43 protein-coding genes (1 of these 43 running past the window's edge) are annotated in these 57,671 nt (G+C 61.5%); 13 read left to right on the top strand and 30 right to left on the bottom strand.

Translation table 11 applies throughout. The features are described from left to right. Positions 1-451, top strand: the 3' portion of a protein-coding gene (locus HX805_RS32695; protein WP_371132985.1) for a methyl-accepting chemotaxis protein. The gene continues 413 nt to the left of window position 1, outside the view; only the last 451 of its 864 coding nucleotides appear in the window; its start codon lies off the left edge, out of view; it ends in the stop codon at positions 449-451. Between the two features lie 651 nt (positions 452-1,102). Here the strand turns inward: HX805_RS32695 and HX805_RS29675 are convergent. The 4 genes from HX805_RS29675 to HX805_RS29660 are packed head-to-tail and all read right to left on the bottom strand — an operon-like array spanning position 1,103 to position 5,245. Next, a complete protein-coding gene (locus HX805_RS29675; RefSeq protein WP_087693433.1) occupies positions 1,103-1,471 on the bottom strand; it encodes a glyoxalase superfamily protein in 369 nt (122 codons plus the stop codon). 29 nt (positions 1,472-1,500) lie between these two features. Further along, on the bottom strand, positions 1,501-2,964 hold the full coding sequence (locus HX805_RS29670; RefSeq protein WP_177106179.1) for an amidohydrolase family protein: 1,464 nt from the start codon (positions 2,962-2,964) through the stop codon (positions 1,501-1,503). 1 nt (position 2,965) lies between these two features. Beyond that, complete coding sequence (locus HX805_RS29665; protein WP_102604479.1) at positions 2,966-3,826, bottom strand: MurR/RpiR family transcriptional regulator; 861 nt, start codon at positions 3,824-3,826, stop codon at positions 2,966-2,968. 15 nt (positions 3,827-3,841) lie between these two features. After that, complete coding sequence (locus HX805_RS29660; RefSeq protein ID WP_017478510.1) at positions 3,842-5,245, bottom strand: gluconate:H+ symporter; 1,404 nt, start codon at positions 5,243-5,245, stop codon at positions 3,842-3,844. A 193-nt stretch (positions 5,246-5,438) separates the two neighbouring features. Between HX805_RS29660 and HX805_RS29655 the strand changes: the two genes are divergently transcribed. Next, complete coding sequence (locus HX805_RS29655) at positions 5,439-5,831, top strand: lysozyme inhibitor LprI family protein (RefSeq protein ID WP_003212286.1); 393 nt, start codon at positions 5,439-5,441, stop codon at positions 5,829-5,831. A 129-nt stretch (positions 5,832-5,960) separates the two neighbouring features. Here HX805_RS29655 and HX805_RS29650 read toward each other — a convergent pair whose 3' ends face one another. From HX805_RS29650 to HX805_RS29630, 5 genes are all read right to left on the bottom strand, one after another. Continuing rightward, positions 5,961-7,406, bottom strand: a complete 1,446-nt coding sequence (locus HX805_RS29650) for a SulP family inorganic anion transporter (RefSeq protein ID WP_177021606.1) — start codon at positions 7,404-7,406, stop codon at positions 5,961-5,963. A gap of 207 nt (positions 7,407-7,613) precedes the next feature. Continuing rightward, positions 7,614-8,507 (bottom strand): NAD-dependent epimerase/dehydratase family protein, encoded by an 894-nt coding sequence (locus HX805_RS29645; protein ID WP_102605600.1) that lies wholly within the window; start codon positions 8,505-8,507, stop codon positions 7,614-7,616. Between the two features lie 104 nt (positions 8,508-8,611). Beyond that, positions 8,612-9,508, bottom strand: coding sequence for a LysR family transcriptional regulator (locus HX805_RS29640; RefSeq protein ID WP_003212293.1), 897 nt, complete (start codon positions 9,506-9,508; stop codon positions 8,612-8,614). 41 nt (positions 9,509-9,549) lie between these two features. Further along, complete coding sequence (locus HX805_RS29635) at positions 9,550-10,140, bottom strand: NAD(P)H-dependent oxidoreductase (protein ID WP_008436691.1); 591 nt, start codon at positions 10,138-10,140, stop codon at positions 9,550-9,552. A gap of 117 nt (positions 10,141-10,257) precedes the next feature. After that, positions 10,258-11,022 carry a sulfite exporter TauE/SafE family protein gene (locus HX805_RS29630; RefSeq protein ID WP_008436688.1) on the bottom strand — a complete coding sequence of 255 codons (765 nt, stop codon included), beginning with the start codon at positions 11,020-11,022 and terminating at the stop codon, positions 10,258-10,260. 190 nt (positions 11,023-11,212) lie between these two features. On the opposite strand from HX805_RS29630, the gene HX805_RS29625 reads away from it, so the two are divergent. After that, the gene (locus tag HX805_RS29625; RefSeq protein ID WP_177117553.1) at positions 11,213-12,109 is read left to right on the top strand and encodes a LysR substrate-binding domain-containing protein; all 897 of its coding nucleotides are present in this window, start codon (positions 11,213-11,215) and stop codon (positions 12,107-12,109) included. Here HX805_RS29625 and HX805_RS29620 read toward each other — a convergent pair. Both HX805_RS29620 and kynU read right to left on the bottom strand, forming a co-directional pair. Beyond that, positions 12,055-13,461 carry an amino acid permease gene (locus HX805_RS29620; RefSeq protein WP_177117552.1) on the bottom strand — a complete coding sequence of 469 codons (1,407 nt, stop codon included), beginning with the start codon at positions 13,459-13,461 and terminating at the stop codon, positions 12,055-12,057. The genes HX805_RS29625 and HX805_RS29620 overlap by 55 nt on opposite strands. Positions 13,462-13,626: 165 nt before the next feature. Then, positions 13,627-14,877 (bottom strand): kynureninase, encoded by a 1,251-nt coding sequence (gene kynU, locus HX805_RS29615; RefSeq protein WP_003212302.1) that lies wholly within the window; start codon positions 14,875-14,877, stop codon positions 13,627-13,629. A 142-nt stretch (positions 14,878-15,019) separates the two neighbouring features. Here kynU and HX805_RS29610 point away from each other — a divergent pair, with 142 nt between their 5' ends. After that, a complete protein-coding gene (locus HX805_RS29610) occupies positions 15,020-15,493 on the top strand; it encodes an Lrp/AsnC family transcriptional regulator (protein ID WP_003212305.1) in 474 nt (157 codons plus the stop codon). Positions 15,494-15,617: 124 nt separating this feature from the next. Here the strand turns inward: HX805_RS29610 and catA are convergent, their stop codons facing one another. The 3 genes from catA to HX805_RS29595 are packed head-to-tail and all read right to left on the bottom strand — an operon-like array spanning position 15,618 to position 18,021. Next, a complete protein-coding gene (gene catA / locus HX805_RS29605; protein WP_003212307.1) occupies positions 15,618-16,547 on the bottom strand; it encodes a catechol 1,2-dioxygenase in 930 nt (309 codons plus the stop codon). Positions 16,548-16,589: 42 nt separating this feature from the next. Then, entirely contained in the window at positions 16,590-16,880 is a 291-nt protein-coding gene (gene catC / locus HX805_RS29600) for a muconolactone Delta-isomerase (protein WP_003212310.1), read from the bottom strand. Positions 16,881-16,896: 16 nt separating this feature from the next. Further along, complete coding sequence (locus tag HX805_RS29595; RefSeq protein ID WP_003212312.1) at positions 16,897-18,021, bottom strand: muconate cycloisomerase family protein; 1,125 nt, start codon at positions 18,019-18,021, stop codon at positions 16,897-16,899. Positions 18,022-18,135: 114 nt separating this feature from the next. Here HX805_RS29595 and HX805_RS29590 point away from each other — a divergent pair, with 114 nt between their 5' ends. Continuing rightward, complete coding sequence (locus HX805_RS29590; protein WP_003212314.1) at positions 18,136-19,011, top strand: LysR family transcriptional regulator; 876 nt, start codon at positions 18,136-18,138, stop codon at positions 19,009-19,011. Positions 19,012-19,150: 139 nt separating this feature from the next. Here HX805_RS29590 and HX805_RS29585 read toward each other — a convergent pair whose 3' ends face one another. Further along, a complete protein-coding gene (locus HX805_RS29585; protein WP_008436676.1) occupies positions 19,151-20,149 on the bottom strand; it encodes a helix-turn-helix domain-containing protein in 999 nt (332 codons plus the stop codon). A 313-nt stretch (positions 20,150-20,462) separates the two neighbouring features. Between HX805_RS29585 and antA the strand changes: the two genes are divergently transcribed. The 4 genes from antA to HX805_RS29565 all read left to right on the top strand — a co-directional run bounded on the left by antA (position 20,463) and on the right by HX805_RS29565 (position 24,995). Continuing rightward, positions 20,463-21,854 (top strand): anthranilate 1,2-dioxygenase large subunit, encoded by a 1,392-nt coding sequence (gene antA / locus HX805_RS29580; protein WP_134325687.1) that lies wholly within the window; start codon positions 20,463-20,465, stop codon positions 21,852-21,854. Further along, the gene (antB, locus tag HX805_RS29575) at positions 21,854-22,345 is read left to right on the top strand and encodes an anthranilate 1,2-dioxygenase small subunit (protein WP_003212320.1); all 492 of its coding nucleotides are present in this window, start codon (positions 21,854-21,856) and stop codon (positions 22,343-22,345) included. The genes antA and antB overlap by 1 nt, the downstream gene beginning before the upstream one ends. Before the next feature lie 170 nt (positions 22,346-22,515). After that, the gene (gene antC, locus HX805_RS29570) at positions 22,516-23,523 is read left to right on the top strand and encodes an anthranilate 1,2-dioxygenase electron transfer component AntC (RefSeq protein WP_177117551.1); all 1,008 of its coding nucleotides are present in this window, start codon (positions 22,516-22,518) and stop codon (positions 23,521-23,523) included. A gap of 71 nt (positions 23,524-23,594) precedes the next feature. Continuing rightward, positions 23,595-24,995 (top strand): amino acid permease, encoded by a 1,401-nt coding sequence (locus HX805_RS29565; RefSeq protein ID WP_003212324.1) that lies wholly within the window; start codon positions 23,595-23,597, stop codon positions 24,993-24,995. A gap of 177 nt (positions 24,996-25,172) precedes the next feature. Here the strand turns inward: HX805_RS29565 and kynA are convergent, their stop codons facing one another. Beyond that, positions 25,173-26,030, bottom strand: a complete 858-nt coding sequence (gene kynA / locus HX805_RS29560) for a tryptophan 2,3-dioxygenase (RefSeq protein WP_008436669.1) — start codon at positions 26,028-26,030, stop codon at positions 25,173-25,175. Then, entirely contained in the window at positions 26,027-26,677 is a 651-nt protein-coding gene (kynB, locus tag HX805_RS29555; protein WP_177021611.1) for an arylformamidase, read from the bottom strand. The genes kynA and kynB overlap by 4 nt, the downstream gene beginning before the upstream one ends. A gap of 389 nt (positions 26,678-27,066) precedes the next feature. On the opposite strand from kynB, the gene HX805_RS29550 reads away from it, so the two are divergent. The 3 genes from HX805_RS29550 to HX805_RS29540 all read left to right on the top strand — a co-directional run bounded on the left by HX805_RS29550 (position 27,067) and on the right by HX805_RS29540 (position 31,462). Beyond that, positions 27,067-27,411 carry a cupin domain-containing protein gene (locus tag HX805_RS29550; RefSeq protein WP_003212331.1) on the top strand — a complete coding sequence of 115 codons (345 nt, stop codon included), beginning with the start codon at positions 27,067-27,069 and terminating at the stop codon, positions 27,409-27,411. 557 nt (positions 27,412-27,968) lie between these two features. Continuing rightward, positions 27,969-28,169 carry a hypothetical protein gene (locus HX805_RS29545; protein WP_003212332.1) on the top strand — a complete coding sequence of 67 codons (201 nt, stop codon included), beginning with the start codon at positions 27,969-27,971 and terminating at the stop codon, positions 28,167-28,169. 239 nt (positions 28,170-28,408) lie between these two features. Next, positions 28,409-31,462, top strand: coding sequence for a UDP-N-acetylmuramoyl-tripeptide--D-alanyl-D-alanine ligase (locus HX805_RS29540; protein WP_177117550.1), 3,054 nt, complete (start codon positions 28,409-28,411; stop codon positions 31,460-31,462). Here HX805_RS29540 and HX805_RS29535 read toward each other — a convergent pair. The 7 genes from HX805_RS29535 to HX805_RS29505 form a co-directional block, all read right to left on the bottom strand. Beyond that, positions 31,459-32,322 (bottom strand): S9 family peptidase, encoded by an 864-nt coding sequence (locus HX805_RS29535; RefSeq protein ID WP_102368030.1) that lies wholly within the window; start codon positions 32,320-32,322, stop codon positions 31,459-31,461. The two genes, HX805_RS29540 and HX805_RS29535, sit on opposite strands and share 4 nt — an antisense overlap. 35 nt (positions 32,323-32,357) lie before the next feature. After that, positions 32,358-33,548: an HlyD family efflux transporter periplasmic adaptor subunit gene (locus HX805_RS29530; protein WP_177117579.1), complete on the bottom strand. Its 1,191-nt coding sequence runs from the start codon at positions 33,546-33,548 to the stop codon at positions 32,358-32,360. Between the two features lie 26 nt (positions 33,549-33,574). Next, entirely contained in the window at positions 33,575-35,758 is a 2,184-nt protein-coding gene (locus HX805_RS29525) for a type I secretion system permease/ATPase (RefSeq protein WP_177117549.1), read from the bottom strand. Then, positions 35,755-37,152, bottom strand: a complete 1,398-nt coding sequence (locus tag HX805_RS29520) for a TolC family outer membrane protein (RefSeq protein ID WP_173406114.1) — start codon at positions 37,150-37,152, stop codon at positions 35,755-35,757. Before HX805_RS29520 ends, HX805_RS29525 begins: the two co-directional genes overlap by 4 nt. A gap of 182 nt (positions 37,153-37,334) precedes the next feature. Next, the gene (locus tag HX805_RS29515) at positions 37,335-41,396 is read right to left on the bottom strand and encodes a BapA/Bap/LapF family large adhesin (RefSeq protein WP_177117548.1); all 4,062 of its coding nucleotides are present in this window, start codon (positions 41,394-41,396) and stop codon (positions 37,335-37,337) included. A gap of 868 nt (positions 41,397-42,264) precedes the next feature. Next, positions 42,265-43,152, bottom strand: coding sequence for a 3-hydroxyisobutyrate dehydrogenase (mmsB, locus tag HX805_RS29510; protein WP_003214181.1), 888 nt, complete (start codon positions 43,150-43,152; stop codon positions 42,265-42,267). A gap of 14 nt (positions 43,153-43,166) precedes the next feature. Then, on the bottom strand, positions 43,167-44,684 hold the full coding sequence (locus tag HX805_RS29505; protein WP_177117547.1) for a CoA-acylating methylmalonate-semialdehyde dehydrogenase: 1,518 nt from the start codon (positions 44,682-44,684) through the stop codon (positions 43,167-43,169). A gap of 131 nt (positions 44,685-44,815) precedes the next feature. Here HX805_RS29505 and HX805_RS29500 point away from each other — a divergent pair, with 131 nt between their 5' ends. Continuing rightward, positions 44,816-45,763 (top strand): LysR family transcriptional regulator, encoded by a 948-nt coding sequence (locus HX805_RS29500; RefSeq protein WP_008430612.1) that lies wholly within the window; start codon positions 44,816-44,818, stop codon positions 45,761-45,763. A 135-nt stretch (positions 45,764-45,898) separates the two neighbouring features. Here the strand turns inward: HX805_RS29500 and HX805_RS29495 are convergent, their stop codons facing one another. The 6 genes from HX805_RS29495 to recC all read right to left on the bottom strand — a co-directional run bounded on the left by HX805_RS29495 (position 45,899) and on the right by recC (position 57,562). Continuing rightward, the gene (locus tag HX805_RS29495; RefSeq protein WP_003214188.1) at positions 45,899-46,390 is read right to left on the bottom strand and encodes an OmpA family protein; all 492 of its coding nucleotides are present in this window, start codon (positions 46,388-46,390) and stop codon (positions 45,899-45,901) included. Between the two features lie 4 nt (positions 46,391-46,394). After that, positions 46,395-47,663: a diguanylate cyclase domain-containing protein gene (locus tag HX805_RS29490; RefSeq protein ID WP_003214191.1), complete on the bottom strand. Its 1,269-nt coding sequence runs from the start codon at positions 47,661-47,663 to the stop codon at positions 46,395-46,397. Continuing rightward, a complete protein-coding gene (locus tag HX805_RS29485) occupies positions 47,660-48,229 on the bottom strand; it encodes a YfiR family protein (protein WP_032898591.1) in 570 nt (189 codons plus the stop codon). The genes HX805_RS29490 and HX805_RS29485 overlap by 4 nt, the downstream gene beginning before the upstream one ends. A gap of 161 nt (positions 48,230-48,390) precedes the next feature. Next, on the bottom strand, positions 48,391-50,442 hold the full coding sequence (gene recD, locus HX805_RS29480; protein ID WP_177117546.1) for an exodeoxyribonuclease V subunit alpha: 2,052 nt from the start codon (positions 50,440-50,442) through the stop codon (positions 48,391-48,393). Then, entirely contained in the window at positions 50,439-54,116 is a 3,678-nt protein-coding gene (gene recB / locus HX805_RS29475) for an exodeoxyribonuclease V subunit beta (protein WP_177117545.1), read from the bottom strand. Before recB ends, recD begins: the two co-directional genes overlap by 4 nt. Further along, the gene (gene recC, locus HX805_RS29470; protein ID WP_177117544.1) at positions 54,113-57,562 is read right to left on the bottom strand and encodes an exodeoxyribonuclease V subunit gamma; all 3,450 of its coding nucleotides are present in this window, start codon (positions 57,560-57,562) and stop codon (positions 54,113-54,115) included. The genes recB and recC overlap by 4 nt, the downstream gene beginning before the upstream one ends. Positions 57,563-57,671: the final 109 nt, after the last annotated feature.

The raw sequence follows: 57,671 nt of genomic DNA, 5'->3' as shown, positions 1-57,671 counted from the left end.
CGCCATCGAAGCAGCGCGTGCCGGTGAAGCCGGTCGCGGTTTTGCGGTGGTCGCCGATGAGGTGCGCGGCCTGGCCCAGCGCACCCAGAAATCCACCGAAGAAATCGAAGGCCTGGTGGCCGGTTTGCAGAACGGCACCCAGCAAGTGGCCGCCGTGATGAACAACAGCCGCAGCCTCACCGACAGCAGCGTCGAACTGACGCGCAAGGCCGGTGTGTCACTGGAAAACATCACCCGTACGGTGTCGAATATCCAGTCGATGAACCAGCAGATCGCCGCAGCCGCCGAGCAGCAGAGTGCCGTGGCGGAAGAGATCAGCCGCAGTATCGTGAATGTGCGGGACGTGTCGGAGCAGACGGCAGCGGCCAGTGACGAGACGGCCAAGTCGAGTGTGGAACTGGCGCGTTTGGGCGGGCAGTTGCAACAGATGGTCAGCCATTTCCGGGTGTAAATCCCAGGTACAAAAAAGCCGCCCCGGTCGAAACCGGGGCGGCCCACTTCTCAGACCTTAACGGTCATCAAAGCTGTCCCGCAGGAATTTCCACACGTGATAAACACGCAGGGAGTTCACTACGAGGTCCCACGTACGTCGTGCAAACTTGGACATACTCGGCCCTCCATCAGTTGGGCCTACCTCCAGCGCACTTACCGGAACACGTGAGCCTTCGGACGCAGGTCAATGCTTCCAGTGAGGCGGCCGGGCTTTGGGTCCTCCCGCATGAATCCGGCACGGATTACTAGCCCGTGGCGTTCGGTCCATAAATTCGCGCGCGTACCCAGCCCACCTACAAACGACATACACAGAACGGGGGCGATACTAACCAACATCCCGCTCAAAGGTGTGACCTGGGAGAACTAATCCACCGGTAACGCTCCAAGAATTTATTGCCAGTTTTTGCAGTCGTCCTTAAATAGCGTAGATCTCAAAGAACTGAAAACACCGAGTGTCACCAGGCCTTGCGTGATGCCTGAACCGACAGTAGTATCCGGTCAGCAGGTCAATGCTTCCGGTGAGGCGCAACCCCAGCCGCGAACTGGGATTGCAATAAAAAACCGCCCTACTAAGGCGGTTTTTTATTGCCTGCGATTTATGCGCGCAGCCTCATCTGCTGACTTCTTCAACAAACACCAACCGGTTCCCCGACGGGTCGCTGATGCTCATCTCGCGGCTGCCCCATGGCGTGTCTTCAATCCCCGGCTTGGCGTTGCGGTAATGCTTGGCCAGCAACTGTTGCTGGTACGCTTCCAACCCTTGAGCCTGAATCCGCACCGCCGCACCTGGCGTGCAATCGCCATGGTGCTCGGACAAGTGCAGCACGCAGTCCCCCAGCGACACCTGCAGGTACAGCGGAAAGTTGTCTTCAAACCGGTGCTGCCAATCGACCTTGAACCCCAGGAAGTCGACGTAGAACTCCAACGTTTTGGCCTCGTCGAAACTGCGCAAGATGGGGGTGACTTTTCCTAAGTGCATGGCGATTGCTCCGTGTTTGAGAGCGGCCACTATACGGCCGCAAACCCGTTTCGCAAATCCCCACTGCGCGCCAGGAATCGTCCGGGACGCTGCCCGTTGGCCTGCCCGTCGCTGTAGCTGAGCACGCCGTTGACCCACACACCGTCAATCCCTTCCGCCGCGCGCTGCGGCTCTTTGAAGTCCGCCACATCCCGCACCCGCAACGGATCAAACAGCACCAGATCGGCCCAGTGTCCTTCACGGATTTCACCGCGCTCGGCCAAGCCAAAGCGCGCTGCCGACAGTCCGGTCATCTTGTGCACGGCGGTGTGCAGCGGGAACAAGCCAAGGTCCCGGCTGAAATGCCCCAGTACCCGGGGAAACGCGCCCCACAGACGTGGATGAGGAAACGGATCTTCCGGCAAACCATCCGAGCCAATCATCGACAGCGGATGCGCCAGGATGCGCTGCACGTCGGTCTCGTCCATCCCGTAATACACCGCCCCGGCGGGTTGCAGGCGGCGGGCGGCGTCCATCAGCGGCACCGCCCACTCGGCGGCGATATCCTGCAGATCCCGCCCGCCCATTTCCGGATGCGGCGCAGACCAGGTGATGGTGATGCGAAAGGCATCGGTGACTTGCTTGAGGTCCAGGGTCGAAGAGCTGGCCGCATACGGGTAGCAATCGCAGCCCACCGGATGGGTCTTCGCCGCGTGTTCCAGCGAGGCCAACAACTGCGGACTGCGCCCCCAGTTACCGGCGCCCGCGCACTTGAGGTGGGAAATGATCACCGGCGCCTTGGCATGCCGGCCGATCAGAAAAGCCTCGTCCATCGCCTCCAGCACCGGTTCGAATTCGCTGCGCAAATGGGTGGTGTACACCGCGCCATACGCCGTCAGTTCTTCACTCAACTGCAGCACTTCATCGGTCTCGGCGTTGAAGGCGCTCGCGTATGCAAGCCCGGTGGATAAACCCAGGGCACCGTCCGCCAGACTCTCCTGCAACTGCACGCGCATCGCGGTGATTTCACCCGGCGTGGCGGTACGGTGCAGGTCGTCCATATGGTTGCTGCGCAGCGCGGTGTGGCCGATCAGCGCCGCCACATTGACGGCCGGGTGGGCGTTTTCCACCGCCGCGCGGTAATCGCTGAACCGTGGGTAGGCAAAGGCCTCGGCGGTGCCCAGCAGGTTCATCGGGTCCGGCGGATCAGCCTGCAAGCTCACGGGCGAGGCGCTGATGCCGCAGTTGCCGACAATCACCGTGGTCACGCCCTGGCTCAGCTTGGGCAGCATCTGCGGGTGACGGATCACCACCGTGTCGTCGTGGGTGTGCACGTCGATAAACCCCGGCGCCAATACGCGCCCGGCAGCGTCGATTTCATGCTCGGCGCTGTCCCGGGACAGGTCGCCGATCTTCTCGATACGGCCCTCGTGCACTGCCACATCGGCGACATAGCCGGGGGTGTTGCTGCCATCAATGATCAGCGCCTGGCGGATCAGCGTGTGGTACTTCATCTCAATCTCCAAGCGGCAGGCTGTCAGGGCCGCCGCGATAATCGTCCAGGGCCAGCTTGATCCGTCGCAGGCGTTCCTGGTTGTCGTCCGGCATGGCCAAGGCCAGCTCGGTAGCGAGCACATCGATGGCCAACAGCATTCCGTAGCGCGCCGCCGTTGGCTTGTAGATAAAACTGGTTTCGGCCGGTTGCAGCGGCAGCAGCACGTCGGCCAACTGCGCCAGCGGTGAATCCGGCAGGGTGATGGCGATGATTTTTGCGCCGTAGTTGCGTGCCAGCGCCACCACGCCCAATACTTCCGGGGTGATGCCGGTCAGCGAGCAGACGATCAGCGCATGCTCCGGGCCCAGGGTGGCGGCGGTCACGCGCATCATCACCGGGTCGTGGCAGGCGTTGATCGCGTAGCCCAGGCGCACCAGGCGCACTTGCAACTCGTCGCTGCACAGGCTCGACGGCCCGCCCATGCCGAACGCGTGGATCATCCGCGCATTGCCCAGCAGGCTCACGGCGTCGACAAAACTGCGCTGGTTGAAACCGGACAGGTGCCGGCGCAACGTCGCCTCGATATCGCTGAGAATCTGCCGGTGAAACGCCGACTGCTCCGGCAGGCCCGCCGGGTCGAGGAAACGGCTGCCGACACCGCTGGCCTGGGCCAGTTGCAGGCGCAGGTCACGCAGGTCGCGGCAGCCGACGCTGCGGGCAAAACGCGACAAGGTGGCGGTGCTGACCTCGGCCCGTTGGGACAATTCTTCCAGGCTGGCGGACGCTGCAAAGCCGACATCATCGAGCATCAGCCTGGCGATACGCCCTTCGCCGGCGCTGAAGGAATCCTGGCGGGCGCGGATCTGGTAGAGGATGTCCATCGGTTCGGCTCCGGGTTACAAGATGCAGGACAAACCATAAGTCAGACCGAAGGCGACCACCGAAATCAGGGTCTCCAGCACGGTCCAGGTCTTGAAGGTCTGGATCACCGTCATATTGAAGTATTCCTTGATCAGCCAGAAGCCGCCGTCGTTTACGTGGGAAAAGATTACCGAACCCGCGCCGGTGGCCAGCACCAGCAATTCCGGGTGTGGATAACCCAGGCCCATCGCAACCGGTGCGACCACGCCTGAGGCCGTGGTCATGGCCACGGTGGCCGAGCCGGTGGCGATGCGCATCAGCGCGGCGAACAGCCAGCCCATCACCAAAGGCGACAGGTTGAAGGCGTGGGCCAGGCCGAGGATCTCATTGGTGACCCCGGCGTCCACCAGAATCCGGTTCAAACCACCGCCCGCGCCCACCAGCAAGGTGATGCTGGCGGTCGGTGCCAGGCATTCGTTGGTGAACTTGAGGATCGATTCGCGGTTGAAACCCTGGGCCAGGCCGAGGGTCCAGAAGCTCACCAGGGTCGCCACCAGCAGCGCAATCACCGAGTTACCGATAAACAACAGGAACTGGTTAAAGGCGGTGCCCGGTGTGGAAATCAGGTTGGCCCAGCCGCCGATCATCATCAGCACCACCGGTAACAGGATGGTGCCCATGGTCAGGGCGAAACTCGGCAGGCGGGTGCGCGGCTCGCGGTCGATGAACTGGCGTTCCAGCGGGTTTTCCGCTGGCAGGTGAATGTGCGGCACGATAAATTTGGCATACAGCGGGCCGGCAATGATCGCGGTGGGTATGCCGATCAAAATCGCATACAGCACCGTCTGCCCGACCGAGGCGTTATAGGCCAGCACCGCCATCATCGCCGCCGGATGCGGCGGCACCAGCGCATGCACCACCGACAAGCCGGCCACCATCGGCAGGCCGACCATCAGGATCGACACGCCCACCCGCCGCGCCACGGTAAACGCGATCGGCACCAGCAACACGAAACCGACCTCGAAAAACAGCGGCAGCCCCACCAGGAACGCGATACACACCATTGCCCAGTGCGCGTTACGCTCGCCGAACCGGTTGATCAGCGTGCGCGCCACCTGCTCGGCGCCACCGGACTCGGCCATCATCTTGCCGAGCATGGTGCCCAGCGCGACCACCAGCGCAATATGCCCCAGCGTCTTGCCGACGCCCGCCTCGTAGGAGCCCATGATCGTGTCCGCCGGCATTCCGGCCAACAGCGCCAGGCCGATAGACACCAGGGTGATGACGATAAACGGGTTGAGCCGGTAACGCGCGATCAATACGATCAATGCAATGATGGCGATGGCGGCGTAGATCAACAGCCAATACCCCGGTGATGCGGCCATGCGGTACTCCTCGGAAAGGGTCACGTCGAATAGGTTGTGAAAGTCATAAATCATTACCGAGGTGCATTTTCAATTTTTATGAAAGTAATTTTCGCCCACAGACAAGCCCTGTCGCGCAGGGATATGCCCAGGGTCAGTGGATGAAAATTCGGGGGGCGTTCTTACATGAAGATCGCCGGGGCTGGAAACTCAACTGCGCAGGCCGAGTCTTAGACTGCACACCGACTCATGACCAGGAAAACCCAGAATGAATCGTAACCCCCTGCTTGTTCCTTTCGCCGCCGGCGCACTGTTGCTGGCCTTGTGCGGCACGGCTTCGGCCGACGAGAACCCGGCACTGAAAAAATGCATGGACGGTGCCAACACCACCGCCGACATGGTCGATTGCAACGCCAAGGAAACCAAGGTGCAGGACGCGCGCCTGAATACCGCCTACAAAACCGCGATGACCGCGATGGAAGGCAACCGCAAGCAGCAGCTGCAGGACGTACAACGCCAGTGGCTCAAGTTTCGCGATGCCAACTGCGGCTTCATCGGCTCGGCCACCGGCGGCACCATTGATCAGGTCAACGGCTCCGGCTGCGTGTTGGACATGACCCAGACCCGCGCCCAGGAACTGGAAAACCTGGTCGGACCATGATCGTTCCCACGCTCTGCGTGGGAACGCATCCTGTGACGCTCCGCGTCACGACTTTAGGAGCGGACGCGGAGCGTCCAAAGCGGCGTTCCCACGCAGAGCGTGGGAACGATCATTGCGCTTAAACAACGGTCAGTCGTGCTGCACCCGGGCGCGCTTGAGCAGTTTGCGGCAGCGCTCGGACAGGTGCAGCACCCGCAAATGTTTGCCGGCCTTGGTGTAGCGCTCGCGCAAGGTCATCAACGCAGCAATCGCCGAATAGTCGACGAAGCTCAAGTGACGGCAATCCAGCGTCACCTGGGCCGGGTCGTTGGCCGGATCGAAGCGATTCAAAAACGGCGTGGTCGAGGCAAAAAACAGCGTGCCGTGCACCCGATAGAGTTTGCTGCCGTCCGCTTCCATGTGCTCATCCGCGTACAGCTCGCGCGCTTGCTGCCAGGCGAAGTTCAGCGCCGCAATCACAATCCCGCACAGCACCGCCGTCGCCAGGTCGGTGAACACGGTAATCACCGTCACCGCCATGATCACCAGCACGTCGTTGAGCGGCACCTTGTTGATCACCCGTAGGGACGCCCAGGCAAACGTCTGCTGGGACACCACAAACATCACCCCCACCAGCGCCGCCAGCGGAATGCGCTCGATCAGCGGTGACAGAAACAGAATGAACAGCAGGATCATCACCCCGGCAAATACCCCGGAGAAGCGCCCGCGCCCGCCGGAGCTGAGGTTGATCACGGTTTGTCCGATCATCGCGCAGCCGCCCATGCCGCCGAACAGGCCCGAGACCATGTTGGCGGCACCCAAGGCCACGCTTTCGCGGTCCGGGTAGCCGCGGGTTTCGGTGATTTCGTCGGTGAGGTTGAGGGTCAGCAGGGTTTCCAGCAGGCCGACCATGGCCATCAGGATCGCGTAGGGCGCGATGATGTGCAGGGTTTCGAGGGTCCAGGGGATCTGCGGCAGCGCGAAGGTCGGCAGGCCGCCGGCGATGTGGGCCATGTCGCCCAGGGTGCGGGTCGGCAGGCCGAGCAGGTATACCGCCAGGCCCACGCCGAGGATCGCCACCAGGGCTGGCGGTACGGCGCGGGTCAGGCGCGGCAGCAGGTAGACGGTGGCCATGGTTGCCGCGACCAGCCCGGTCATTACGTACAGCGGCGTGCCGCTGAGCCAGGTGTCACCGCTTTTGAAATGCTCCAGCTGCGCCAAGGCAATGATGATCGCCAGGCCGTTGACGAACCCGAGCATCACCGGGTGCGGCACCATGCGCACCAGCTTGCCCAGGCGCAACAGGCCGAAGGCGACCATGATCAACCCGCCCAGTAATACCGTGGCCAACAGATACTGCACGCCGTGCTGCACCACCAGCGCGACGATCACCACCGCCATCGAGCCGGCGGCCCCGGAGACCATGCCAGGCCGGCCGCCGAACAGCGCGGTGAGGGTGCAGATGATGAATGCGCCGTAAAGGCCCATCAGCGGGTTGAGATGAGCCACCAGGGCAAAGGCGATGCATTCGGGCAGCAAGGCAAAAGACGTGGTGAGTCCGGCCAGGGCGTCGGCGCGCAGACGGGTGAGGTTCATTGAAGTACCGGGGAGTTGCGGGGGATAAGGCGGGGGATGGTACGGAATTGGGCGGGGTGGGGCTAGTGTTGGGTAAGACCGTTGGACCGAGTCGCCCCTTTCGCGAGCAAGCCCGCTCCCACATTTGACCGCATTCCAAAGTTGGATCTCGGTTAAGTGTGGGAGCGGGCTTGCTCGCGAAGGGCTCGCCTCGGTCTCAAGCGAACATCACACCATCTCGTTGCGAATCCACTCCACTACGGAGGTCCGCTTCGGCGCCCACCCCAGCAATTCCCGCGCATGCTTGCCGCGCACCCGGCTGTTGGAGCCCAGGCCATAGTTGGCCATTTCATAACCCCACTCGGCCTCGGCATCCGCCAATGGCCAATCCTGTGGTTTACCCAGCTTCAGCGCTTCGGCAATCGCGGTGGTCATGTCGACAAACGCCGCTTCGCCACTCTCCACAAAGTAGAAAGTGCCCGGCACATTCTTTTCCAGCGCCAGCAGGTACAACGCAACCACGTCTTCAATGTGCACGTTGGACCAGATGTTCTGCCCGGTGCCCACATGCCGCACTACACCGCTTTTGCGTGCCTGCTTGAGCAAGCGTGGCAACTGCACGCTGTCGCGCTTGACGCCCAGGCTGTGACCGTAGATCAGGGTGTTGCAGATCACTGCCGAGTTCACGCCATCTTTGGCGGCAGCCAGGATCAGGTTGTCGATGGCCACGCGAGCAGCCTTGTCGACAGTCGGCGCCGGCAGGTTGTCTTCAAAGTAGATGACATCGCTGGACTTACCGCCCGACGCATCGCCAACGATGCTCGAACCGCTGGTGTGCAGGAAGGTTTTGTTGGAACCGCGCAGCGCGGCCAGCAAGGTTTCCACGGCGCCGCGATGGTCGCTGCTGGCGGCGTTGATCACCGCGTCAGCTTTCTTCGCCTGCTCGGTCAACAGCGCGCTGTCATCCAGCGTACCGATCACCGGCGTGATGCCCAGTGCAGTCATTTCCGCAGCCTGTTCGGTGCTGCGCACCAGGCCGGTGACGTTATGGCCGGCCTTGACCAGGCCAGTAGCGATGGAACCGCCGATAAAACCGGCAGCGCCGGTGATGAATACGTTCATGGAGGTGTCTCCCTGCGTGAGTAATTGATGGACTCAGTATTGCGGACCTATCCATTCCGAATAAGTCCGTATTGCCCAATTCAATCTTGCGCAGAGGTCACGAATCAGCTGGCGTAGCTGGCCAGCTTGCCCTGGATAAAGTCCAGGAAGCACTGGATGCGCAAGGCCAATTGCGAGTTGCGGTAGTACACCGCATTGATCGGTTGACGATAGCCGCTGTTGAACTCGGCCAGCACCGGTATCAGGCGCCCGGTCTTGATGTCCTGGGCGGTCATGAAGTCCGATAAACAGGTGATGCCCTGCCCTTCCAGCGCCAGCTGGCGCAAGGTTTCACCGCTGGAAGCGGCGACACCGGGCTGGATTTGCCAGCGATCGCCGTGCACATGGCGCAACGGCCAGTGGTTGAGGGTTTCGGTCTGGGTGAAGCCGAGCAACGTGTGTTCGGCCAGTTCGGCAACGGTCGTGGGCGTGCCGTGCTGTTCCAGGTACGCCGGGCTGGCGAGGATATGCAGCGGGCTGCAACCCAGTGAGCGGGCGTGCAACGTCGAGTCGGCCAGGGCACCGATACGGATCGCGATGTCGGTGCTCTGCTCCAGCAGGTCGATGATCAGGTCGTTACTGTTCAGTTCCAGCTGGATATCCGGGTACAGGCCACGAAACTCGGCGATGTACGGCACGATCGCATGCAGCATGAACGGCGACGCCGCGTTGATCCGCAGGCGCCCCGACGGGGTTTGCTGGCGCGACGACAGGCGTTCTTCCAGGTCGTCCATCTGCTCGAGGATCACCTTGGCCCGCTCGAAGAAATACTTGCCCTCTTCGGTCAGGTCCATGCGTCGGGTGGTGCGATTGATCAGGGTGGTGTCGAGCTTGGCTTCCAGGCGCGACAAGGTGCGGCTGACCGCCGACGGCGTCTGCCCGACCTGCTCGGCTGCGGCGGAAATCGACCCGCATTCAATCACGCAGACGAAGATCTGTAGCTCATCGGATCGGGCTTTCAACGTGAATCCTCTTTATAGCGGCTGCACGGATACTAGCCGCATTACAGACTCAGGTTAAACACCTGTGCCAGATGCTGTTCATAACGCGCCACGTCGGCTTCGATGGCCGGGCGTTTCATCACGTCCACACAGAGGAAGGTCGGCAGGCCGGTCATGCCGAGGAACTCGTTGGCCTTGTGGAACGGGAAATACACCGCGTCCACGCCCTTGGCTTCGAAGAAGTCGGTGGGGTCGTCGAACGCTTGCTGAGGAGCGTTCCAGGTCAGGGACAGCATGTATTGCTTGCCCTGGATCAGGCCGCCGCTGCCGTATTTCTGCGACGAGTCGGAGCGGGTGCGGCCGTCGCTGGCGTACAGGCTGCCATGGCCTTCGGTGAAGACTTCATCGATGTACTTCTTGACGATCCACGGGGCGCCCATCCACCAGCCGGGCATCTGGTAGATGATCACGTCGGCCCAGAGGAATTTGGCGACTTCTTCGGCCACGTCGTAGCCGGCGTCGATGTGGGTTTCCTTGACGTCGATGCCGCCACGGTCCAGTACCGCCAGGGCGGCTTCATGCAGGGTGCTGTTGTAGCGACCGTCGGAATGGGCGAATTTCTTACCGCCGTTGAGCAGGAGTACTTTTTTCATAGGGGGTGCCTAAAGATTAAAAATGTCTGAAGGCAGGGTAACGGGGTCGGTGCTTTGGAATAAGCGTTCTAGCCGCAAAATACATTTGACCAAAACGCACGAATCAACGGCATATTGTTAACCACTGATCAGCAGATGACCTCCCAGCGCGGCCATGCCGATAAAGAACACCCGCTTGAACAGCACGGCACTGATGCGCTGGCGCAGGGCCTGGCCCAGCCACATCCCGAGCAGCGCCGGAACCAGCGCCAGCAACGAGGCGTTCAATTCGCCGCCGCCCAGGCTGCCACGCCAGAACAGCCCGGCTGCCAGCGCCAGCGTCGACACGGTGAACGATAGCCCCAACGCCTGCACCAGCTGATCGCGGTTCAAGCCCAACGCTTGCAGATACGGCACCGCCGGTATCACAAACACCCCGGTGGCCGAGGTGATCACCCCGGTCAGCACGCCGCACAGCGGGCCCAGCCAACGCTCGGTGGCCGGGCTGACCTTGAACGTCGGCAGCAACAGCCCGCTCAAGGCATACACCAGCAGCGCGCCGCCCAACGCCCGCACCACCCAATGCCCGCCATCCATGCCCAGCCACAACGAGCCCAGCCCGGTGCCGAGGAAAATCAGCAGGAGCATCGGCCACAGGCGTTTGATCAACGCGCTCAAGTGACCGCCGAAGGCCAGCTGCCAGAGGTTGGTGACGGTGGACGGGATGATCAGCAACGCCGCAGCCTGCGCCGGCAACATAGCCAGGCCGAGCATGCCCATGGCGACGGTGGGCAGGCCCAGGCCGATGACGCCCTTGACCGTACCTGCCAGCAGGAAGGTGCCGATCACCAGCAATGTCAGGGCCGGGCCGAGGTTTTGGTAGAACGCGAGTAAGGTATTCATGGGTCGATTTTGCAGGTTTGGGTGATGTCTGAAAATTCGCCATATACTGAGGCAGCCTCTTGTTTTGCATGAGGCAGATGGCCTCTTCGCGAGCAAGCCCGCTCCCACATTTAGATCTGTGAACCCTTTCAAAATGTGGGAGCGGGCTTGCTCGCGAAGAGGCCCGTACAGACACTGAGATCCCCAGCACATGCACTTTGACCTGATCGACCTGCGCCTGTACCTGCACATCCTCGACACCGGCAATATCACCGCCGGCGCCAGCCGCAGCCATTTGTCCCTGGCGGCGGCCAGTGCACGGATCCGGGCGATGGAAGCCTCGCTGGGCATCGAGTTTCTTGAACGTGGTCGCCGTGGCGTCACCCCGACTGCTGCGGGTAAAGCCGTCGCCCGTCACGCCCGTCTGCTGTTGCAGCAAGCCGATCACCTGCAGCAAGACCTCGCGGGATACGCCAACGGCGTCAAAGGCCAGGTGCGCCTGCTGTGCAACACCACCGCCCTGAGCGAATACCTGCCGGAACTGTTGGCGGACTTTCTGCACGAGCACCCCAACCTCGACATCGACCTGCAGGAACTGCCAAGCCTGCGCATCACCCACGCCTTGCGCCAGGGCGCGGCAGACCTGGGGATTATTTCCGACGCAGTAGACACCCACGGCCTGCAAACCCTGCCCTTTCGCGACGACCCGCTGGTGCTGATCATGCCGCTGGATCACCCGCTGGCCGCACGCACCGTGAGTTTTATCGACAGCTTGCAGCACGACTACGTGGGCCTGGCCGCCGACAGCGCGCTGGCGGTGTACCTGGAGGAACAGGCATTGCACGCAGGCTTTCGCTTGCAGACACGCATCCGCGCTGATGGGTTTGACGGGCTGCTTCGCATGGTCGCCCGGGGCGCCGGGCTGGGGATCGTGCCCCTGGCCGCGCTGGAACGCTGGCCGTTGGAGCGGCGCTTCAAGGCCCAACCCCTGAGCGAGGATTGGGCCTGTCGCAAACTGCTGTTATGCGCCCGCGAGTTCGAGCAATTGCCGGGTTATGCCAAAGCCTTGTTCGATGCCTTGGCCGCGCCCTTGCGGAAAAATACGTAGTACACCGCCGACAGAATCAGCAGGAACGGCACCCCGAACACCAGCGTCATCTTGAATGCATCGGTGAAGAACGTGGTGATCATCACCGCGCCCATCAGCACCAGGCCCAGCAGTGTGCTGTAGGGAAACAGCGCCAGCTGGAACGACAGCTTCGCCCCGCCGTGACGCTTGCGGTAGCGGCGGAAAAACAGGTGCGTGAGGAAGATCATGAACCAGGTGAAGATCGCGCCAAACATCGAGATCGCCATCATCAGGGTGAACGAGCTTTCCGGGTACACCACGTTCAGCAGGGTCGCCAGGGCAATGCCCGAGCTGGACAGCAACAAGGCGTTCAACGGGATCCCGCTCCTGCTCAAGGCGCCCATGGACTTGGGCGCAAAACCGGCGCGGGACAGGCTGAACATCATGCGGGTGGTGATGTAGAGCTGGCTGTTCATCGCCGACAGCGCAGCGATCAGGATCACGAAGTTCATCACCCCGGTGGCGCCGGGAATGCCGATGGTCTGCATCACCGTGACGAACGGGCTCTGGGCGTGGCCGGCCTGGTTCCACGGCACGATGGCCAACATCAGCGCCAGGGTCAGCAGGTAGAACACCACCAGCCGCACGATGGTCGCGCGGAAGGCTTTTTTCACCGCCTGCTCCGGGTCGGCCGCTTCACCGGCGGCCACCGCGATCATTTCCACACTCAAGTAACTGAAGATCGAGACGATCACCGCGATCCACATGCCGCTCAACCCGTTCGGGAAAAAGCCGCCGTGGGCCGCGTAGTTCTGCACACCGTAATCCGGATTGCCGGAGCCGAACACCACGTACACCGCGAGGATGATGAAGCCAACGATGGCGCTGATCTTGATCGTGGAGAACCAGTACTCGAAGTTGCCGAAGGTCTTGACGCTGATGGCGTTGAGTACGATCAGCACGCTGGAAAACGAGACGATCCACACCCATTCCGGCACGTTGGCAAACCAGTACTTCATGTACATCGCCACCGCCGTGACCTCGGCGCCCACCGCCAGCACAATCGCCGCCCAGTACGCATAGCGCACCAGGAAACCGGCCAGCGGGCTGACGTAAAATTCGGCATACGCGCCGAAGGAGCCCGAGGTGGAATGCGCCACGGTCATCTCCGCCAGGCAGCCCATCAACAGCAAAGTGATCAGCGCGCCGATGGCATAGCTGACCAGCACGCTGGGCCCGGCATAGCCGATGGCGTAGGCGCTGCCCATGAACAGCCCGGTACCGATGGCGCCACCGATGGCGATCATGCTCATCTGGCCGGAAGTGAGCTGGCGCCTGAGGCCCAGTTCGCGATTGGTGATTTCGGCAAAGCCTTGGTCTGGCGTGGTCACGTGGCGTGCCCCTTTATTATTGTGATTGCACTGCTTTCTGGTTGAAACACTGTCCCCTGTGGGAGCGGGCTTGCTCGCGAATGCGGTGTGCCAGTCAATACATCAGGGACTGATAGACCGCATTCGCGAGCAAGCCCGCTCCCACATTTTTTGCTCTGCGTTTACTCAGGTGACGCTGTGGCGAACCTTGAACTGCGGCTGGTCCCAGGTTCTCTGATCGAGAATCTCACCCAGGATTTCCACCGCATCCCACACTTCAGCAAAGCTGGTGTACAGCGGGGTAAACCCGAAACGCATGATGCGCGGCTCGCGATAATCACCAATCACGCCACGAGCGATCAAGGCCTGGATAACCGCATAGCCTTCCGGGTGTTCGAAGCTGACGTGGCTACCCCGTCGGGCATGCTCACGCGGGGTGATCAGGGTCAGGTCGTGGGCGGCGCAACGGCTTTCCACCAACTCGATGAACAGGTCGGTCAACGCCAGGGATTTAGAGCGCAAGCTGGCCATATCGGTCTGGGCGAAAATATCCAGGCCACACTCCACCATCGCCAGCGAGGTAATCGGCTGGGTGCCGCACAGGTAGCGGGCGATGCCCTGGCTCGGCGCATAACGCGATTCCATGGCGAACTGTCGGGTATGCCCGAACCAGCCCGACAGCGGCTGCGTAACCACATCCACCAGCGCCGGGTTGACCCACACAAACGCCTGGGAGCCGGGCCCGCCGTTGAGGTATTTGTAAGTGCAACCAATCGCATAATCGGCACCGGCCTGATGCAGGTCGATCGGCACCGCGCCCGCCGAATGCGCCAGGTCCCAGATCGCCAGCGCGCCACATTCATGGCTCAAGGCAGTCTGGGCCTGCATGTCGTACATGTAGCCGGTCTTGTAGTTGACGTGGGTGAGCATCACCACGGCCGTATCCTGGTCGATGGCTTTCGGCAGTTCGTCCGGGCTGTTGACCAGGCGCAGGGAGTAGCCCTGTTGCAGCAGTTCGGTGAGGCCTTCGGCGATGTACAGGTCGGTGGGGAAATTGCTCGCTTCGCTGACGATCACCTTGCGGCTTGGCGCGCGTTCGCGTTGCACGGTCAGCGCGGCGCTGAGCACTTTGAACAGGTTGATGGAGGTGGTATCGGTGATCACCACTTCACCGTCGCGGGCACCGATCAGCGGTGCGAGGCGATTGCCCAGGCGCTGGGACAGGTCGGCCCAGCCGGCACTGTTCCAACTGCGAATCAGGCCATTGCCCCACTCCTCGGCGATCACCGCTTGCGCCCGTTCCAGTGCCGCTACCGGGCGCGCACCGAGGGAGTTGCCGTCGAGGTAGATGACCCCGGCCGGCAAGGCGAATTGGTTGCGCAATGGCGCCAGCGGATCCTGGGCGTCGAGGGTCAGGCAATGGGTGCGGGTGGTCATGGTCAGTCCTGTTGTTGTAGTAACAATGAGCCAAATAATGAACGAAGCTTTAGAGAATTTTCGTGCAAAGTGGTGGGCAACAGGCTAATTAAGCTGTAGGAAATTCGAATTTAACCCCCAAACACGCGGATTTATTCTAACCATGATTCTCGACGCCACCGACCTGCGCCTTCTGCATTTCCTGCAACAGGATGGCCGTATCAGTAACCAGGAACTGGCGGAGAAAGTCGCCCTGTCGCCGTCGGCCTGCCTGCGGCGTTTGCGCCTGCTGGAAAGCGAGGGAATCATCAGTGGTTATCGGGCGGTGTTGAACGCCGAGCAGCTGGGGATCGAGCTGGAGGCCATCGTCCACCTGTCGTTACGCCAGGATGTGGAGGATTGGCACGAGACGTTTATCAAGAAGGTGCAAGGGTGGCCGGAGGTGGCCAGTGCGTATGTGATTACCGGGGCGAGCAATTATGTGCTGCGGGTGCAGGCGCGCAACCTCAAGCACTTTTCGGATTTCATTGTGAACCACCTGAACCGCACGGCGGGGGTGATGGATATTCGCTCGGAGATCGTGTTGCAGAAGATCAAGGATCGGGATGATCTGCTCGATCTGGTTGTTCGCAAGTAGGCCAAACGATACAGAGCCAATGTGGGAGCGGGCTTGCTCGCGAAGGCGGAGTGTCAGTCACCGGAAATATTGACTGATCCACCGCATTCGCGAGCAAGCCCGCTCCCACATTTTTTTACCGCGTTCAGTCTTCGAGGGCGCGCACTCGCTGCATGCGCTTCTGCTCTACCGGCGCCGCCGCAGGCTGCAACTCAAAGTCAAAATCAATCTGCGCAAACTGCCCTTCCACACCAAATTCCTTCGCCAGGTTCGCGTCCTCGCTGAAGCGAATTTCGGCGATCAACTCATCCCGCGTCGCATAGGCAAAATCATCATGCAGGTACGGATCATCCGACAGGTTGATCTGCGTGGTCAGGTGCCGATGGCCCGGCGCCGAGATGAAGAAGTGGATATGCGCCGGCCGCTGGCCATGGCGCCCCAACTGGTCCAGCAACTGCTGGGTCGGGCCGGTCGGCGGGCAGCCATACCCCGACGGCACGATGCTGCGAAAACGGTAGTTGCCCTGGGCATCGGTCTCGATTCGCCGACGCAGGTTGAACTCCGACTGCGTGCTGTCAAACCACGAATACGTACCACCGGTATTGGCCTGCCATACATCGACAATCGCCCCCGCCAACGGCTTGCCATTGGTGTCGCGCACCTGGCCCTGCATGAACAGCGGCACGCCCGGGTCCTGCCCGTCGTCCAGCCGCGCCTCGAACTTGGACAGCGGCGCACCGGCCACGTACAGCGGGCCTTCGATGGTGCGCGGGGTGCCGCCGGACTTGCCGGCTTCCTCGTCCGCCGCGTCCATCAGCATGTCCAGGTAATGCTCCAGGCCCAACCCTGCCGCGAGCAAGCCGGCTTCCTGGTTCTTGCCCAGTTCGTTGAGGTAGTTGACCGCCTTCCAGAACTCCTCCGGAGTCACTTCCAGGTCTTCGATGATGTTCACCGTGTCCCGCAGGATCCGGTAGATCAGCGCCTTGGCCCGTGGGTTGCCGCCGTCGTTAAGGTTGCCGCTGGCTTCTTCGAGAAACTGTTGGGCGTGAGCAGTCTGGGAAAGTCGGATGGACATGGTGCAATCCTCATCTTGTAATTATTAGGTGAAAAAACAGACTCAGCGATCATCCTCACGGATCGACGATGGATGCCGGCACAGGGCATTCACTTCGATGGCCATGTAAGGATAAAGCGGCAGTTGCATCAACAGGTCATGCAGTTCCTGCACGCTGTCGACATCGAACACGCTGTAGTTGGCGTACAGCCCGGCGATGCGCCACAGGTGGCGCCATTTGCCTTGCTCCTGCAGCCGCTGGGAGAAGGCTTTTTCTTCAGCCTTGAGGCCGGCAGCGCGCTCGGGGTTCATGTCGACGGGCAGGTTCACGGTCATTTTTACGTGGAACAACATCGCAGGTGTCCTCTTGTTAGTTATCGCGACGGAAGAACGCCAGGCGCTCTTCATCGATGGCCAGGCCCAGGCCCGGAGCGGTGGAGACATGCAGGTGGAAATCGCGGTACACCAGCGGCTCGGCGAGGATGTCTTCGGTGAGCAGCAGCGGGCCGAACAGCTCGGTGTCCCACGCCAGTTTGTTCAAGGTGAGAAAGGCATGGGCCGAGGCCAGGGTGCCGATACCGCCTTCGAGCATGGTGCCGCCGTACAGGCCGATACCCGCCGCTTCGGCAATCGCTGCGGTGCGCAATACCGCACGCGGCCCGCCGTTTTTAGCGATCTTCAGGGCGAACACCGAGGCCGCGCCTTCGCGGGCCAGGTTGAAGGCATCTTCCACGCATTCGATGGACTCGTCGGCCATGATCGGCGCCGGGCTCGACAGGTTGAGCCGCACCATGCCGCCGCGGTTGTTGCGCGAGATCGGTTGTTCGATCAGGTCGATGCCGTTGTCCCCCAGCACCTTGCAGGCGCGCAGGGCCACGGCTTCGTCCCAGGCCTGGTTGACGTCGACCCGCACACTGGCGCGGTCGCCCAGGGCTTTTTTGATCGCGATGACGTGGGCCAGGTCCTGGCTGACTTCACCGGCGCCGATCTTCAATTTGAAAATGCGGTGGCGGCGCAGGTCGAGCATCTTCTCGGCCTCGGCGATGTCTTTTTCGGTGTTGCCGCTGGCCAGGGTCCAGGCCACCGGCAAGGCGTCCCGCACACGGCCGCCGAGCAATTCGCTGACCGGCAGGTTCAGGCGTTTGCCGAGGGCATCGAGCAAGGCGCTTTCGATACCCGACTTGGCAAAGGTGTTGCCCCGGATGCTGCGCTCCAGGCGCAACATGGCGGCATTGATGTTGCTCGCGTCCTGGCCGAGCAGCAGCGGCGCGAAGTGCCGGTCGATGTTGATCTTGATGCTGTCGGGGCTTTCATTGCCGTAGCTCAGGCCGCCGATGGTGGTGGATTCACCAATGCCTTCGATACCGTCGGCGCAGCGCACGCGGATGATCACCAGGGTCTGGTTCTGCATCGTGTGCATCGCCAGTTTGTGCGGGCGGATGGTAGGGAGATCGACGATGATGGTCTCGATCGACTCGATGGCGCAAATCGGCATGGCAATACCCGTTGGGTTCTTTATAGATTTGGCCTGATTCTGTTCCGGATCTCTGCTGGCTTCCAATATAGAATGAGTCTCGAACAATACCCTTAAGGTATGAATGGAGTCCTTATGGAACTGCGCCATCTGCGTTACTTCCAGGTGCTGGGGGAAACCCTCAACTTCACCCGCGCCGCCGAACGCCTGCACATTGCCCAGCCGCCGCTGAGCCGGCAGATCCAGCAACTGGAGGACGAACTGGGTGTGGTCCTGCTGGAGCGTGGGCGCCCGTTGCGCCTGACCGAAGCCGGGCGGTTTTTCTATGAGCACGCCAATGTGCTGCTGGAGCAACTGGGCAAGGTGTGTGACAACACCCGGCGCATAGGCCTTGGGCAGAAAACCTGGCTGGGCATCGGTTTTGCGCCGTCGACGCTGTACGGCGTGCTGCCGGAGTTGATTCGCCGGCTGCGCAGCCACGATGGCCTGGAGCTGGAGTTGGGCCTGTCGGAGATGACCACGCTGCAACAGGTTGAAGCTCTCAAGGCCGGGCGGATTGACGTGGGCTTCGGGCGGATTCGCATCGACGACCCGGCCATTGTGCAGCGGGTGTTGGTGGAGGACCGGTTGGTGGCGGTGTTGCCCGCCGGGCATCCCCTGCTGGGCGCCCCGGCCACCCTGGCGCAATTGGCCGCTGAACCCTTCGTGCTGTATCCCGGCAACCCGCGGCCGAGCTACGCCGACCATGTGATCGCGCTGTTCGATGCCCATGGCTTGAGCCTGAAGGTTTCGCAGTGGACCAACGAATTGCAGACCGCCATTGGTCTGGTCGGCGCAGGCATGGGCGTGACCCTGGTACCGGCCTCGGTGCAGGTGCTGCACCGCGCAGACATTGGCTATACGCCGGTGGTGGAGGCCACCGCCACGTCGCCGATCATTCTCAGCCGGCGGATCAATGACCAGTCGCCGGGGCTCAGTCATTGCCTGCAACTGGTGGAAGAGTTGATTTAAAAGAACACCACACATCCAATGTGGGAGCGGGCTTGCTCGCGAATGCGCAGTGTCAGTCACCGAATGAGTTGGCTGATGCACCGCATTCGCGAGCAAGCCCGCTCCCACAGTTGATCTCCGTTGTTTTTGCGTAAGGTGTTCACCCCCGCATGCGCCGGGCGTCGTTGCGTTGCAGGGTCTGGCTGGGGGATTCGTCGAACAGCTTGCGGTATTCGGCCGAGAATCGCCCCAGATGAGTAAAGCCCCAGCCCAGGGCGATTTCGGAGATGGTGCGCGTGGAGCCATGTTCGAGGATTTGCTGGCGCACGGCACCCAGGCGGTATTTCTTCAGATAGGCCATGGGCGACAGGGCGAAGTATTTGCGGAAGGCATCGAACAGCTTGAAGCGCGACACGCCCGCCGCCGCCTCCAGATCCTCCAGGTGCACCGCTTCCCGGGCGTTGTCGTGGATGTACTGTCGGGCACGAATCAAATAGTGCGGCAGTTTCACCCCCAGCACGTCCCGCAATTCTTCGGAATAGTTGTTCGGCTGGGCCAGGATCAGGCCCTTGATCAGCGAGCTTTCCAGGTCCCGGGTAAACGCCACCTGGTCATACAGCTCGCTGCTGCGCTCCAGTTCGGCGATGAAATACCGCGCCATGCGCCACCACGACGCGGAAGCGCCGTCCACCGCGTCCATCGCCGACTCGAAGCGCAGCGGCGCTTCAATCGGCCGCTGCAGCAGGCCTTCCAGGGATTCGCTCATCGCCGCGCGGGTGATCACCACCTGCAACTTGCGGCAGTCGCCGGAGATCTCCAGCACCTGATGTTCGTTGGGCGAAATGATCACCCCCTGGTCACGGTTGGAGCTGAGCCGTACGCCGTTCTTGCTCAGTTCCTGCTCGCCCACCAGCGGCAGGGTCAGGCTGTAGCTGCTGAAGTGCTCGGCGTCTTCGATGTCGATGGTGACGTCGGTGCCGTATTCGATAATCCCCAGCGTCGTGGCGCGGGACTTGAACACATTGGCGCTGTGGTGAAAGCGGATGCGCTCCGGCGTCGCGGTTTGCAGGCGGTGCGGCCCGCAAATGCCGGACATCCAGCTGCAGGCGCCTTCAAGGTCGAAGCGCTCGATACGTATATCGCGTGTATTGCTACTCATCACGGGGCACCCACGGCAATTGTGGCCGGCGCGCTCTGACGGCGCGTCCTGGTAGATCGACAGCAAGTTTTGCGCCACGCCAGCGGGATCGCCACTGGGTGGATAGCAACCGTCGACTAAGTGGATAACAAGCAGACTTTTCCGACAATCGCCTTGCAAGACAGTAGCGCATTCCGCCACCGCCCTGCACCGCCGTGGGTATTTCGTGCCCAACTAAGTGGCCCACCTTCCCCCATTAACCGGATAGCCCGGTGCCCCGCCGCAGCCTCTTAATGGCTTACCCGTTTAGCCATTATCAAAAAAGGTGCCTCCCATGAGTGGTGCAAGAAGCGTCGAGCAGTGGAAAAGCTTTATCGAAGGCTGCCTGGACTTCCGTCCGGTGGATGAGGTGTTCCGCATCGCCCGGGACATGTTCACCGAGCCGGAGTTGTTCGAGCTGGAAATGGAGCTGATCTTCGAAAAAAACTGGATCTATGCCTGTCACGAGAGCGAACTGGCCAACAAGCACGACTTCGTGACGATGCGCGCCGGGCGCCAGCCGATGATCATAACCCGCGACGGCGAAGGCCAGCTCAACGCGCTGATCAACGCTTGCCAGCATCGCGGCACCACCCTGACCCGGGTTGGCAAGGGCAACCAGTCCACGTTTACCTGCCCGTTCCACGCCTGGTGCTACAAGAGCGATGGCCGGCTGGTGAAGGTCAAGGCGCCGGGGGAATACCCGGAAGGTTTCGACAAGGCCACTCGCGGCCTGAAAAAAGCACGGATCGAGAGCTACAAGGGCTTCGTCTTCATCAGCCTCGACGTGAACGGCACCAACAGCCTGGAAGACTTCCTCGGCGACGCCAAAGTGTTCTTCGACATGATGGTCGCCCAATCGGCCACCGGCGAGCTGGAAGTGCTGCCGGGCAAGTCCGCCTACACCTACGACGGTAACTGGAAACTGCAAAACGAGAACGGCCTGGACGGTTATCACGTCAGCACCGTGCACTACAACTACGTGGCCACGGTGCAGCATCGCCAGCAGGTCAATACGGAAAACGGCACGGGCTCGGGCACGACACTGGACTACAGCAAGCTCGGCGCCGGCGACGCGAACACCGATGACGGCTGGTTCGCCTTCAACAATGGCCACAGCCTGTTGTTCAGCGACATGCCCAACCCCACCGTGCGTTCGGGCTACGCCACCATCATGCCGCGCCTGATCGAAGAACACGGCCAGCAAAAAGCCGAATGGATGATGCACCGCCTGCGCAACCTGAACATCTACCCGAGCCTGTTCTTCCTCGACCAGATCAGTTCGCAGCTGCGGATCATCCGGCCCATCGCGTGGAACAAGACCGAAATCATCAGCCAGTGCCTGGGGGTGAAGAACGAGTCTGGCGCCGACCGTGAAAACCGTATTCGCCAGTTCGAGGATTTCTTCAACGTCTCGGGCATGGGCACGCCGGATGACCTGGTGGAGTTCCGCGAAGCCCAGCGCGGCTTCCAGGGCCGTCTGGAACGCTGGAGCGATATTTCCCGCGGCAGCCATCGCTGGGAAACCGGGCCTACGCCCAACAGCGAATCCATCGGTATCCAGCCGGCGATGACCGGCACCGAATTCACCCACGAAGGGCTGTACGTCAACCAGCACCGCAACTGGCAGAAATTCCTGCTGGACGGACTCGACCAGCAAGCCCTGAAACTGCGGGAGGTGGAATGATGAATGCGCAATTGCAGTACCGGATCGAGCAGTTTTTTTACCGTAAATCCGAGCTGTGCGATGCCCAGGATTGGGACGCCTACGTGCAGTTGTTCGACCCGCAGAGTGAATTCCACCTGCCGCAGTGGGATTCGGAACATGTCTACACCCGCGACCCGAAGCGCGAAATGTCGTTGATCTACTACGCCAACCGCTCGGGGCTGGAGGATCGGGTGTTTCGCCTGCGCACGGGCAAGGCCGCGTCGGCCACGCCGATGCCGAGGACGCTGCATTTGATCAACAACGTGCGGATTGCCGAGCAACCGGACGGGCTGCTGGAGGTGAAGTTGAACTGGCATACGTTGTTCTATCGGCTGGCGACGTCGGAGCAGTTCTACGGCAGCGCCACTTACAGCCTCAAGCCCGATGGCGACAGTTGGTTGATCACCCGCAAGCATGCGCTGCTGCTCAACGACACCATCAACTCGGTGCTGGATTTCTATCACCTGTGACCTGATGCATTACACCTGTGGCGAGGGAGCTTGCTCCCGCTGGACCGGGTTGGCGCTCCAGTGCGTAGCGCTCCCGGCTTTTTGGGGCTGCTGCGCAGCCCAGCGGGAGCAAGCTCCCTCGCCACAGGTAAATCGCAGGCATAGAAAATCAAACTCGCGGAGTTCTGCGAATGAATCACAAAGTGGCCTTCAGTTTTGCCGACGGCAAGACCCTGTTTTTCCCGGTGGGCGCCAATGAGATCCTGTTGGATGCAGCGTTGCGCAATGGCATCAAGATCCCGCTCGACTGCCGCGAAGGCGTTTGCGGCACTTGCCAGGGCCGCTGCGAGTCCGGCGACTACAGCCAGGACTACGTGGACGAGGAAGCCCTCTCCAGCCTCGACCTGCAACAACGCAAAATGCTCAGCTGCCAGACCCGGGTCCAATCCGATGCGGCGTTCTACTTCGATTTTGATTCCAGCCTGTGCAACGCGCCGGGGCCGGTCCAGATCCGCAGCACGGTGAGCAATGTGCAGCAGGTGTCGCCCAGCACGGCGATCCTGCACCTGCAGCTTGAAGCACCATTGGACTTTTTGCCGGGCCAATATGCCCGCCTGTCGATTCCCGGCACCGACAGTTGGCGCTCCTACTCTTTCGCCAACCGCCCGGGCAATCAGTTGCAGTTCCTGATCCGCCTGCTGCCCGATGGCGTGATGAGCAACTACATTCGCGAACGCTGCCAGGTCGGTGATGAGTTGCTGCTGGAAGCGCCATTGGGTGCCTTCTACCTTCGGCATGTCACCCGACCGCTGGTGTTGGTGGCCGGTGGCACTGGTTTATCGGCGCTGCTGGGCATGCTTGACGACCTGGCCGCCAGCACCTGCCAACAGCCGGTGCACCTGTATTACGGCGTGCGGGGTGCGGCCGATTTATGCGAGGCAACACGCATAAAAGCCTACGCCGATACAATCCCGGGGTTTCGCTACACCGAGGTACTCAGCAACCCACCTTCGGACTGGGCCGGCAAACGCGGCTACCTCACCGAGCATTTCGACCTGGCCGAATTGCGGGATCAATCGGCAGATATGTACGTCTGCGGCCCCCCTCCGATGGTCGAATCCATCAAACAATGGCTGCTGGATCAGGCACTTGATGGCGTTCAGCTGTATTACGAAAAGTTTACCGAGAGTAATATCTGACCCCTCAGCGGTTTGAGGGGCTGGTTCGGTGTGCGATCAACCCTGAAAAAAACAAGTAGAAGGGAATGTTAATGGCGGATGACATGGTTAACCCGGTGGGCCTCAAGCGTGGCCTGAAGAACCGGCATATTCAGCTGATTGCCTTGGGAGGGGCGATCGGGACCGGGCTGTTCCTCGGCTCGGCGGGCGTGCTCAAGTCGGCGGGGCCGTCGATGATCCTGGGCTATGCGGTAGCCGGGTTCATCGCGTTCCTGATCATGCGCCAGCTGGGCGAAATGATCGTCGAGGAACCGGTGGCCGGCTCCTTCAGCCACTTCGCCCACAAGTACTGGGGCGGTTACGCAGGCTTCCTCGCCGGCTGGAACTACTGGGTACTCTACGTGCTGGTGGGCATGGCCGAGCTGACAGCGGTGGGCAAGTACATCCAGTTCTGGTGGCCGGAAATTCCGACCTGGGTCAGTGCGGTGGTGTTCTTTGTGCTGGTCAACCTGATCAACACCCTCAACGTGAAGTTCTTCGGTGAGACCGAGTTCTGGTTCGCGATCATCAAGGTGGTGGCGATTGTCGGCATGATCGTGCTCGGCTGCTACCTGCTGTTCAGCGGCACCGGCGGCCCACAAGCCTCGGTGAGCAACCTGTGGAGCCACGGCGGGTTCTTCCCGAATGGCGGCATGGGGCTGTTGATGTCCATGGCGTTCATCATGTTCTCGTTCGGCGGCCTGGAGCTGGTGGGTATTACCGCCGCCGAAGCCAGCGAACCCCGCAAGGTGATCCCGAAGGCGATCAACCAGGTGGTGTACCGGATCCTGATTTTCTACGTCGGCGCCCTTACCGTGCTGCTGTCGTTGTACCCATGGGACCAACTGCTGCAAACCCTCGGCGCGTCGGGCGATGCCTACAGCGGCAGTCCGTTCGTGCAGATCTTTTCCTTGATCGGTAACGACACCGCCGCCCACATCCTCAACTTCGTGGTCCTGACCGCGGCACTGTCGGTGTACAACAGCGGCGTGTACTGCAACAGCCGCATGCTGTTCGGCCTGGCCGAGCAAGGCGATGCGCCGAAAGCGCTGATGAAGTTGAACAAGCAAGGCGTGCCGCTGCGTGCCCTGGGCATCTCGGCCCTGGTGACGCTGCTGTGTGTGGTGATCAACTACGTCGCGCCGCATGACGCACTGGAGCTGTTGTTTGCGCTGGTGGTTGCCTCGCTGATGATCAACTGGGCGCTGATCAGCCTGACCCACATCAAGTTCCGCAAGGCCATGGGCGAGCAAGGCGTGGTGCCGTCGTTCAAGACCTTCTGGTTCCCGTTCAGCAACTACCTGTGCCTGGCGTTCATGCTGATGATCATCTGCGTGATGCTGGCGATTCCGGGTGTGCGGGCGTCGGTGTATGCGATTCCGGTCTGGGTCGGGATCATCTATGTGGCGTACCGGTTGCGGTTGAATAACGCGAAGGCAGTAACAGCGCAATAACCCATGTGGGAGCGGGCTTGTGTGGGAGCGGGCTTGCTCGCGAAGGCGTCGTGTCAGTCACCTGATGTATTGACTGACACACCGCTTTCGCGAGCAAGCCCGCTCCCACATTTTGATCGTATTCCAAATGAAAAGCCCCGGTACTGATGAGTACCGGGGCTTTTTGTTGGGCCTTGATTACAGCGTAGAACGCACTCGCCACAGCTCGGGGAACAATACGGTGTCGAGCATCTTGCGCAGGTAACCCACGCCTTCGGTGCCGCCCGTACCAGGCTGGAAGCCAATGATCCGCTCCACCGTGGTGACATGGCGGAAGCGCCATTGGCGGAACGAATCCTCCAGGTCGATAAACTTTTCGGCCAATTGGTACAGGTCCCAATACCGGCTCGGATCGCGATAAACCTCGCGCCACGCCGCCTCCACGGAATCATCGTGAACCGTTGGCGCCGTCGGGTCGCGTTCGGCGCGCTTGGGGTCGATCGCCAGCCCGGCCTTGGTCATCAGGTTGATCGCTTCGTCATACAGCGACGGCGTGGCAATCGCCACCTGCAGCTCCTTCAACAACTCCGGCCGGTGGGCGTGAGGCCGCAACAGCGCCGCGCTTTTGTTGCCGAGGATGAATTCGATTTCCCGGTACTGGAACGACTGGAAACCCGACGACTGCCCCAGGTACGGGCGGATCGACTTGTACTCCGACGGCGTCATGGTCGCCAGTACCGCCCAGGCGTGCACCAACTGGTCAAAGATCCGCGACACCCGCGCCAGCATCTTGAACGCCGGCGGCAGCTCACCCAGGCGCACGTGTTCGCGGGCGGCCTTGAGTTCGTGGAGCATCAACTTCATCCACAGCTCCGAGGTCTGGTGCTGGATGATGAACAGCATCTCGTTGTGGTCCGGCGACAGCGGGTGCTGGGCGCTGAGCACTTTGCCCAGGTCCAGGTAGTCGCCGTAGCTCATGGACTCGGAAAAATTCAGCTCGGCGTTATGCCATTCTTCCGGCGGCTGGTAGTCAGGGGAGAAAGGACACTGGCTCATCGCGTGGGCTCCTTGAGCGGGCGGAGAATGGCTCGTACCGGGCTGGCATCGAGGTTGGCAAAACGCAGCGGCAGCGCGATCAACTCGTAATCGCCCTCCGGCACGTCGTCGAGGACGATGCCTTCGAGAATCGCCATGCCATGAGAGGCGACGGCGTTGTGGGAATCCATGGTCTTGGACTGCTGCGGGTCCAGGGACGGCGTGTCGATGCCGATCAGGCGCACGCCGAGGCTGAACAGCAACTCGACCGTTTGCGGGGCGACGGCGGTGAAATTCGAATCCCAGGCATCCAGCGGCGCCTGTTGATAAGTGCGCAACAGTACACGCTCCGGCAGGTTTTCCAGGCGGCCTTCCAACTGATGCGGCTGCACCAGCGCGCCGCTGCCCAGGCAATGCAGCACCCGGCACGGGCCCATGTACACATCCAGAGACACTTCGCCAATCGGCGCGCCGTCCGCGCTGTAGTGCAACGGCGCGTCCACATGGGCGCCGGTGTGGGGCGACAGGGTGATGCGTCCGACATTCACCGGGCACTCGGGGCCGAACTGCCAGACCCGCTCTTCCTGAAACGGCGTATCACCCGGCCAGGTCGGGGTCGCGGTGCTCAAGGGCGGGCTGATGTCCCACCACGTTTTTATTGGATTCATTTCAAGGCTCTCGGTCGTTACTGGGGTGAATGATACGAGGGCCGGCTGTAAATATTCTTGCGAATTCCAGCGCAAAGCGGGAAATCTTTCGCACTTACTGCGAGGAAATGGCTGATTGGCGCACAGATATTTCGTACTGACTCAATCCTTCAAACAACAAATATCCCCTGTGGGAGCCGGGCTTGCCCGCGATGAGGCCGGCACAGCGTGCCCTTCCATCGCCTGACACTCCGCCACCGCGGGCAAGCCCGGCTCCCACAGGGGTTGGCGGTGACTCACGGATGTGCAAATGACTGCGCTTCTGGGCATCCCGATGTCGAGTCCAGACCACTGGCGGGCCGCCCAAGGCGATAGGGTTCGGACTTCCCTTCCACTGCCTCGGAATCATCATGTCCAAGCCAATCACCGTACTGCGCGACACCCATCCACTGCCGGTGCTGGACGCCTGCAAATGGGAAAAACTCGAAGGCGACCCGCACACCGTCAACCTCAACGCCTACACCAGCGAGGACGGCAGCAAGATCATGGGCACCTGGATCTGCACCCCCGGCAAATGGCGGGTGGAGTATGTGAAGTGGGAATACTGTCACTTCCAGGAAGGCTACTGCGTGATCACCCCGGACGGCCTGGAGCCGATCCATTTGCGGGCTGGGGATATCTTTGTGGTGGAGCCGGGGATGAAGGGGACGTGGGAAGTGGTCGAGACGGTGCGTAAGTATTTTGTGTTTGCCTGATCCCACCTCCTGGAAAGGGGTCGCCCTGGCCCCTTTTACCTCAACGACGACCGTCGCGCCCTTCTGATAAAAGCAGCACCTCCCTGCCCCTCTTCCAATAACAATCGCTGTTATTCGTGACAACAACCCTTGATATTCGAAAACAATCAATTAGTATTTTGTGACAGAATATTGTGAGCACCAAGTTCTTGAAAAAATCTCATGACGTAATGCGCAAAATACATAATCAAACTCACCAAACAGTACAACCACTACTTTAGTTATAGATAAGATTGACTTTTGACACCCCCTACACTTTGAGATAGCTTTCTTGCAACCGGTCTATACTCGAATCTCATAGCATTATAACCCGATGATAATAAGAGGTACGGAGAAGGTGCAGAACTTCACATAATCGCAACCTTCACTGCACATTGATGGAAAACGCGCAGCGATTTGAATTAGACTCCAATGAATCAGTTGATTACCCCATTGGTTTGTTCTAAGGACTCCACACGTCTTCCAGCACTTACTGCACGCGGCAGTCGAGACCGCGCTTTTGTAAAAGGATCAAGAAAATGCCTGAAAAAACAACACGTCTGACCATTCTCATCGACTTCCCGACCAAGCAGCGTCTGGAGTCGCTGTCCGAGGAAGTTGACCTTACTATTTCTCAGGTTATTCGCAAGCTGATTCGTGACCATCTCCAGCAATACGAGAGCCAAGTCCCGCCCTCCGTGCTGGAGCCGGAGAAAGAGGATTCATCGCTCTGCTCTTGATATATAAGCCTGGTTAATTTGCCTTTATAAAACTGTGCGGCATAACTTTCTGCTTATTTATCAGCTGGCGCGCAGTTTAATCATGAACACTGCGCGCCACCCCTCTCCAAGTTAAAGACTGGTGATGAACTATGCCTGTGAAACAGCAATGGCTTGCTTGTTATGCTCATCTAAGCAAAGAAATGAACGGGCCTGCTGTATCATCAGACACCGCGCAGCCCTGTACCTTGTTTTTCTCCATGAGCGACGGCACCCAGCGCGCGCATGTTTTTCATATCACGGCAGATAACTTCGAAGCCGCCTGGCAAACCGGTGTGCAGCGCTTGCAGGGAGCCTACGAACGAGACCGTGCGCAGTCAGGCAACATCGTCGAACGTTCATGGATACGCGTCGAATGCGCGATCAACGTAACCGCCATCACCTGGGCCGAACTCAATGCGCGCTTCAAGCGCCACAAGCGTAATTACTTCCGGCGCGGCATCGCCTTCGATGCGGCGCTGCACATCGCGATCACCGAACAGGAACTGAACGCCAACGCGATCCTGTATGGCGGCAACGCTATCAATCACGCGAGCTTCAATGCCGGCAATTTTTCGGTGTACGCCAGGCGCCGTTTTACCGGGCTCAATACAGCCGACCTGATCGCCACACTTGAACCCGAGACCCCCGTGTTCCTGTTCGACACCAAGGGCGTTTTTTGTGCCGAAGACGGCGTGCCCCACCCGCTGAACCCTGGCCCGACAGAAACCGGCTGGCGCACCCTCGCAGCGCTGGAGCCCGGCATGGTAAAGGCGAGCATCATCAGCGCCGCAAGCTACCTGAGCACTCAGGTGCAGGGCAGCGGCCAGTTCGTCTACGGCTACTTCCCGTGCTTTGACCGGGCGATAAAAAACTACAACACCCTGCGCCACGCCAGTACCACCTATTCGATGATCGAGGCCTGGGCACTGACCGGCGACGAGGCGCTTGAATCCGCCATCGACCGCTCGCTGGCCTACCTTACCCAGGAACTGATCAAGTCCTACGCGCTGCCCGACGGCAGTGTGGCGGCGTATCTGCTGGACACCGGTGACGAGATCAAACTGGGCGGCAATGCCGTGTGTTTGTTGGCGCTGGTCAAATACAGCGAAGTCACCGGCACCCGCCACTACCTACCCGTGCTGGAAGCCCTGGCCAATGGCATGGCCTGGATGCAGGACGCGACCACCGGCGCCTTCGTGCACGTCTTGCATGGCCGTGACCTTACCGTCAAAGAGGCGTTCCGGATCATCTACTACGACGGCGAGGCCGCGTTCGGGTTGATCCGCCTCTACGGCCTCACCGGCGATGAGCGCTGGTTAACCGTGGTGGAAAAAGCCTTCGACTACTTCATCGAAAAACAGCACTGGCGCGAGCACGATCACTGGCTCAGCTATTGCGTGAACGAACTGACCCGCTACCGACCTGACGAAAAGTATTTCCGCTTCGGCCTGAATAACGTCGCCGGTTATCTGGGGTTCGTGCAACAGCGCATCACCACCTTTCCGACGCTACTGGAATTGATGATGGCTGCGCAGCAGATGCTCGAACGCATCGCCCAGCAAGCGCAATTGCGCCACCTGCTCACCGAGATCGACCTGCACGCGTTTTACCGCGCCCTGCATCATCGTGCGCGCTATCTGTTCAACGGGTATTTCTGGCCGGAAACGGCGATGTATTTCGCCAATCCTGCGCGCATTGCCGGTTCGTTTTTTATCCGTCACCACGCGTTCAGGGTGCGCATCGACGACGTGGAGCATTACCTCTCGGGGCTGATTGCCTACCACCGCTACCTGCTCGACGGCGCGCCGCAAGTGAGCCTGGCCCAGGACGCAGCGCCCCTCGGCTGGGTCTGGGACGCCAACACCCTGGCTCGGGTGACACACGGCACCTGGGCCAAACAGCCGCCGCCCGGTTGGTACACGTCGGGTTTGACGCCGTCCATGCAGTTTTTCAAACCCCAGCGCATGCTCAATCGGCACCCCAGCAAGGTGGGACCGAACGAAGTGCAGTCGGCGCTGCGCTGGGCCCAGGCCAGTCCTGAGCGGCGCCCCTCGGCGTTCTTGTGTGTAGACCCGACGCCCTACCTGGACAGCGGCCTGCCGGTGTTACAGGTCGCCGATACCAGCGAGGCCATGCTGCAAATGGGTCGATACGCCAGGCAGCAATTCACTGGCCAGGTGTTCGGCGTCACCGGCAGCTTCGGTAAAACCACCGTGGTCGCCATGCTCGGCCACGCCCTGAAACACTGGGGCGAAGTGGGCCACACCGAGGCCAACGCCAACCTGCCCCATGGGATCGCCTGGAACCTGGCGAGCATGCCCCGGCCGGCCAAATTCTGGGTACTGGAAATGGCCGTGGGCCGCATGCCGATTAACTCGGAGCTGGTGCGCCCACACATTGCTATCGTGACCGGGCTGGCTCCGGCGCACCTGGAATACCATGGCACCCTGGAAAACCTGGCGCGTAAAAAGAGCGCGATCTTCCGCTCGATGGCACCGGGTGGGCACGCGGTGCTGTGCCGCGATATGCCGCACTACGAGGTGTTCGCCCAGGCCGCCGAAGTCGCGCGCTTGCACGTGACCAGCTATGGCGAACACGCTGATGCCGATGTGCGCCTGCTCGACGTGTGCAGCGAGGCCGACCGGGTCTACGTCACCGCGCAACGTGACACGCAACGGCTGGATTTCAGCCTGAGTGCTCGCGGCCGACACATGGTGCTCAACGCACTGGGGGTGCTGGCGTCGCTGTTCGCCGCCGGGCTTGACGCCGACCAGGCACTGGAAGTGCTGACCGGCTTCCAACCGGTGGAAGGTCGCGGCAATATCCGCTCGATCAAATGCACCGACGGGCATTTCCAGCTGATCAACGATGCGTACAACGCCAACCCGGGCTCGATGGCTGCGGCCTTGCGCTCGATGGCCGACCTGCCCGTGGCCTCGCGGCACCGGGTAGTAGTGTTGGGCGACATGCTGGAGCTGGGCCCCGACGCCCAGCGCTACCACCTGGAACTGGCTGACTCGCTGCGCGCGGCGGCGCCCCGGCATTTGGTGCTGTGCGGGCCGCTGATGCATGAGGTGTACCGGGTGCTGCGCAGTGAGCTGTCAGTGCAGTGGTTCGAGGATGCCACGGCATTAGGCCAGGCGTTGGCGCGCCACCCCGGCCAGTGGTTCCAGGCGGGGGATTGGGTACTGGTGAAAAGCTCCGGTGGTACCGGGTTGTCGCAGATCTGTGATTGGCTGAACACGACCGAACAGGCGGTGCCGGCGGGTTAGCCCGCGCAGCCCGCTGCTGTCTTCAGGCCAATGTCATTGCGCAGTTGGTGAAACATCGCAGGCACACCCTGCGCCTTGACCAACTGCGCCTGATGCCCGGCGCGAATCAACGCCCGGTAAAAACGCTCCTGCAACACAAATGGGGTTACCTGGTCATCCACGCTGCCAATCACGAACAACTGCCGCGCAGGCGCAACGGCAATGCCGGCCATGTGCTCCAGGGGATCGTAGGGGTGCAATAAACCATTGGTGTCGCGTCCCGGACGCGAAGGCAGGCCTTTGCTTTGACGCAACATCTGCGCGCGCTGCACCAGGGCAAACGCGCCGGAAGTCATCACTGCACACTTCACATCGGTACGCCCCAAGGTCAACAACGCCGCGGCCACCGTGGCGCCGCCGCTGTGCCCCAGCAACACAAACTGCCCGATGCCGTAACGCTTGCGCAGCTCGTTGAGCGCAGCGTCCAGCACAATGAATTCCCGCGCCTGGCGCCGCTGCCCATGGTTGCCGCTGGAACCGTAGGTGCCAGGTCGCGCCACAATCACCACCGGTACGCCCGCACGCCGGCTCAGGGCCTTGGCCTGCCTGGCCTTGGCGGCCAGGGTATTGCCACGGATCGACTCGGGCGAGCGGTGCATTTCCACGTTGCGGTCGCCATGAAACATCACGATTACCACGGGCGCACGGCTCAGCACCGCCCCGGAAAAATAGCGAATGCACTCATCGCCCCCGGCCAACTCGACCCAAAGTGAAGAGTCGACCTGGTTGCAGGTCGACTGGTCGGCCGGGGTGTTCCAAAGCAACGGTGTCGACCCCTCACTCAGGGCCCACGCGCCCGGCACGCCGGCCCACAACAGCATCCACCACAACGCAAACCTGGCCACAGCCACCTCGCCTAACGCTCGCGCAAGGCCTCCCGCGCACGGTTCATGGGCTTGATCAAATAGTCGAGCACGGTTTTCTGGCCGGTCTTGATATCCACCGAGGCAATCATCCCAGGCACAATCGAAAACGACTTGCCGGCCTTGTTTTTCAAGGTGTCAGCGTCGGTGCGGATGAACACTCGATAGTAAAAAACTTCTGGCTTGACCTCGTCCTGGATAGTGTCCGGAGAAATGGTCACGACCTTGCCGTCCATGCCGCCATAAATGGCGTAGTCGTAGGCGGTGATCTTGACCTTGGCCACCTGGTCGGGATGGATAAAGGCGATATCTCGCGGGGAGATACGCGCCTCGATCAACAACTGCTCATCCAGGGGCACAATCTGCATCAGGCGCCCGTTGGGCGGGATAACCCCGCCGATGGTGGTGACCTCTATCCCCTTGACGATACCGCGCACCGGCGAGCGCAGGGTCAGGCGGGTCACCGAGTCGGAGCGCCCGCGCATGACTGACGACAGCGTCTCGACGTCGGCATTGACCTTCGCCAGGTCCTCACCGGCCCGCACCATATACTCGGAGCGGGCCTGGGTCAGTTTCAACTCCAGCTCGGCCTTTTGGCGCTTGAGGCGCAACACCTCAACGTTGCTGGCGGCGCCGACCTTGGCCAGGTTTTCGGTGATTTCCAGCTCGCTACGCACCAGCCCGAGCGACGATCGCACGCCGGCCAACGATTCTTCGAGGCCCTTGCGCCGAGTGTTGAACAGGTCGGTTTCGGCGCGCACCAGTGCGGGGTAACGCTCAAGCTCCGGGGGGAACAGTAACGGTTTACCGTCTACCTCGGCCTGCAAACGCGCGACGCTGGCCAGCGACGCCCGGTACTTGGCGGCACTTTCATCAAAGTTGGATTCGGTCTTGGTCGGGTCAAGCCTGGCCAACGTCTGGCCATTTTTGACGATATCGCCCTCCCCCACATTCAATTCCGTGACGATGCCGCCTTCCAGCGACTGGATGATTTGCTCACGCGAGGTCGGGATGACTTTGCCGCTGCCCGTCGAGACTTCCTCCACTTCAAAAAAGTAGGCCCAGGCACCAAACGCAATCAGCATGACAAACACCCAGCCCACCACGCGCGTGGCGCGCACCACGGTGCGTTCATCCACGCCGTCGTGGGTATGCCGGGCGCCTTCGTCTTCGGTGGCGAGCAGGGGTATGGTTTTCGGCGCAGGGCTTTTCACTGGGTTTTCCCCTTCGGTTTGGACAGGCGCGCAATCGCGTTGGCTTTGCTGTCATCGACGATGATCTGGCCGTTATCGACCACGATCACCCGATTCACCAGGCTCAATACACTCATGCGGTGCGTGGCGATAATCAGCGTGCGGTGGGCTGCCCAGCGGTCGAGGTTGTGGATCAACTGGCGCTCGGTCGCTTCATCCAGGGACGCGGTGGGCTCGTCGAGCAACACGATATGCGGCTGGCGAATCATCAGCCGCGACAGCAGCAGCGACTGACGCTGCCCGCCCGACAGGCCCAGGCCACCTTCCAGGATCATGTGGTCCAGGCCGTCGGCGAACTTGCCGATGAAGTCGCCCGCACCGGTCAGCGCCAGGGCCTGGAGGATTTCCTGATCGCTGGCATGCGGCGCCCCCATGATCAGGTTGTCGCGCAGCGTGCCGTGGAACAGCCGCGAGTTTTGTGTCATCAGCCCCACATCGCGGCGCACGTCGGCGGGGTCGATGTGGCTGAGGGCAACGCTATCCAGGCTGATGGTGCCGGCCTTGAGGTCGAGCATCCCGGCCAATGCCTGCAACAGCGTGGATTTACCCGCGCCGTTACGCCCCAGAATCGCGATGCGTTCGCCCGGCTGGATCTTCAGGTCGGCCACACGCAGCGCCGGTACGGGGGCATCGTCGGAATACTGGAACGTGGCCTGGCTCAGCGCGTATTGGCCTTTGATCACCGGCAGGTGCACGCGCTTGCTGCCCTCGGGATGGTCCACCGGCAATTCCATGATCCGGTTCAGGCCTTGCAGCGCAACCTTGGCCTGCTGCCAGCGCGTCAGCACCTGGGTGATCTGGGACATCGGCGCCATCATCCGCGACGCCAGGATCGACGCCGCGACAAGGCTACCGGTGGTCATGTCGCTGGCCATGACCATGGGCGCACCGAACACCACCACCACGGCAAACACCGAGCCCTGCACATTGTTGCTCCAGGCCACCAGTTTGTTGGTGAGCAGGCGCAGGCGCAGGCTGGCGTCGCCGCAGGTGGCGTTGTAGTGATTCCATTGTTGCTGGAAGCGCTGTTCGGCCTGCAACGCCTTGATGTCGTCCAGGCCTTGTATGGTCTCCACCAGCATGGCGCTGCGCAACGAGCTTTCACGCATCGACTCATTCGCCAGTGCCGCGAGTTTTTTCTGCGCCAACAGCCCGGGCACTATCAGGAACAGCACAGCCACCATTGGCACCGCCACCAGCGGGCCGGCGATCAACCAGTAGATCACCAGAAACAGCAGGAAGAACGGCAGATCGGCCAGCGCAGTGGCGGTGCTGGAGGTGATCAGCTCACGCAGTTGCTCCAGTTCCTTGAGCTGCGAAATGAACGAGCCGGTGGACTTCGGCCGGGCGCTGTTACGCAAGCGAATGGCATGCCCGAACACCAGGTCGGAAACGCGCAGATCCGCGCGTTTGCCGAGCATGTCGGTGATGCGCACACGGGTGATGCGCATGATGAAATCAAACACCAGCGCCAGCATCACCCCGCCAAACAGCACATACAGGGTGGGCATGGATTCGGCCGGGATCACCCGGTCGTACACCTGCATCGAAAACAGTACCCCGGCCAACCCCAGCACGCTGGTGACCAGCGACGCGAGCATCACATAGCCATAGGGCCGCAAGTCGCGCAGCACGATGTTTTTGAACCACGCCTTCTCGTAAGGCTTGATGTAGTCGTCGACACGCCGGTCACGCACTGCCGCCATGGGTCGCAGAATCACGCTCTTGCGCGCTTGCTCCAACAGGTCCTGGCGGGTGAGCCGGCTTTGCAGGCCGCCGTCGCCGCTGTAGGCGATGCCCAGGTTGTCGCCGTCGCCGAGGGTTTCGAGCACACCCACCTGGCCGTCGGCAAATTGCAGCACCACCGGTAATTGGCGCTGCATCAGCGTGGTTTCGCTGAAGTCGGCAATCACGCAGTTCAACCCCGCCTGGCGGGCCATCTGCCGTACCACCTCTTCCACCGAAGCGCCTTCGGTCCATTGTGAAGCGATGCGCACGCTTTGGGCCGAGCATTCCAGGCGGTAATGCCGGGCCACGCTCAGGACGGCCTCCAGCCACACGTCATAATCCACTGCGGGCGCCGGGTTCAGCGGGGTTTGTACTGCGTTGGTTTCGTCCGCAAGCATCACAGCATCATTCATGGCCGAATCTCCACACCTTGCAGGGTGCTGTTGTCCAGGTGGAACGCCGTGCGCAGTGCGCCCGTGTTGTAGAGGCAATCGATTTTCAGGCGGCGCAGGTCAGCGGCGGTGTTTTCCCGGTCCATGCGTGCCTGGTGAATTTCCTGCTCGGCATTCAGCAGGTCGAGCAACGGCCGTGTGCCCAGTTCGAGGTACTGCTGGCGATACAGGTCGCGGGTTTCGGAGATGCTGCGCTCACGAAAATCCAGGGTGGATAGCCGCTGGCTGAGGCTTGAGATTTGATCCCGCGCCTCCAGCAACCCCTGGCGAACCGCAAGGCGCGCGGCGTCGTTGGCGGCATCGGCGGAACGCAGGGCCTGTTGCGCGGCGGATTTGCGGGCGGTGATTGCGCCGCCCTGGTACAGCGGCATTTTCACGTTGAGAAATACGCCATAACGGGTACGGTCGCGGCCGCCGGGGACGTTGCTGTCGTCGTTGTTGTCCAGGTAGTGCGTGATGGACGGGTCCAGCGACACGGTCGGCAACGCCTCGGCACGGGCTTGTGCAATCAGCGCCAGCGCATCGACACGCTGCGCCTGGGCGATCAGCAGGGTCGGCGTGACTGCCGTATCGGGTACCACGCCCACGCAGGATTGCTCCAGGCTTGCCGGAAAACCATTCGCCACGCTCACTGGCGCCTGCGACCCAAGCAGACTGCTCAACGTGCTGCGCCAGCGATTGAATTGCGCGGTGAATTGCAATTGCGTCGCCACCGAGGCCTCGACCCGCGAGCGGGCCTGGATCAGGTCCGAACGGGTGCTGGCGCCCATGTCGCTGCGCTTTTTGGCCAGCTCTGCAATCGCCGAAATGCCGTCGATTTGCTCGCGAGCCAGTTGCACCAGCAACTGCGAGCGCTGCAGTTCGATCACGGCGAACGAGGTATCGCGCGCCACCTGATCGATCGACAGCAACACCGACGCCTGGCTGGCACTGACCCGCGCCAGCGCACTGTCGACAGAACTTGAGACCTTGCCGAAGTCATAGAGCATCTGCGACGCCGACAACGAAAACGCACGGCTCTGGCCGTTGCCCCTCAGGCCGCTGTCGTAGCCGGAGTTGAAGCCACCGCTGACTTGCGGGTAATAACCGGAACGGGCGATGTTCACGTTCTCGTTTTGTTGGTACAGCTGGCCGATCGCCTCGGAAATTGCCGGGTGCCATTCCACCGCCAGTTGAATGGCGCGTGTCAGGTCAAGGTTGCTCGGTATGACGTGCTCGGGTGCCACCGGTGCGCTGACGCCCGTTGGCCCGCCGGGTAAATGTGTGCCCAGGTTGCTCGGGCTGATGATGTTGACGCGTTCTTCATCGTCGATATACGACGCTGCCATGACCGGCGCACGCTCGGGCGCGATCATTGCGACTGCCAGAATTACGGCAGACAGCTGCTTGGCCAAACTCTTTTGCCTCACTGCTAGTCACCTGACTGTTGTCAAACCTGATGAGTACAACAACGGACCGTGACTGACGTCACGGCCCATCGCTGCATTACCGTTGGTAGGGAAAACCGGGCCTTGCGGCCCGGCCGGCAGGGGTGGCGTTACACCACGCTGATGCCGCTCTGTACCCAGAGCTGATGGGTTTCATCTTCCGGACTGGTGTAGATCACGTACTCAAGACCGTTCTCTACCTGGGTCGCACCGGCGCTCCAGTCACCTGTCAGGTGCACGCTGTCCTGATCGTCGCCCTGGATCATCAAGCGATCCGACTCAGGCCCGGTGATGGACACCAGGTCTTCGAGGCTCAGGGTCAGGTCGACGGCGCTGACATCGTTCAGGTCGATGCTGTGCACCCCGCTGACTGTGCCAATCAGGTCGGTGAGGTTGATGGCTGCATCGCCGCCTTCCCACAACAACCCGTCTGCACCCGCGCCAGCATCGACATGGGTGAAGTCGGTGTCGTCGGCCACCACGGCATCGTGGTGATCGCCGTCAACGTTGGCGCCGTCATCCGCCGCCTGGTCCACCGCACTGTGGGCAGCGGCAATGCCGGCACCTTCAGTGGCTGGCGCACCCGGGTTGGCGTCGTCCCAGACCAGGTCGCGATCCGGCGAGTCGATGCGCACGTAGAGGTCGGCGGTGTCTTCCTGGCCGGTTGGCGTGGTGAGCTTGTAGGTGAATTTATCCACCTGGCCAATCTCGTCCAGCGTCAGCCCGGCATGCGGGGTGTAGACGTACTTACCATCGGCAAACACGGTCAATGTGCCGTGGTCACCGTTGATTTTCGTCCCCGTTTGCCCAGGAATCACATAGACCCCGTTGACCAGCACACTGAGTACCGTCAGCGGCGAACCGAGGACATCCGGCCCGGACAAGCTGTCGGACAGCAGGTTGCCAGTCGCATTGCTCATTGCACCGGTCACGAACTCCGTGAGGGAGGTGGTAGTGAGCTTCTGCGCAATGTGCAGCGCACTCAGCGACAGCACGGCACCGGTCGTCCCGGTCACGCGATAGGTCCCGGCATCCAACCCTTGGAACGTGTGGTTCGCCTGGGTAGTGGTCTGCTGCGTGACCCATTCGTTACCGATGAACTTCTGCAGATTGACGGTCGTGCCTGGCAACAACGCAATGCCGGTGACGGTGACGTTGATCGCAAGCTCTGCGGTCGTGCCCGTGGCAACATTGATCTCGGCACCCGTACCCGTACTGCTGCCGAGCAGTGCCAGGTTGTAGCTCAGGGTCGCCAGGTCGGCCTGGGTGACCAGGTTGACGATGTCGATCTGTGCCGAACCCAGGTCATCATTGGCAACCGTGTTGATCACGCCGGGCGCAGATGGATCGGTAGCGCTCCAGTCCACGTTGACACTCGGGCTGTCGATACGCACATACAAGGTTGCCGAGGCCGAAGCACCGGCACCATTGACCAGGTGATACTCGAAGGCATCCACCTTGCCGATGCTGGCGACATCGCCGTTCGGGGTGTACTTGTACTCGCCGTTGGCGAAGATGGTCAGCTGACCATATTGGCCCTGCAGCACCGTGCCGGTGGTGGCGTCGGCATCGACGAATTCGCCGTTGACCTCGACCTGCACCTTCACTGGCCCGCCGGTTCCCGGTTCATCCGGTTTACCGCCAATGCCCGGGTCGGTGATGACGTTGCCGGTGACATCCGGCCCTGCTTCCCCGGTGAAGTCGGTGAGGCTGTCATTGGTGACGCTCAACTTGGCCGTGGCCCCTGCACCAACGCTGACCAGGTTGGGGTCGAGCTTGAGGGTAAAGCGATACTGCCCGGCTTCCAGGCCTTCGATTTTGGCGCTGGAGCTTTGTCCGAACAGCCCCAACAGGTCGAGCAAGCCCGAACCGTTGCTGCCTTGCTGCACCGGCAACCATCCACCGGCACCGTCGCTCACTTCCAGCGTGGCAGTGAAGCCACCGCCCAACAGCGAGACCAGGTCGGCCTGGGCAAACTGCAGGTTCAGCGTTCCGCTGGAACCCTCGGCAACCGAGAACTCCTGCTGCTTGGTGTGATCGCCCAGAATGATGCCGCCGACACCCAACAGGGTGAACACGCGCATATCGGCCAGGCCGGTGTTGGATGTTACGGGTTTGATGGTTACTTCGCCGGTGGCGAGGTCGTCGAAGGCTTCGAGGTCGGCGTCGGCGTCGGCGTCGGCATCGGCATCGGCATCGGCATCAGCATCAGCATCGGCGTCCGCATCAGCGTCGGCGTCCGCATCAGCATCAGCATCAGCATCAGCATCAGCGTCGGCATCCGCATCAGCGTCCGCATCGGCATCCGCATCGGCATCCGCATCCGCATCCGCATCAGCGTCAGCGTCAGCGTCAGCGTCCGCATCGGCATCGGCATCGGCATCAGCATCAGCATCAGCATCAGCATCAGCATCGGCATCGGCGTCCGTATCATCAATATCAACAGCGATCACAGAAGCCGGAACAGACTCGTTGCCTGCTGCATCGGTCAATGTGACAGCCAGTGTTTCGCCGTTAACCTGAAGCGGATCCAGGGTGACTTGAAAATTACCGTCGTCGCCGACCGTGCCAGTGCCGATCACGTTGCCATCGGCGTCTTTCACGGTAACGGTCGCGCGCGGTTCGCCCTTGCCGGTAACGGTGCTGCCATCTTCGCCAACCACCAGGTTGGTTGGGGCATCCGGGGCGATGGTGTCCCCCGCGATGACGATGCCTGGCAGGGATTCCTTGCCCGAGAAGTTGCGCAGGAACACGCGTAGCCGCTCGCCATTGATGTGCAGCGAGTTCAGTTGCACCAGGAATGTGCCGTCATCTGCCACTGTTCCGCTGCCGACCACTTCACCAGCATCGTTGAGGATGATGACTTTGTGGGCCGCGGCGCCTTCACCGCTGAGCGTGTCACCCACGTCACTGATTGCCAGGTTGCGCGGCGCAAGCGGTGTCTCAATATCGGCGACAACCAGCGCACCCGGAGCCGACTCATTGCCGGCAGCGTCTTTGAGCGTGATCGCCAGGCTTTCGCCTTCGGACGCAGGTGTGTCGAGCGAAACCTGGAAATTGCCATCCGCGCCGACGGTGCCCGTACCGATCACGTTGCCGCTGGCATCCTTGATACTCACGGCAGCGTTCGGTTCACCTTTACCGCTGACAGTTGCGCCATCGGCACTGATCACCAGGTTGGTCGGCGCATCCGGGGCGGTGCTGTCGCCAGCCACCACGGGGCTGGCGGACGATTCATTGCCGGCAGCATCCTTGAGGGTGACTTGCAGGGTTTCGCCATTGGTTTGCGCAGTTCCCAGGGTGACCTGGAAGTTGCCTTCAGCATCCACGGTGCCGGTGCCGAGGACCTCGCCATTGGCATCCTTGATGATCACGGTCGAATTAGGCTCGCCCTTACCGCTGACGGTTGTACCGTCTGCACTGACGGCCAAACCGTTCGGTGCGGCGGGGGCGGTTGTATCACCCGCTACCACAGACGCAGGTTGCGATTCCTGACCCGCTGCATCCTTGAGGACGACTTGCAGGGTTTCGCCATTGGTTTGCGGCTTGTCCAGGTTGACCTGGAAGTTGCCGTCGGTACCCACAGTGCCTGTGCCCAGTACGTTACCGGCGGCATCCTTGACGGTGACTGTGGTGCCAGGCTGACCTTTACCGCTGACCACCGTGCCCGCGCTGTTGACCGATAAACCGGTCGCAGCACCGGGTGCAGGAACTGGCGTTTGATGATGATGGCCACCACCACCGCCACCACCGCTCAATGCCGCGGCGGTACCGCCGACGGCGAGGATGCCCAAGCCCCACAGCACCCAGTCCGGCACCGCACTGTCAGCGGCAATGGCTGCCACACCCAGGTCGTCCAGGGTCGAGATTTCGGTGAAGTTGAAACCCGAATACGGCGTGGAATAGTTGCCGAGCAACAATGTTCCGTCGGCATTTTCCAGTACCAGTTGGTTAGCGGAGCCGTCGGCTCCCACCACAAAAAAGTTCTGAATGGTGATGGTTTCTCCAGACTTCAGAGTGACCACCAGGTTTTGGCCGGACTGTTGAAACGATTGAACGCTTTCTTGTCCGAACGGCAGTTTTACAATGCTGGTTCCCTTGAGGCTGGCGTTGCCAAAGGCATGCTCTGTCGCCGTCCCCGTTGCCTTGTCGACAATAGTTATGTTTTTCATCTCTCACCCGTTTTTTATATGGACACACGTATTTCAGCGCGAGCGAATGCCCACGACGGTAGTTACCGCCGAGCACGAAACTCTTTTTGCGTTTATATAGGACTGGTCAGGATTTACAGCGATCAACCGACGCCGGTTTCTTCACGACATTGCAGACCCACACGCGTGCGCTTGCAACACGCTGACACCGAATGAGGTGGCACATCCTTGGCGTCAGAATAAGCCTGCCCGGGCCTTGGGCTGGGCTGCATCGCAGCCCAGAGGTCGAGCAACCGGGAGAGGTGGCGGGCCAGGATGCGGGCTTTTTCAAGTTCCAGGGCGGCCTCGTTCGATGAGGCCGATAGCCCTGGGAAACCCGATGTACGCATCCATTCGCTAGCCATCTCTGACACACCTGCACAACTTTGAAAGTACAACGCTTCGGCGGAAGTTATCGAGACGCAGCAACCATGACCACGCTCGCAAAACCGATACTAGCGAGGCAATAGTCAACATCAAAGAGAAATGTAAACACGCAATAAACATGGGTATTTAATGAGGGAAGCCACGACAAACCGAACACACATAACCGAGAAATCAATTATAACGGCATGATAATCGAGCGCTCCATGGACACTCACCAAATGAATAACCCATGATCAAAAACATGATATTTCAGCGTCACACCTGAAACTTGTAAAAGTTTATTTCACAACTATAACAATGCAAAAAAACCTTATCCCTAGGCATTAGTCGATAAGTAATACCGCCCTCCCACAAACGTCGCGAAGGGGTTTATTCAAGCCAAAAAAAAACACCAGTAGTGAGCTGGTGCTGGAAGGTCTACGCAGTAAAAATCAGGGGCCCACAGTGAAGAAGGACAATCGCCCTACTTTGGTTTTCGATAGCTGTTGATGATCGCCGAGAAGTCCTTGCCCCCTTCCCCACGTTGGCTCATCGATTGATACAACTGCTGCGCCACTGCGCCGAGGATCACCGGCTGGTGTGCCTGGCGGGCCGCTTCAGTGGCCAGTCCCAGATCCTTGAGCATCAGTTCCGCACCAAACCCACCGGTATAACCCCGGGACGACGGCGCCGTCTCGATAATCCCGGGCCATGGGTTGTAGGTGTCCGAACTCCAGCAGCGCCCGGTGGAGCTGTTGATGATTCCCGCCAACACTTGGGTGTCGATGCCCAGCGCATCGCCCAGGGCCATGGCTTCGCTGACGCCGACCATCGTGATACCCAGCAGCAGGTTGTTGCAGATCTTGGCGATTTGCCCGGTGCCGACTTCGCCGCAATGGACGATGTTGCGGCCCATCTGCGCCAGCACCGGTTGCAGGGTGGCGAACAGTTCCGGGGTGGCGCCGACCATGAAGGTCAACGTCCCGGCCTGGGCACCGCCGGTGCCGCCGGACACTGGAGCATCCGCCATCACCACGCCTTGTTTCGCTGCCGCCGCCGCTACATCGCGGGCGGTCTGCGGGTCGATGGTGCTGCAATCCACCGCCGGCACGCCTTTGCCGATGCCGGCGAGCACGCCGTCTTCACCGAGCCACACACTGCGCACATGGGCCGCAGCCGGGAGCATGGTCACCACCAACTCGGCGCCTTCGGCTGCCGCGCGCGGTGAAGCGCTGATGGTGCCGCCCAGTTCCGCCAGTTCCTTGAGCACGGTCTGGTTCAGGTCGAACAGGTTCAGCGCATGGCCAGCCTTGATAAGGTTGCGCGCCATCGGCGCGCCCATGTTGCCCAGGCCGATAAATGCAATCTTCATGGTCGTCTCCTCGATCAGCGCAGGTTGATGGTGGTGTTGACGCCATCGTTGACGCTGTCGTCGTCGAACCAGCGGCTGGTGACGGTTTTGGTCTGGGTGTAGAACTGCACCACTTGCTTGCCGTACGGGCCCAGGTCGCCGAGTTTCGAACCACGGGAACCGGTGAAGCTGAAGAACGGAACCGGCACGGGGATCGGGATGTTGATGCCGACCTGGCCCACATCGATTTCGCTCTGGAATTTACGCGCTGCCGCGCCGCTCTGGGTGAACAGGCCGGTGCCGTTGCCGAACGGGTTGGCGTTGACCAGGGCGATGGCTTGGTCGAGGGTGTCGACTTCCAGCACCACCAGCACCGGGCCGAAGATTTCCTGGGTGTAGATCTGCATGTCGGTGGTCACGCCGGAGAACAAAGTCGGGCCGACGAAATTGCCGTCCTCGAAACCCGGCACCTTGATGCCGCGGCCATCCAGCTCCAGCTTGGCACCTTCTTTTACGCCGCTTTCGATCAGGTCGAGAATGCGTGCCTTGGCGCGCTTGGAGATTACCGGACCCACATCGGTACCGGCTTCGCTGCCGGCGTTCACCTTGAGCTTTTGCGCCAGGGCCTTGAGGTCCGGCAGCCATTGCTTGGCCGCGCCTACCAGCACCACCACGGAAGTTGCCATGCAACGCTGACCCGCCGCACCGAAACCGGCACCGACCAGGGCGTTCAGGGTTTGTTCGCGATTGGCATCCGGCAGCACCACGGCGTGGTTCTTGGCGCCCATCATGGATTGCACGCGCTTGCCGTGTTTACCGGCGAGGTCGTAGACGTGAGTCCCCACGGCGGTCGAACCGACGAAGGACACGGCCTTGATATCTTTGTGGGTGCACAGCGCATCCACCACGTCCTTGCCGCCGTGAACCACGTTCAGCACACCGGCTGGCACCCCGGCTTCCAGCGCCAGTTCAACCAGCAGCAGGGTCGACAGCGGGTCCTGTTCCGATGGCTTGAGTACGAACGTGTTACCGCAGGCAATGGCCATCGGGAACATCCACAGCGGAATCATCGCCGGGAAGTTGAACGGGGTGATGCCGGCGCACACGCCGATCGGCTGGCGCAGGGTGTAGGTATCCACACCGCCGGCGACGTTTTCAGCGAATTCGCCCATCTGCAGGGTGCCGATGGAGCACGCGTGCTCGACCACTTCCAGGCCACGGAAAATGTCGCCTTCAGCGTCGGCAATGGTCTTGCCCTGCTCGGCACTCAGGACCACGGCGATGCGCTTGGAGTGCTCGCGGATCAAGGCTTGCAGCTTGAGCATGATGCGCATGCGCGCACCGATCGGCGTCAGCTTCCAGGTCTGGAAGGCGCGATGGGCGGCGTCGATGGCAGCGTTGACTTCTTCAGGGGTGGAAAACGGTACGCGGGCCAGCACTTGCTGGGTAGCGGGGTTGACGATGTTTTGCCATTCGGTGGTCCTGGATTCGACCCACTCGCCGTTGATCAGCAGCTTGACCTGTTTTACGGAAATATCGGCAGATGCGTTCATGTGGTCTCCAATTCTTGTAGGTATGCAGAGAACCAAGGCGTTGAATCGCCTTGAGGATGAGGCGTTCGGACTGTTTTTGGAGTATAGATGTGCAAACTTCTAATAAGAACGCACATAAAAGCCGGTCCAATATGCAAAAAAACATCACGTCACTGGGCTCCCTGAACTGGGATGACCTGAAGTTTTTCCTCGAAGTCGCGCGTACCCGCAAGGCCAGCGTCGCTGCCAAGCGCCTGGCGGTGGACTACACCACGGTGTCACGGCGCATCAGCTCCCTTGAAGGATCGTTGGGCACTCTCCTGTTTGAAAAGTCCCGGACCAACGGCTTCGTATTGACCACCGAAGGCCAGCGCCTGCTGGGCTACGCCGAGTCCATCGAAAGCACGTTGCACATGGCCTGCGAACAGGTTTCCGGCTCCGGCGTGGCGCTGTCCGGCCACGTGCGCATGGGCTGTACCGAAGGGTTCGGCAGCTTCTTCGTTACCCCGCAACTGAGCCACTTCGTCGACACCTACCCGGCGATCTCGGTGGACATCCTGCCCCTGCCCCACTTCATCAGCCTGTCCAAGCGCGAGGCGGATATCGTCATCGCCCTGGAGCGACCGGAACACGGGCCGTACGTGTGCTGCAAGCTGTGCGACTACAAGCTGCAGCTGTACGCGACGCAGGAATACCTGGACCAGCACCCGCCCATCCGCCGGGCGGCGGACCTGGCCGAGCATCCGTTTATCAGCTACGTGGATGATTTAGCGTTCAGTTCAGAGCTGCTGTACCTGGCCAATGTAGTGCCCGGCGCCAGCGCCAGTTTGCGCAGCACCAGCGTGATTGCGCAGTATGTGGCGGCGCAGCAAGGGCGCTCGCTGGCGATCCTGCCGTGCTTTTTGGCGGCACAGGACCCGCGATTGCTGCCGGTGCTGGGCAAGGAGATCAATATCACGCGGCAGTTCTGGATGTACTGCCGCGAGGACTTGAGGAAGTTGAAACGGATCACCCTGCTGTGGGATTACATCCGTGAGGTGACCGAGCAGAATCAGCCGTTGTTGATGGGGGAAACGCGGGAGATGGTGTTTGCCGATTAAATAAAATGTGGGAGCCGGGCTTGCCCGCGATAGCAGTGTGTCAGTCACCCAATACATCAACTGATCCACCGCCATCGCGGGCAAGCCCGGCTCCCACATTGATTGCATTCCAACTCGAACTGCCCGAAAGCCAGACTAGTCCGCAATTACCACAATCGACACCCGGCGATTCTCGGTGCGCCCCGCCGCTGTCGCGTTGGACGCCACCGGCTCGCTGCTGCCCAGCCCGCGCAGTTGTACGTTTTCTTCTTTCATCCCAACGCCTGCCAACACGTGCGCAACGCTTTTGGCTCGGCGCAGGGACAGTTGCTGGTTGTAGGTTTCCTTGCCCGAGGCGTCGGTGTGGCCGTCGACCCGCACGCGCTCAATGCCCACGCCCAGCAGCGCCTTGCCGATGCGCTGGACGATCTCGGTGCTGGGGGCATTCAGACTTTCGACGTCGCTGCCAAACAGCACCTTGCCCGAGAGGCCGAAGGCCCAGCCTTCGTCAGTCAGTTCAAAACCCTGCTGTTTGAGCACGGCGATTTGCGCCGGTGTCAGGCCTTTGGGCGGCGGGGTCTGGCAGCCGCTCAGGGCGAGCAGAGCCACGAGCAAGGTGATGAATAAAAAGCGTGCGGTCGAGAACAAGGGATCAACTCCTGTGTTGAACGTCGGCGGCGGGGGACTCCGATTCCGCCGTTTGCTGGCCACCCTGGGAAAGCCGTTTGGCCTGGTACATCGCCGCATCGGCGGCGTTGAGCAGGTTACCGGGGGTGGCGCCATGATCGGGGTAGACGGCGATGCCGATACTGAGTGAGGTCAATACGTGGGCGTCGCCGGGCAGCGCAATGGGCGCGTCCATGCTGGCGATGATTTTTTCGGCAATGCGCTGGGCGTCCTCAAGTCGGTGCAGAGGCGACAGCAAGATGGCGAATTCATCGCCGCCCAGGCGTGCCACCAGGTCGTCTTCACGCAGTTGCGCACGAATGCGCGTAGCCACTGCCACCAATACCGCATCGCCGGCGGCGTGGCCGAAGTTGTCGTTGATGTCTTTAAAGCGGTCGCTGTCGAGGAACAAGACCGCTACTTTTTCATTGAGCTTGGCGGCGCTGCGCAGGGCGCGGATCAGCCGACCTTCGAAGAACGCACGGTTGGGCAGCCCGGTCAGGCTGTCGTGGCTGGCCTGGTGGGCGAGGGTTTCGTTTTCGCTTTGCAGGTGGGTCTGCCAGGCCTCCAGTTCGTCGAGCAGGGCATTGAAGTCATTGCCCAGGCTGTCGAGTTCGGCGATTTTCGCCGGCGGTACGCGTCGGTCAAAGGCCCGCTCGCTTCGGGCGGCGTGGGCCACCGAGGCCAGGCTGTGCAACGGCCCGGTGATGCCGCGTAACAAACGCCGCGCCAGGTACAGTGCAACCCAGGCGCTGAGGGCGGTGCACACCAGAATCCCGGCAAGGCCGCTGAGCAGGAAGCGCAACAGGCTGCCGCCGTGGCCGGTCAGGTGCACGCTGCCGATGACCTGGCCCTGGTGCAGGATCGGCTGGGTGATGGGCTGTTCGAGCAGGGCATGCGCCAACTGCAGCTCAATCATCGACAGCATCCCGGTTTCAGGGCGCTCCCAGTGGGCCAGTTGCTTGCCGTCGACGTTGAAGACTTCCGCCTCGGCCACTTCTTCCTCAGAGGCGATCACGCCCAACGCCTCGGTGGCCGCCGCGCTGTCGTTGAACACCACGGCCGCTTCCACGGTGTAGTTGATGGAGCGGGCGATCAGGTGCAGATTGTGGTCGGCATACACCCGCAGCGCGAGCACGCCGAGCAGGGTCAGGGAGATACTGGCCATGCTGACGGCCATCAGCGCCAGGCTCAGGTGCCCGCGCCCGATCACTGAACGCAAGGTAGGACGCACTGGCGCCTTATCGACACTCATGACCCCGGCGCTCGACGTCGGGACAGCTGCAGCACACTCGGATGAATGCGCACACCGCTACGGGCAACGGAATCCAGGTTGACCTCGAACGACACCTGTTCGTCGGCTACCCGCAGGCAGAACAGGCTGCCCACGGTGCATTGGTCGCCGCCTTCGCTGATGCTGAGCACTGGATGGCCGATCAATGCCGCGAACAGGCGGCTGCGCTCGTCGCTGGTCAATTGGCCGATGTACACGGCATCGCAGGCATTGGCGATGTCTGGATGGTCGGCCAGCAAACGCTGCACCACTACCGGACGGCCGGTAGCCTGGGTGGTGCCTTTGACCAGGTCATCGGTGTATTGGGTTGGCCCGACGATGCACAAACGCAATTGCGCGGGCTCTACCGGCCAGCGGGCGTAACTGAGAATTCCCAGGACCACTTGGGTGACGGCCTTGGCCCGCTGATCGGCCATGCCGGCAGGCGGCTGGGCAAAAACGAGGGGCGTGAACACGCACAGAAGCGCCAACAGCAGCATTCGTCTCCAGCTCAAACTTCGCTCTGTGGGCGAGACAGCCACGTTCATGCAGCGATTCTCTTTGATCTTCTCGGGATGATGCCGCAACGATAGCACAACGGCGGAAAACCCCCGAGGTGACACCCAGGAGGATTCCGACATTTTATTAAGAAAAATCACACATTTGGATCAGAAAATTTAGATGTCCCATCGGTCAGCTTCTTTGACGATCAAGTGCCCAGTTCCAGCATCAGCCCACTCAAGCGTTTCACCTTGCGGCTCACCGCCTCTTCGAATACGCCACCCCGGGGTTCGATCAGGCTGAACCAGTCCTTGGCGCGGGTGATGCCGGTGTAGATCAGCTCTTTGGTGAGCACCGGGTTCAAGGCGTCCGGCAAAATCAGTGCGGTGTGGGTGAATTCAGAGCCCTGAGATTTGTGCACCGTCATCGCGTAGACGGTTTCGACGTCGTTGAGCCGGCTGGGCAACACAAACCGTACGCCGCCCTGGCCATCGTTGCGCGGGAACGCGACGCGCAGAACCTGCGGCCCGCCGTCGCTTTCGGGCAGCTTGAGGGCGATACCGATATCGCCGTTCATCAGGCCCAGGCCGTAATCGTTGCGAGTCATCAACACCGGGCGCCCTTCGTACCATTGCTGGTCGCTGTCGATCAGCCGAGCCTTGAGCAGCGCGGCGGTGATGCGCAGGTTCAAGCCCTCCACGCCCCATGGGCCCTTGCGTACGGCGCAGAGCAGCTGGAAAGCGTCGAAGGCTTTCAGCAGCTTTTGCGCCCAGAGCGTCCAGGCCTCGTCATCCCGTGGCGTCTCCAGGGACGGACGCGCGGTCTGCAGCAGTTTCAGGTAATGGCGATAACCGTGGGCACCGTCGCCATGGCCGTCCAGCACCAGGCGCTCCAGGGCATGGTCGTGCTCGCCCTTGAGGCTGACGCAAAACAGGTCGGCATGGCTGCGGGCAGCCAGCAGTTTGCGGGCCTGATCAGGGTTTTGCTGGTTGACCCAGCGGGCCAGTTGGCCAATGCCGCTGCCTTCGCCGAAACGCCGCGAGTAACGCAGCATCACCACTTGTTGCGCCAAGGGGTGGCTACCGTCGAGGTCTTCCTGCAGGCCGCTGGCGCCGAGGTCTTCGCCGCTGACCTGTTGCAGCCACTGGCGGGTTTGCGGGCTGTAGAAACCGACTTCGGCGTCGCGGCACAAATCCCCCAGCACCGCCCCGGCTTCAACCGAGGCCAACTGGTCCTTGTCACCCAGCAGCACCAGGCGAGCATGGGGTGGCAAGGCGTCCAGCAGGTTGGCCATCATTTCCAGGTCGATCATCGAGGCTTCGTCCACTACCAGCACATCCAGGGGCAACGGATTGCCGATGTGATGCCGGAAGTGTCGGGTGCCGGGACGGCTGCCGAGCAAACGGTGAACGGTGGTGACCTGGGTTGGGATTTTTTCCTTCACCGCATCAGGCACTTTCAGCGACAGCACTTGCTGGCTGATGGACTCGGTCAAGCGCGCGGCCGCCTTGCCGGTGGGCGCCGCCAGACGGATGCGCAACGCGCTGCCCGCTTCCACGGCGGGGGCCTGCAACAGCGCAAGCAAACGCACCACCGTGGTGGTCTTGCCGGTACCCGGCCCGCCGGTGACGATGCTGAATGCACCGCGGGTGGCCAAGGCGCAGGCGAGTTTTTGCCAGTCGACCACACCGTCTGGCGGGGCCTGGTCGAACAGGCGATTCAGGCGTTCGGGCAGATCGGCGGCAACGCTTTCCCGGGTGGCGAGTCGCAGGCGCAAAGCGCTGTCGATGCGCCGTTCGTAGGTCCAGTAGCGGCGCAAGTACAGGCGCTTGCCCGACAGCACCAGTGGCCGGCTTTGCGCCTCCTCGCTGCCGTCGACGGCCAGTGCCACCAGACGGCTGGCGGCCAGGGCATGGCACCAATGGGCGCCGTCCAGGCCGTCGAGCAACTGTGATGGCAGCAGCATGACGCCGGTTTGCACATCGCCTTCGGGTGGCAGCGACAGAGCGAAATCCGGGGCCTTGAGGGTTTCGAACAGGTCCAGGCATACATGGCCATGGCCCAGTTGGTGGCTGGTCAGGGCCGCGGCCAGCAGGACTAAAGGGTCAGCCTGCGGATCGAGTTCGTGGAGGAAGCCGACAAAGGCCTTGTCCAGCGCGCGCAACCAGCCGCGCTGCACCCAGAGATCGAGCAGTTGCACCAGGTCGGCGGCGCGGCTGAGGGGCGTCAGCTCCTTAAGCGGTAACGGCGACAGGCTCATAGCAGCTCTCCTTGTTCCCAGGCGGGCTCGGCCTTGGGTGGTAGCGGTTTGCCCTGGAACAGCAGGTCCAGGCTTTCGATCAATTCCCGGGGCGGTCGGGTGAAATACGCGCCCTGGCTCGCGGAATGGGTGCCCCGCAGGAACAGGTACAACGCGCCGCCGACGTGACGGTCGTAGTCGTAATCCGGCAGCCGCGCCTTCAGCTGGCGATGCAGGGCCAGCAGGTAAAGTACGTATTGCAGGTCGTAACGATGGTCGAGGATCGACAGTTCCATGGCCTGCTGCGTGTAGGCCGAATCATCGGGACCAAGCCAATTGGATTTGTAGTCGGCCACGTAGTAGCGGCCTTCGTGTTCAAAGGTCAGGTCGATAAAACCCTTGAACATGCCGTTGAGCAGCACCGGTTCGGCGGCCACGCGGGATACGCCATTGTGAGTGTGCTGGCACACCAGTTTGTCGAGTGCGAGGACGTCGACCTTGTGGCTGGCAAACCAGAACTCCATTTCGATCTGGTACTGCCGCAACTCGCTAAGGGCCACCTGCCCGTTGCCCAGCGGCAACCGGGCTTGCAACAGATGCCCGAGCCAACCGCCGAGTGTGCCGATCCAGCCTTCCCAGCCGCGTCGGTTGCAGCGGCGGGCGACCGCATCTTCGATGGCCTCCGGGGTAACATTGAAGCCTTCGCCGCCCGCCCATTCCAGCAGGCCATGGAGAAAGGTGCCGGGATTCGGCCCGCGTGGGAAACGGTGAATATCGCCACCGGAAGCCGGCACTTCGCGTGGGGCATCCGGGTCGAGGCGTTCGTCATCGAACAGCTTCTGCGCTTGTGGGCTTTCCGGCGCTTCGAGGCTCGCCGCACTCATGCTCTCGCCGATACGCAGCGCACTGTAGGAAGCGATCCACCAGTTTTCTGCCGCCTTGCGCTTGGGCAGCAGCGGCGCGAGCAAGGTGGCTTCGTTACGCGGCGGGTGGAATACGACCGCATCGGCCTCGGGCATTTCTGCGTAATGCAGTGCCGGGCAACCTTCCTGCAGGTCAAGCAACCAGCGGGCCAGGCCGCCGGACTCGCCAAGTGCGGCGCCGCCGCCGAGCAAGTAGCCCAGGGCCGACAGGTGCAGCACCGAGCTGTTGTTATTGCCACGCTTGAGGTCGGCGATGCCCAGCCAGCAGGCGTGTTTGGCGCGGGTCAGCGCCACGTAAAACAGACGCAAGTCTTCGGCCAGGCGCTCATCGTCGGCTTGGGCGATCAACTCGGCGGTGGGCCTGAGGCTGACCTGGGATTTGCCGTTTGCGTCGTGGTAATGCAACGGCAGGCGGCTGCCATCAACCGGTTTTGCCGAGCAAATGAACGGCAGGAAAACCAGGTCGTATTCCAGCCCCTTGGATTTGTGGATCGTTACCACTTTGACCAGTTGTTCATCACTTTCCAGGCGCAGGATCTGCTCTTCACCGGCCTGGCCGGAAAGCGCGAGATGTTCGGCCAGATGGCGAATCAGCGCTTGTTCACCGTCCAGCTCTGCGGCCGCCTGTTGCAGCAATTCCGAGAGGTGCAACAGGTTGGTCAATACCCGCTCGCCATCGCTGCGGGTGATCAGGGTTTGCGGCAATTTGAAGTCGTGCAACAGGCGCCGCAGCATCGGCAGCACGCCTTGGGTGCGCCAGATCGTACGGTAATCGCGGAACTGCATTACGCGTTGTTCCCACGCCAGTTCGTCCTGGTTCAAACGCTCCAGTTCGGGCAGCGACAGGTTCAAGGTGACGCAAGCCAGGGCGGCGCGCAGTGGGCGCTCGACGTCCGGCTCGGCACAGGCCTTGAGCCAGGCCAGCAGGTCGTGGGCTTCCTGGGCGGCGAACACGGAATCCTTGTCGGAAAGGTAAACACTGCGCACGCCTCGGGCAGCCAGTTCACCGCGCACGGCCTGGGCTTCCTTGCCGTCGCGCACGAGGATGGCGATGTCTGACGGCAGCACGCCTTTGAAGCTAGCGTCTTTGCCGAGGAATCCGGCGGTTCCCTGCTGGCCGCCATTGAGTAACGCGACGATTTGACTGGCGCAGGACGCGGCCAACTGTTGGCGGTAGAGCACGCCGGAGATCGGCTGGTCGGTGGGTAGATGCCAGAGATTCAGCGCAGGCAACGTCTGACCGTTGACCTGCAGTTGTTCCTTACGGCCTTGGGACAATACCGACTGGAACGGCACCGGATTCGTACCGTCGGGTTCACGGAACAGGAACGCTCCACGGCCTTTTTCTGCGCGCTGGAATACGTGGTTTACCGCCTCGACCATGGCGTGGCTCGAACGGAAGTTGGTGCCCAGGGTGTGATGGCGGCCGGTGGTGGACTGGCGCGCGCGCAGGTAGGTGTAGATGTCGGCGCCACGGAAGGCGTAGATCGCCTGCTTTGGGTCGCCGATCAGGAACAGGCCGCTGTCGAGGTGGTTTTCTTCGATGCGGTAGATGCTGTCGAAGATGCTGTATTGCACCGGGTCGGTGTCCTGGAACTCGTCGATCAGGGCGACCGGGAATTGCTCGCGGATCACGCTGGCCAAACGCTCGCCGCCGTCGGCTTGCAGGGCGGCGTTGAGGCGGATCAGCATGTCGTCGAAGCCCATTTCGGCGCGCCGGCGCTTTTCTTCTTCGAAGCGTTTCCCCACCCAGCCGGCGGCGTGTTGCAGTACAGCAGCATCGGGCGTTGGCAGGGCGTCGAGGCTGGCCTTGAGACTGGCCATGGCGTCGATACCCGGATGGCGGGGTGGTTCGCCTTTCCAGGCTTCGGCCATGCCGTCGGGGGTCAGGCGGGTGAAACCGGTGCCGATGTCCAGTTGTTCGAGAGACTCGTCAGCTGCCCAGGCGCTGATTTTTTCGAACCAGGGTTCGAAGTAACGGGCTTGCATCTTGCGACCATCGACGGTCTTGGCGGCGACGGCCTGCAGGCAAATGTTGCGCAATTCTTCTGCCCATTGTTGCCAGGGCGCCTTGAGCGCGACGAGGGCTTGGCGGCGCTCTTGCAGGCATTCGTTGATCAGCTCGGCGGGGTCACGCGTTTCATCCGTGGGCCGCTCGCTGCCGAACAGCGCGCGTACCCGTGGCATCAGGGCCGCCGGGCCGCCCCAATTGTTGCGCACCCAGTTCAGCGCATCGTCGTGCATCGGGTAGCAGAACAGCCTCCAGTAGTCGCGCAGCACTTCGCCGAGCAGGTCGCTGTGGTCGGTCTCCAGGGTCTGGGTGAACAGGCTCCCGCTGTCGAAGGCGTGCTCGCGCAGCATGCGCTGGCACCAGCTGTGAATGGTCGAGACGGCGGCTTCATCCATCCACTGGGCGGCGATGTCCAGGCGATTGCCACAGCCGGGCCATTGTTCGGGGCTGTATTGGTCGCGCAGTTCGGCGATCAACGCGTCGGGTTCTTCGATTTCTTCGCGGAAAAAACGCGCGGCTTCTGCCAGGCGGATTCGGATGCGTTCACGCAGCTCTTTGGTGGCGGCATCAGTAAAGGTCACGACGAGAATTTGCGGCGGCAGCAACTCGCGGCCGAAGCCCGATTCGTCCCCTCCGTGGCCGAGTACCAGACGCAGGTAGAGCGCTGAGATGGTAAATGTCTTGCCTGTGCCGGCACTGGCTTCGATCAGTTGGCTGCCCTTGAGCGGGAAGGCCAGGGCCAGGGGTTTTGTACCGCTCATGCGCTGGCCTCCGCGCTGGTGAGTGATCGCCAGGGAGCGTTGATCAACGGTCGATAGAGGGTTTCGCACCAGCCTTCGAACTCTTCGCTGGCCATCAAGGTGGCGTAGTCGGGGAACTGTCGGATGAGCGCAGGGCTTTCACGGCGCTCGCCGTCGCTGGTTTGGCCGTCGCCTTCGTAGGCTTTGCTGGCGGCGGCTTGCGCTTTGGCCGGGTCGGTTTGACCGAGCCAGGCGAATGCGGTTTTAACGGCGACCGGCAGTGGTTCGCTCATGCCGGTTTTCCAGGCGAGCAGCAGGTTGCCGAGGAGCTCCCGGGCTGTGGCTTGCTCAAGTGGGGCCAATAGCAGTGTGTCGTCGCTGGCGACCAGGCCGGTACTTAACGGAAGACCGCAGGCGCAGGCCACCAGGTGGTTGACCCATGGGCGAATCAGGCGATGCCACTTACGGGTCTTGATCGAGCCGATGCTGTTGGGGATGGCGGTGACGCTTAGAAAGCCGCCATCGCTGCGTTGATGCAGGCCACTGATCCAACCTTCCAGCTGGATGCCTTGATGCTCAAAACTGATCGGTTCGGCGCTGGTGTGCGGAGTGGGCCAGAGTGCCAGGAGTTGCTGGTAACGCTGCAACAGGTCGGGCAGAGGCTCGATCAGTTCTTTGCGCAGGCATTCGCCGAAACCAACCATCGGCAACAAGCCACTGCCTTGCAGACGCAGGGCCTGGGCGTTGAGGGCTTCGTCGAGGTTGTCGGGGCGGGTGAGTGCCGCCGTGAGCAAACTGTCGCTCAGGTTATAGCGCTGCAGTGCATCGAGGACGAAGGGTTCTTCATCTTCCAGCGGGACTTCGGCGGCTTCGAAAAATACTTTCAGGCGCTGGCTGAAAAAGTGTTTGACCGGGTTGCGCAGGAAGTCTTGCAGTTGGCCAAGGCTCAGCGGTTCTTCCTGGGTGTAGGGTGCGAGGCTGCCGGTATCGGGCAGGCTGTCCGGGATTGCGTGGAGCAACTGCCATTCGCGGGCGTAGCTGAACAGCTCGTCACCTTCATGGAAGTAGCGGGCGCTGAAGGGCTGGAGCGGGTGTTCCTGGGTGGTGGCTTCCAGGAGTGGTTCGCCACTGGTGGTGTGCCAGCCGCTGGCAATGTGGTCGCGCAACTGCCCGATCAGGACCGATGCCGGGCGGTCACTGTTGTCGCGGATACTGCGGCCGACCCAACTGATGTAGAGCTGGTCGCGGGCGGAGAGCAGGGCTTCGAGCAACAGGTAGCGGTCGTCTTCGCGACGTGACCGATCGCCTGGGCGGTAGTCGCTGCCCATCAGGTCAAAGTCCAGCGGCGGTTGTGCGCGTGGGTAGTCGCCATCGTTCATGCCAAGTAGGCAAACCAGCTTGAATGGGATCGCGCGCATGGGCATCAAGGTACAAAAATTGACAGCTCCCGCGAGGAAGCGCTGGGACAGCCGGCCTTGGTCGAGGCCTGCCAGCCAGGCCTCGCGGACTACGGTCAGGGGTAATTCGTCATGCAGTCCGACGGACTCGCAGGTCTCCAGCCAGGTTTCTCTCAGTTGCTCGAGTTGACCCAACAGGTAGTCGTCGTGCTCGTTGCTCGGGAGGAAGAACAACTGCATCAGGTTTTGCAGGCGCTCGCCCCACTCTGTCGGCGCGGCAGGTTGCGAAAGTGCCTGGTGGGCATCGTGCAGCGCATCGAGCAGTGCGACTAGCGGGCCGATCAAGGCCGCATCGAGGCCGCCGATTTCATCGTACGGCTCGATGCCATCGCAGGCAGAGCCCGTACCAACGGCGTAGCCCAGGAGCATGCGACGCAGGCCGAACCGCCAGCTGTTTTGCTCCAGCTCCTGGGGCAAGCCGAGGCCGGCGCGTTGTTCGGCGTTGAGGCCCCAACGGATACCGGCGCCTTCGATCCAGCGGTGCAGGGTCGGCAGGTCGCGTTCCTTGATGGCGAAGCGTTCCCGCAGGGCCGGGACGTCGAGCAGGTCGAGGATTTCGCTGACCGGAAAGCGGCTGTCCGGGAGCTTGAGCAAGTGCTCGACGGCGATCAGTAACGGATCGCGACCGCGCTGGCCCTGGTCCGTAAGCGTGAACGGAATGAAGCGTAGGTCGCTTCTTTCAAGCTGGCCGAATACGGCGCGAATATGCGGCGCGTAGCTGTCGACGTCGGGGACCATGACGATGATGTCCCGTGGGCGCAGCGTGGGGTCGGCGCTGAAGCGCTGCAGTAACTGGTCGTGAAGAACTTCAACTTCGCGTTGGGCACTGTGGGCGATGTGGAAGCGAATGGAAGTGTCGCGCGCCAGGTCGACGCTTGGCCAGAGTTCACGGGTTTCGTTGAGGGGGCGCAGTTCGAGGATGTCGTCCTGGAGTTGGTTGAGCAAGGTGGTGGGCTCGCTCTCGCTGAACAGGTCGATACGACCGTCACGGAATGCCGAGCGGTAACTGTTGGGGTCGTCGTAGCTGTCCAACAGGTTGATGTAGTCGCGACCTTGCTTACCCCAGGCAGCGAGCAGCGGGTGGGCGTGCTGATGCAGGGTTTGCGGGTCGATGGTGACCGGCATTCCGGCCTTGCGTGCCTGGCGCTTGTATTCGTTTCGGAGCAGGTCTTTGTCGGCGACGATGTCGGACCAGTGATGGCGACAAGGGTTGTGCACACACAGCAGCACCTGGCTGAAACGGGCGAGGCCGGCAAGGGCTTCCAGCGCTTGGGCTGGCAAGGAGGAAATGCCGAAGACGATCACGCGGGAGGGCAGGCCTATCGGTGCCTGCTCCAGGCTATTGATGCGCTCGATAAAGCGTTGGTGAACTCCGGCGCGGCTTTGAGCCATGCCCTCCTCTCCTACGTCCAACAGCAGGGCGCGCCATAGTTCGGCTTGCCAGCAGTTGGCCGGGCTCAAGGGTTTGGATTCGCCACGGCCATTGCGCAGTTGATGGCGACCGGCAGCCCAATCTTCCAGCCAGTCGGCACGGTAGACCTGGTATTGGTCGAACAGGTCGGCGAGGCGTTCCGCGAGTTGGTAGCGTTTGCGCAGATCCGTATCGTGGGTCAGGAAGCGTTGCAGGGGTTCGAAATGGGGCTGATCGATCAGCTCCGGCAACAGGCGCATGAGACGCCAGGTCAGTGGGGCTTTATCCAGCAGGGACTTGGGCGGGATTTCGTCTTTGCCCAGGACCATGCGATAGAGCTGCCACATGAAGCTGCCGGGAAGCTGCACATCAATAGCGGCAGCGATGCCGCAACCGCCCATGTCGTCGTCTTCAGGGTCTTCAGCCAGCGCCAGTTTCAGCCACTGGGCAATACCGTTGCTTTGTACCAGGGCGATTTCGTTTTCCAGGGGAGCCAGCGGGTAACGGCGCATCCAGCTGACAACCAGGCTGCGCAGCTCATCCAGGCGGTTGCCGTGAACCACCATGAATCCAGCACTGAGGGACGTCGCATCCGGCATAACGGCTTCCTTGGGAAAAGCAAAATCGAGGGATGGACTTTAGCATTGAAGACAATCGTAGGCTGCAAGTGAGGAACACTTGGAGACGCTCGCCATACTTTCCGACCGC

This window comes from Pseudomonas sp. G5001, from assembly GCF_013385475.1.
Classification (GTDB): domain Bacteria; phylum Pseudomonadota; class Gammaproteobacteria; order Pseudomonadales; family Pseudomonadaceae; genus Aquipseudomonas.
The sequence above is the reverse complement of the archived record's forward strand: the minus strand, read 5'-3'. Positions and strand labels throughout refer to the sequence as shown.

Excerpts from the sequence above, each read along its gene's own strand:
- HX805_RS29675 (WP_087693433.1), bottom strand. The coding sequence starts at position 1,471 with ATGCACTTAGGAAAAGTCACCCCCATCTTGCGCAGTTTCGACGAGGCC.
- HX805_RS29670 (WP_177106179.1), bottom strand. The coding sequence starts at position 2,964 with ATGAAGTACCACACGCTGATCCGCCAGGCGCTGATCATTGATGGCAGC.
- HX805_RS29665 (WP_102604479.1), bottom strand. The coding sequence starts at position 3,826 with ATGGACATCCTCTACCAGATCCGCGCCCGCCAGGATTCCTTCAGCGCC.
- HX805_RS29660 (WP_017478510.1), bottom strand. The coding sequence starts at position 5,245 with ATGATTTATGACTTTCACAACCTATTCGACGTGACCCTTTCCGAGGAG.
- HX805_RS29655 (WP_003212286.1), top strand. The coding sequence starts at position 5,439 with ATGAATCGTAACCCCCTGCTTGTTCCTTTCGCCGCCGGCGCACTGTTG.
- HX805_RS29650 (WP_177021606.1), bottom strand. The coding sequence starts at position 7,406 with ATGAACCTCACCCGTCTGCGCGCCGACGCCCTGGCCGGACTCACCACG.
- HX805_RS29645 (WP_102605600.1), bottom strand. The coding sequence starts at position 8,507 with ATGAACGTATTCATCACCGGCGCTGCCGGTTTTATCGGCGGTTCCATC.
- HX805_RS29635 (WP_008436691.1), bottom strand. The coding sequence starts at position 10,140 with ATGAAAAAAGTACTCCTGCTCAACGGCGGTAAGAAATTCGCCCATTCC.
- HX805_RS29630 (WP_008436688.1), bottom strand. The coding sequence starts at position 11,022 with ATGAATACCTTACTCGCGTTCTACCAAAACCTCGGCCCGGCCCTGACA.
- HX805_RS29625 (WP_177117553.1), top strand. The coding sequence starts at position 11,213 with ATGCACTTTGACCTGATCGACCTGCGCCTGTACCTGCACATCCTCGAC.
- kynU (WP_003212302.1), bottom strand. The coding sequence starts at position 14,877 with ATGACCACCCGCACCCATTGCCTGACCCTCGACGCCCAGGATCCGCTG.
- HX805_RS29610 (WP_003212305.1), top strand. The coding sequence starts at position 15,020 with ATGATTCTCGACGCCACCGACCTGCGCCTTCTGCATTTCCTGCAACAG.
- catA (WP_003212307.1), bottom strand. The coding sequence starts at position 16,547 with ATGTCCATCCGACTTTCCCAGACTGCTCACGCCCAACAGTTTCTCGAA.
- catC (WP_003212310.1), bottom strand. The coding sequence starts at position 16,880 with ATGTTGTTCCACGTAAAAATGACCGTGAACCTGCCCGTCGACATGAAC.
- HX805_RS29595 (WP_003212312.1), bottom strand. The coding sequence starts at position 18,021 with ATGCCGATTTGCGCCATCGAGTCGATCGAGACCATCATCGTCGATCTC.
- HX805_RS29590 (WP_003212314.1), top strand. The coding sequence starts at position 18,136 with ATGGAACTGCGCCATCTGCGTTACTTCCAGGTGCTGGGGGAAACCCTC.
- HX805_RS29585 (WP_008436676.1), bottom strand. The coding sequence starts at position 20,149 with ATGAGTAGCAATACACGCGATATACGTATCGAGCGCTTCGACCTTGAA.
- antA (WP_134325687.1), top strand. The coding sequence starts at position 20,463 with ATGAGTGGTGCAAGAAGCGTCGAGCAGTGGAAAAGCTTTATCGAAGGC.
- antB (WP_003212320.1), top strand. The coding sequence starts at position 21,854 with ATGAATGCGCAATTGCAGTACCGGATCGAGCAGTTTTTTTACCGTAAA.
- antC (WP_177117551.1), top strand. The coding sequence starts at position 22,516 with ATGAATCACAAAGTGGCCTTCAGTTTTGCCGACGGCAAGACCCTGTTT.
- HX805_RS29565 (WP_003212324.1), top strand. The coding sequence starts at position 23,595 with ATGGCGGATGACATGGTTAACCCGGTGGGCCTCAAGCGTGGCCTGAAG.
- kynA (WP_008436669.1), bottom strand. The coding sequence starts at position 26,030 with ATGAGCCAGTGTCCTTTCTCCCCTGACTACCAGCCGCCGGAAGAATGG.
- kynB (WP_177021611.1), bottom strand. The coding sequence starts at position 26,677 with ATGAATCCAATAAAAACGTGGTGGGACATCAGCCCGCCCTTGAGCACC.
- HX805_RS29550 (WP_003212331.1), top strand. The coding sequence starts at position 27,067 with ATGTCCAAGCCAATCACCGTACTGCGCGACACCCATCCACTGCCGGTG.
- HX805_RS29545 (WP_003212332.1), top strand. The coding sequence starts at position 27,969 with ATGCCTGAAAAAACAACACGTCTGACCATTCTCATCGACTTCCCGACC.
- HX805_RS29540 (WP_177117550.1), top strand. The coding sequence starts at position 28,409 with ATGAGCGACGGCACCCAGCGCGCGCATGTTTTTCATATCACGGCAGAT.
- HX805_RS29535 (WP_102368030.1), bottom strand. The coding sequence starts at position 32,322 with ATGCTGTTGTGGGCCGGCGTGCCGGGCGCGTGGGCCCTGAGTGAGGGG.
- HX805_RS29525 (WP_177117549.1), bottom strand. The coding sequence starts at position 35,758 with ATGAATGATGCTGTGATGCTTGCGGACGAAACCAACGCAGTACAAACC.
- HX805_RS29520 (WP_173406114.1), bottom strand. The coding sequence starts at position 37,152 with ATGATCGCGCCCGAGCGTGCGCCGGTCATGGCAGCGTCGTATATCGAC.
- HX805_RS29515 (WP_177117548.1), bottom strand. The coding sequence starts at position 41,396 with ATGAAAAACATAACTATTGTCGACAAGGCAACGGGGACGGCGACAGAG.
- mmsB (WP_003214181.1), bottom strand. The coding sequence starts at position 43,152 with ATGAAGATTGCATTTATCGGCCTGGGCAACATGGGCGCGCCGATGGCG.
- HX805_RS29505 (WP_177117547.1), bottom strand. The coding sequence starts at position 44,684 with ATGAACGCATCTGCCGATATTTCCGTAAAACAGGTCAAGCTGCTGATC.
- HX805_RS29500 (WP_008430612.1), top strand. The coding sequence starts at position 44,816 with ATGCAAAAAAACATCACGTCACTGGGCTCCCTGAACTGGGATGACCTG.
- HX805_RS29490 (WP_003214191.1), bottom strand. The coding sequence starts at position 47,663 with ATGAGTGTCGATAAGGCGCCAGTGCGTCCTACCTTGCGTTCAGTGATC.
- HX805_RS29485 (WP_032898591.1), bottom strand. The coding sequence starts at position 48,229 with ATGAACGTGGCTGTCTCGCCCACAGAGCGAAGTTTGAGCTGGAGACGA.
- recD (WP_177117546.1), bottom strand. The coding sequence starts at position 50,442 with ATGAGCCTGTCGCCGTTACCGCTTAAGGAGCTGACGCCCCTCAGCCGC.
- recB (WP_177117545.1), bottom strand. The coding sequence starts at position 54,116 with ATGAGCGGTACAAAACCCCTGGCCCTGGCCTTCCCGCTCAAGGGCAGC.
- recC (WP_177117544.1), bottom strand. The coding sequence starts at position 57,562 with ATGCCGGATGCGACGTCCCTCAGTGCTGGATTCATGGTGGTTCACGGC.